The organism is Streptomyces sp. NPDC005775 (assembly GCF_042871565.1).
In the GTDB taxonomy this organism is placed as follows: domain Bacteria; phylum Actinomycetota; class Actinomycetes; order Streptomycetales; family Streptomycetaceae; genus Streptomyces.
Genome location: NZ_JBIAIU010000005.1, coordinates 342,288 through 399,173, shown reverse-complemented (window position 1 = coordinate 399,173; position 56,886 = coordinate 342,288). Strand labels below are relative to the sequence as shown.

Below are 56,886 nucleotides of genomic sequence, written 5' to 3'. Positions count from 1 at the left end.
CCCTGGTGCTGGAGGAGCGGGACTGGCTCTTCCCCAGCTACCGCGACACACTCGCGGCCGTGGCGCGGGGACTGGACCCGGTCGAGGCCCTGACCCTGCTGCGCGGCGACCGGCACACCGGGTACGACCCGCGCGAGCACCGCATCGCGCCCCTGTGCACCCCGCTCGCCACCCAGTTGCCGCATGCCGTGGGCCTGGCCCACGCGGCGCGGCTGAAGGGGGACGACGTGGTGGCGCTCGCCATGGTCGGTGACGGCGGCACCAGTGAGGGCGATTTCCACGAGGCGCTGAACTTCGCGGCCGTCTGGCGGGCCCCGGTCGTCTTCCTCGTCCAGAACAACGGCTTCGCCATCTCCGTCCCCCTGGCCAAGCAGACCGCGGCACCGTCCCTCGCCCACAAGGCCGTGGGGTACGGGATGCCCGGCCGGCTGGTCGACGGCAACGACGCCGCCGCCGTGCACCAGGTGCTCTCCGAGGCCGTGGCGCGGGCGAGGAGCGGCGGCGGCCCGACGCTCGTGGAGGCCGTCACCTACCGCATGGACGCGCACACGAACGCCGACGACGCCACGCGCTACCGCGGGGACAGCGAGGTCGAGGCATGGCGGGCCCACGATCCGGTCCAGCTCCTGGAGCGCGAGCTGACCGGACGCGGCCTGCTCGACGACGACGGCATCGAGGAGGCGCGCGTGGCGGCGGAGCAGATGGCGGCGCAGCTCAGGGACCGGATGAACGCGGACCCGGTGCTCGACCCGATGGATCTCTTCGCCCATGTCTACGCGGAGCAGACGACACAGCTGCGCGAGCAGGCGGCCCGGCTCAGGGTCGAGCTGGACGCGGAGCACGATCAGCCCGACCAGCAGAGCACGGACGACAGGGGTGCAGGGCGATGACCACCGCAGCGGCCACGGCCGGAGAGCGGACGGCGAAGGCCAAGCCCGCCACCATGGCCCAGGCACTGGGGCGCGCTCTGCGCGACTCGATGGCCGAGGACCCGTCGGTGCACGTCCTCGGCGAGGACGTAGGGACGCTCGGTGGCGTCTTCAGGATCACCGACGGCTTGGCGAAGGAGTTCGGCGACGAGCGGTGCACGGACACCCCGCTGGCGGAGGCCGGCATCCTCGGGGCGGCCGTCGGCATGGCGATGTACGGGCTGCGCCCCGTGGTGGAGATGCAGTTCGACGCCTTCGCCTATCCGGCGTTCGAGCAGCTCATCAGCCACGTGGCCAAGATGCGGAACCGGACCGGGGGCGCGATGCCGCTGCCGATCACGGTCCGTGTTCCGTACGGCGGCGGCATCGGCGGCGTCGAGCACCACAGCGACTCCTCGGAGGCGTACTACATGGCGACCCCGGGTCTCCACGTCGTCACGCCCGCCACGGTCGAGGACGCGTACGGGCTGCTGAGGGCCTCGATCGCGTCCGACGACCCGGTGGTCTTCCTGGAGCCCAAGCGGCTCTACTGGTCGAAGGCGGACTGGTCGCCGCAGGCACCGGCCGCCGTCGAACCGATCGGGCGGGCGGTCGTGCGCCGCCCCGGACGCAGCGCGACGCTGATCACGTACGGACCGTCGCTGCCGGTCTGCCTGGAGGCGGCGCAGGCCGCCGTCGAGGAGGGCTGGGACCTCGAAGTCGTCGACCTGCGCTCGCTGGTGCCGTTCGACGACGAGACCGTCGCCGCGTCCGTGCGGCGCACCGGCCGTGCGGTCGTCGTCCACGAGTCCACCGGCTTCGGCGGGCCCGGCGGCGAGATCGCCGCCCGCATCACCGAGCGCTGCTTCCACCACCTGGAGGCGCCGGTGCTGCGCGTCGCCGGTTTCGACATCCCGTATCCGCCGCCGATGCAGGAGCGCCACCACCTGCCGGGCGTGGACCGGGTGCTCGACGCCGTCGCACGACTGCAGTGGGAGGCGGAGAACTGATGCCGCAGGTACTCGAATTCAAGCTGCCGGATCTCGGCGAGGGGCTGACCGAGGCGGAGATCGTGCGCTGGCTGGTGGAGGTCGGCGATGTCGTCGCCATCGATCAGCCGGTCGTCGAGGTCGAGACGGCCAAGGCGATGGTGGAGGTGCCGTGCCCGTACGGGGGCGTGGTGACCGCACGGTTCGGCGAGGAGGGGGGCGAACTCCCCGTCGGGGCGCCGCTGCTGACCGTCGCCGTCGGGACCGCGGAACCGTCGGGGACGATGACGGGATCCGGCTCCGGTGCGGGGCCGGCCTCCGGAGCGGCTGCTGGGGCGGAGCCGTCCGGGTCCGGGAACGTGCTGGTGGGGTACGGGACCGGGGCACCGCCTGTGCGGCGTCGGCGGGTCCGGCCGGAGGGCCTTTCGGCTCCCGCCGCGGTCCCCGCCCCTGCTGCCGTCGCACCCGGACCTGTCGCCGTCGTCTCCCCGCTGGTGCGCAAGCTCGCGCGGCAGCATGACCTGGATCTGCGGCAGCTCGCGGGGTCCGGGCCCGACGGGCTGATTCTGCGCGCCGATGTCGAGTCCGCCATCCGGTCGGTGCCGGCGGCGGCATCGACGTCACCGATGTCAGCAGCGTCATCAGCGCCGTCTTCTCAGGTGGTGCGGCCCGCGGTGACGGCCGGGGCCTCGACGGGTCCTGCCGGAGAGCGGATTCCGCTCCGCGGTGTACGGGGCGCTGTCGCCGACAAGCTGGCACGCAGCCGGCGTGAGATCCCCGACGCCACGTGCTGGGTGGACGCCGATGCCACCGAGCTGATGGCGGCCAGGGCGGCGATGAACGGTGCCGGTCCCAAGGTGTCGGTGCTGGCCCTGCTTGCCCGTATCTGCACGGCGGCCCTGGCCCGGTACCCCGAACTCAACTCCACGGTGGACATGGAGGCGCGCGAGATCGTGCGGCTGCCGGAGGTCCATCTCGGGTTCGCCGCGCAGACCGAGCGCGGACTGGTCGTCCCGGTCATCCGGGACGCGCAGACGCGCAACGCGGAGTCGGTCGGGGCGGAGATCGCCCGGCTGACCGAGGCGGCGAGGACCGGGTCGCTGACACCGGCGGAGCTGACCGGCGGCACGTTCACGCTCAACAACTACGGCGTGTTCGGGGTCGACGGATCGACGCCGATCATCAACCACCCGGAGGCGGCGATGCTCGGCGTCGGCCGGATCGTCCCCAAGCCGTGGGTGCACGAGGGCGAACTGGCCGTGCGACGCGTCGTCCAGCTCTCGCTGACCTTCGACCACCGGGTCTGCGACGGCGGTACGGCGGGAGGCTTCCTGCGCTACGTGGCCGACTGCGTGGAACAGCCGGCGGTACTGCTGCGGACGTTGTAGCCAGGGCGTCATAGCCGCGGCGTTCCGGACAGGGCGTCGCAGGGTGGGCGTTGTCGTTCGGCGGTTCCTCCCGGTACTCCCCGCTCCCCGTTCCAGTGCCTGTTCCGTTCCGGGCCGGACCGGGGAGCGGTGACCCACGGGAGCGGTGACCCACGGGGACCGGTGATCCACGGGAACGTGGACCGGGAGGATCCAGCGGACGGTGGGGCACGCATACTCGGGGCATGACCGCGTATGACGCCATCGTTCTCGCCGGAGGAGCCGCCAAGCGGCTCGGCGGTGCCGACAAGCCCGGGGTCCGGGTCGGCGGCCGCGCGCTGCTCGACCGGGTGCTCGGTGCGTGCGCCGGCGCCGGGGCCACTGTGGTGGTGGGGGGACGGCGGCCCACCGCGCGCGCGGTGACCTGGACGCGCGAAGAGCCGCAGGGCGGCGGCCCGTTGGCCGCGCTCGGTGCGGGGGTGCGGCACACCGCGGCTGAGCACGTGCTCGTGCTCTCCGCCGATCTGCCGTTCCTGGGCGCGGACACGGTGGGCGCGTTGCTGGACGCGGCCGGTCGGAGGGGTGTCGAGGGTGCTGTCTGCACCGACCCGGACGGCCGGGACCAGCCGCTGGTCGCCGTCTACCGCGCGGAGCCGCTGCGGCGGGAACTGGCTCTCATCGCCACCGAGCACGGCAGTCTGGCGGGTCTGCCCCTGCGGTTGCTCACCCACGAACTGAAGCTTTCCAGGGTGGCGGCGGACCCCCTGGCCTCCTTTGACTGCGACACCTGGGAGGACATCGCTTCGGCCCGGGCCCGGATCAGGGAGCATGGGACCGTGCTGGATGAATGGGTCACCGCAGTCAAGAACGAACTGGGCATCGAACTCGACGTCGACACCGGCGTCCTCCTCGACCTCGCCCGCGACGCCGCCCACGGCGTCGCCCGCCCCGCCGCGCCCCTGACGACCTTCCTGGTCGGCTACGCGGCGGCGAAGGCGAGCGGCGACGGCGGCGGCCCGGAGGCAGTGGCCGAGGCCGCCTCGAAGGCGGCCGCGCTCGCCCTCCGGTGGGCGGACGAGGCCGAGACGCCATGACGGGCGACAGCGGCGGGGCCCAGCGGCCGCCGGGCCCGGGCGGGCTCCCGTTGGCCAAGGACCGCAACAGCGCTGTCGACGCCGAGGCCGAAGAGGAGCGGGCCGTGGCGCAGGCCCTCGCTCTGGTCGGCCGACAGCCGCCGCCGGGGGCCGACGCGGGCGCGCGACCCGGGCCCCGCGCCTCGGACCGCTCCCGGAACCATGCCGACGACGCCCAGGCGACGAACCCGGGCCGGACCGGTGAGGCCGCCTCCTCGCCCCACAGGGCCGAGCGCTCCGCCGCACCCCACCGGGACCAGCCCGCCCCCCACGGCCGGCCGCACGCCCGTGCGACCCCGTGGGCCGAGGCTCGTGCCGTGGCCGCCAGGGCCGGGCGAGCCGTTCCTCCGTGTACGGTGCGGCTTCCCCTCGACCAGGCGCTCGGGCAGGTGCTCGCCGAGCCGCTCGCCGCGCTCACCGACCTGCCGTCCTTTGATACCTCCGCCATGGACGGCTGGGCCGTCGCCGGTCCGGGGCCGTGGACCATCCGTGCCGACGAGGGGATCCTCGCAGGTCACGCCGCCCCCGTCCCGCTCCCCGACGGCGACGCCGTCCGCATCGCCACGGGAGCGCGGATTCCGGCGGACGTCACCGCGGTCATCCGCAGCGAACACGCGCACGCCGACGAGTCCAAGGGGCTGCTGCACGCGCAGCGTCAGGTGCATCCCGGCCAGGACATCAGGCCGCGCGGCCAGGAATGCCGTTCGGGCGACCAGCTCCTGCCCGCCGGAACGCTGGTGACGCCCGCGGTCCTGGGACTCGCCGCAGCCGCCGGTTACGACGCTCTGCCGGCCCGGCCCCGGCCGCGCGTCGACGTCCTCGTCCTGGGCGACGAACTCCTCACGGCCGGGCTGCCGCACGACGGGCTGATCCGCGACGCACTCGGCCCGATGATCGGTCCCTGGCTGCGTGCTCTGGGCGCTGACGTCTCCGCACCCCGCCGCCTCGGCGACGACGCGGAGGCCCTCCGGCAGGCGATCACCGGTTCCGAGGCCGACCTGATCGTCACCACCGGCGGCACCGCCGCCGGGCCCGTCGACCATGTGCACCCCGTTCTGGCCCAGATCGGTGCCGAGCTGCTCGTCGACGGGGTCGCCGTGCGCCCCGGCCACCCCATGCTGCTGGCCCGGCTCGGCGCCCGGGGCCCGTATCTCGTCGGCCTGCCCGGCAATCCGCTCGCCGCGGTGTCGGGCCTGCTCACCCTGGCCGAGCCGCTGCTCAGGGAGCTGGCGGGCCGAACCGCCGAGGACCCCTACCGGGTGGCCATACGCGACGACGTGCACGGCCACCCGCACGACACCCGTCTGGTCCCCGTGGTCCACCGAGCAGGGGGTGCCCCTGATTCCGGCCCCTTTGATGCCGCGACTCACCCCGGCAGCGCGGGAACCGGTGGGGGCGTGGATCACGTCGTACCCCTGCATTACAACGGTCCTGCCATGCTGCGCGGCGTCGCCGCCGCGGACGGGCTGGCTGTTGTGGAGCCGGGCGGGGTACGGTCCGGCACCGAGGTGGAGATCCTCGATCTACCGTGGGCCCCGGCTACGCCGTGGACTGAAGGGTGTTTCACGTGAAACTTCCCGGCCATGACGCGATGGCCAGACGGGCCGACGAACAGGTCGTCCCCACCCGGGTGATGCTCCCGCGCCGGGTCGTCGACGGCCCGGCCCGTCAGGTCGCCAAGCGGCTGATCATGGCTCTGATGGTGCTTGCCGTCACGGTGCTGATCGTCTGGCTCGACCGCGACGGCTACCACGACGCGGCTGACGGCAAGGTCGACCTGCTGGACGCGGTGTACTACGCCACGGTCACGCTCTCCACCACCGGATACGGCGACATCACCCCGTACAGCGACAGCGCCCGGCTCGTGAACGTGCTGTTCGTGACACCGCTGCGCGTCCTCTTCCTCATCATCCTGGTCGGCACCACCCTCGAGGTCCTCACGGAACGGACCCGCGAGGACTTCCGGCTGAAGCGTTGGAGATCCAACTTGCGTGACCACACCGTCGTCGTCGGCTTCGGTACGAAGGGCCGTTCGGCGATCCAGACCCTCTGCGCCACCGGGCTGCGGAAGGACCAGATCGTCATCGTCGACCCGGCGTCCAAGGTGATAGAGGTCGCCAACGCCGAGGGCTTCACCGGCGTACTCGGGGACGCGACGCGCAGCGATGTGCTTCTGCGGGCCGAGCTGCAGAAAGCGCGTCAGATCATCATCGCCACCCAGCGCGACGACACGGCGGTTCTGGTCGCACTGACCGCGCGCCAGCTCAATCGTGGCGCGAAGATCGTCGCCGCGGTGCGCGAGGAGGAGAACGCTCCACTGCTCCGTCAGTCCGGCGCCGACGCCGTGATCACCAGCGCCAGCGCGGCAGGCCGGCTGCTCGGGCTCTCCGTGCTCAGCCCCAGCGCGGGCACGGTGATGGAGGACCTGATCCAGCAGGGCAGCGGTCTCGACCTGGTCGAACGGCCGGTGATAAAGGCCGAGGTGGGCAAGAACGTCCGCGAGACCGACGATCTCGTGGTCAACGTCCTGCGCGGGCACCGGCTGCTCGGGTACGACGATCCCGCGGCGAGCCCGCTGCAACTGACGGACCGGCTGATCACCATCGTGCGCGTCTCCAACGACCCGCCGGTCAACCACCCGCCGCAGACAGCCCCGCGCGCCTGACCGAGGCGAACCACCGACCGCTCCGCGTGGCCGCGGAGCGGGCCGGCCGCCACCCCCACGCCGCCCGCCCCGCGTCGCCTCGGGGCGGGCCGGCCCCCGCCCCGAACATCGACCGTCGCGCGCCGCACCACCGCACAGCGTGGCCGTCCACCGTCCACGGAGTAGCCTCGCGGCCATGTATGCGATCACGATCCCCGAACCCGGTGGCCCCGAGGCGCTCGTATGGGCCGAGGTGCCCGATCCCGTACCCGGCGAGGGTGAAGTCCTCGTCGATGTCGTGTCCAGCGCGGTCAACCGGGCCGACGTGCTCCAGCGGCAGGGCTTCTACAACCCGCCGTCCGGGGCCTCCCCCTACCCGGGTCTGGAGTGCGCGGGCCGCATCTCGGCCCTCGGCCCCGGTGTCGTCGGCTGGTCGGTCGGCGACGAGGTGTGCGGGCTCCTCGCGGGCGGCGGCTACGCGGAGAAGGTCGCCGTCCCCGCGGGCCAGTTGCTCCCCGTACCGGAGGGGCTGGACCTCACGCTCGCCGCGGCGCTGCCCGAAGTGACGTCCACCGTCTGGTCCAACGTGTTCATGGTGGCCCACCTGCGCCCCACCGAGACGCTGTTGGTGCACGGCGGGTCCAGTGGCATCGGCACGATGGCGATCCAGCTCGCCAAGGCGGTCGGTGCCCAGGTGGCCGTGACCGCCGGCGGACCCGAGAAGCTGGCGCGCTGCGCCGAGCTCGGCGCCGACATCCTGATCGACTACCGGGAGCAGGACTTCGTCGAGGAGGTCCGCAAGGCGACGGACGGGGCGGGTGCCGACGTCATCCTCGACATCATCGGAGCGAAGTACCTGGACCGGAACGTGCAGGCGCTCGCCGTCAACGGACGGCTCGCGATCATCGGTCTCCAGGGCGGCGCGAAGGGCGAGCTGAACCTCGGCGCCCTGCTGAACAAGCGGGCCGCCGTCACGGCGACATCGCTGCGCGGCCGCCCGCTCGCCGAGAAGGCCGCGATCGTCGCCGCCGTACGCGAGCACGTCTGGCCGCTGATCGCCGACGGTGTCGTCCGGCCGATCGTGGACCGCGTGCTGCCGATGCGGGACGCGGCAGAGGCGCACCGGGTGATGGAGTCCAGCACCCACGTCGGCAAGGTGCTCCTCCAGACGCACGCAACGGCCTGATCCCGCCCCGCGAGGCCCCGGCACGTGCGAAGGGCCCGGCACACGAGTGCCGGGCCCTTTCGCGTAATCGGGTGGATCGACGGGGACGGGAAGGGTGCGGGCAGGCCTACAGGTACGGGCCGGAGCGGAGTGGCCCGTGCGGGTCCGCGCCGCCGTCCTCCTCCTCGTGAACGCTGCCGGGAGGCAGCGCGCGACGCATCTGCTCCAGCTGGGCCCGGGCGGCCATCTGCTGGGCGAACAGCGCGGTCTGGATGCCGTGGAAGAGGCCCTCCAGCCACCCGACCAACTGGGCCTGCGCGATCCGCAGTTCCGCCTCGGAGGGAACCGACTCCTCGGTGAACGGCAGCGAGAGCCGCTCCAGTTCCTCCACCAGCTCCGGCGCGAGGCCGTCCTCCAGCTCCTTGACGGAACTGGCGTGGATCTCCTTCAGGCGCACGCGGCTCGCCTCGTCGAGAGGAGCCGCCCTGACCTCCTCCAGGAGTTGCTTGATCATGCTGCCGATGCGCATGACCTTCGCGGGCTGTTCGACCATCTCCGTCACCGGGACCTCCCGCGACTCGTCGTCAGTGCCACCGCCGCCGATCGCCATTCCGTCCTGCCCCACCACGAGGACTTGGGGGTGCTCCTGCGACCGTTCATTCCTCGGCATCTCCATGCCGCCCATTGTCTCGCACACGCGCCGTACAACAGTGTGGTGCCCCCGGAAACGGATGATCCACCGTTTCCGGGGGCACCGGATGTGTGCCGAAGCCGCCGGTCAGGCCGCCGTCGCCGCCTCCCGCCGATTCATCCGGCGCGCCGGGCCAGTTTCAGCCGGGAGCGGGTGAGCGCCGCCGCCAGCACCCCGGCCAGCAGCGGAACGACCACGGCCAGCAGCCCGATGGTCTCCCAGGGCAGCACGATCGGCGTGAAGGCGGACTCCATGGGCTCCTTCCGCATCGCCTCCATCGCCTTCCGCAGATCGACCAGGCGCAGCGCCACGGCGGGCACCAGCCCCGCCGCGGTGCCCAGCAGCACTCCGGTGAGCGCCACCACCAGGCACTGGAATCCGGAGAGGGAGCGCCGCACCCGCGGGGGCGCGCCGACCGCGCTCAGGGTGGTGAGGTCGGCCTCCGCGTCGGCCTTGGCGAGGCCGGTGGTGATGGCAGCCGCACCCAGGGTCACCACGCCGGCGAACAGGGTGAGGATCAGCAGGATGGTGCTCTGCCGGTCACCGGGGCCGCGTTCGGTCTGGAGCCAGAGCCCGCCGCCTGCCTGGTCGATGGCGGCCGAGACGCGCTGTTCCTCGGCGTCCGTGGGCGGGTGGGGGACGGCGTAGACACTGCCGGACGGCTGGGTGTGGAGGCCGAGCCGCTCGGCGGCCCGCTGGGGCAGGATCATGCGGATGCCGGGGGTGGCGGCGTACTCGGCGTCCGCGACGTACACCTTCAGCCGGTCCGTGGACGTGCGGGCCGGGCCGGGGTGCAGCTTGCGGTTCTTCTCGTCCTTGGCGTTGTACGTGTGGACGGTCTTGAGCGTGACCTCGCCGTCCTTCGCGTACGCCTGGTTCAGGAGGACGGGGGTGCCGGCCTTCAGCGCCTCGGCGGCCGCGGGGTCGTCGAGCTTCGCGTAGGTGCGGAGCAGGTCCGGGCCGCCCACCACGATGTTCGACTCGGAACTGAAACTGCCCGAGGAGAGGTACTCGTCCATGCAGGCGGGGGAGCGCATCATCCGGCGGTGCTCCTCCGAGGAGAGCCGCGCGGCGAGCTCCTTGGCGCCCTTCGTGTTGAGCGGGCACGTGTGGCCCTCACCGGTGGGCTTGACCAGCTCCATGCTGCCGCAGCTGTTCTCGTCCTCGTAGTAGACGTTGCAGTCGCTGCCTGCCCAGACCCGGGAGAAGTCGGCGTGACCGCCGGTCACCGTCATGTTCCGCTCGACGGACGCCCGGGCCAGCGGGAGGCGCTCGGCCGTCTCGGCGTCGGCGGACGACAGGACCATGGTCCCCCGGGACAGCATGGGCATGTAGTCCTGGTCGGACTCGGCCAGGCTGCTGGACATGTACGTCGCGATGGCCACCGAACCCGCGACGGCCGCCATCACGGCGGCGACCGCCGGGGCGGTGCGGCCGCGGTTGCGGGCGGCATCGCGCAGCGCCATCCGCGGCGAGAGCGGCAGCCTGCGGCCGAGCCGGCCCAGCAGGCCGACGATCACCGGAATGCAGGCCAGCAGGCCGAGCTCGGCGACGACCGAGCCGCCGGCGACCAGGGTGGTGTTGCCGCCGGTACCGCCGAAGACGGCGATGGCGACGCCGAGGGCCAGCACACAGGCGCCCACGGTGGGCAGCACCCGGGAGCCGCGGCGCACACCGCGCCGGCCCGTGAGCGACTCCAGTACGGACTGCCGGGCGGCCACGATCGCCGGGGCCAGGGCCGCGAGGAGACCCGTGACGAGCCCGAGCGCGGCGATGACGAGGAGCTCCACCGGCTTCAGGAGCAGGGAACCGAAGCGTTGCCCGGCCCAGTCCTCGATCAGCGGCCGGCACGCCATCGTGAGCAGCAGCCCGGCCGCGACGCCGGTCACCGCCCCGATGGCGCCCAGCACCAGCCCGCCGGAGAGCACCACGGCGCGCACGTGGCGCCGGTCACCGCCGCAGGTGCCGACGAGTCCCAGCTGACGGCGCGAGCGGCGCGCACCGACGGCGAAGGCCGGTCCGGCGAGCAGGACGATCTCCAGGAGGGCCATGGCGACCACGGTGACGAGGGCCGCGCTCGCCTCGGCGGAGTCGTCCGAGTAGTAGCGGTTCTCCGACTGTGCCATCGGGACCTCGGAGTCCGGCGGCGGGTCCAGGACCACCTGGCGGGACACGACGAGGGCGCCGGCCTTGTTGGCCGCGAGCACGTCGCCCCAGCCGATGCCCGCCGTGCCGGAGCCCGAGACCAGCCACTCGGTCGAGCCGGTGTTGGGCGGCAGCACCTTCTTGTCGCGGTCGGCCGCGGCCCGCCACGGGGCGATGACGGCGCCCGGATCGGCGTACAGGTGCTGCGCCTTCAGATCGGCGGGCTCCTCGACCACAGCGGTGATGGTGTACGTCCGGCCGGCGCTGTTCACGGTGGTGCGGGATCCGATGTGCAGCCCGGACGAGTCGAGGAACGGCTTGGTGGCCGCCATCTCACCGCTACCGCGCGGGAACGCGCCCTCGACCAGGTCGATCTTGCCGCGGGCCATCGGGTCCGAGGTGCGGAACTCCACGATCTCGGTGTTGGTGAGCCCGTACGCCGTCGTGACGCTCGCGGGCACGGACTGGGTGCTGATCGCCCGCGCGCCCCTGGGGAAGGCGGTACGCATGTCGACCGGCGGGACCTCCCCCTCGGGTGCCTCGTCACCGGCGATGTCGTAGCCGTTGCCGTCGGGCATCTGCTGCAGCGGCCCCATGCCCGGGTCGCTGAACAGCGCGTCGGCCGAGCCCATCCGGGCCGTCAGCTGCTCGGCCTCGGTGGAGTCGACACTGCGGTACGTGATGTCCGCGGCCGTCACACCGAGCACGGGCAGCGCGATCATCGCGACCACCAGGGCGCTGCGGCCCTTCGCCCGCATGGCGTCGCGGCGGGCTATGCGGAGGGCGGCGCGCCACCCCGTGAAGGGGCTCACTCGGCGCTCCCGGCGGCCAGCAGCGAGTCGGCTCCGACGGCCAGGGTCTGGTCGACGATCGAACCGTCGCGCAGGAAGACCACCCGGTCCGCCCAGGCGGCGTACCGAGGTTCGTGCGTCACCATCACCCCGGCGGCGCCCTGGTCGCAGCGGTTGCGGAGCAGCGCGAGGACGGTCTCGCCGGTTTCGGAGTCGAGGGCCCCGGTCGGTTCGTCGGCGAGCACCAGGCGCCGGTCCCCCACCAGCGCGCGGGCGATCGCGACGCGCTGCTGCTGGCCGCCGGACATCTCGTCCGGGAAGCGGTCGGCGACGTCCAGGAGTTTCATCTCCTCCAGCGCGGCCCGGGCCTCCTTGCGCGCCTTGCGGACCGAGACCCCGTCGAGTTCGCGCGGCAGGGCGATGTTCTCGGCGGCGGTCAGCGCGGGGATGAGGTTGTAGTCCTGGAAGACGTACCCGACGCTGCGGCGGCGCAGAGCGGCGATGCCCTTGCGGCCGAGCGTGGAGATGTCCTGGCCCTCGATGACGATCTGCCCGCTGGTCGCGTTGTCGAGTCCGCCCGCGAGGGTCAGCAGGGTGGACTTGCCCGAGCCGGAGGGGCCCATCACGGCGACGAGCTCACCGGGGTGCACGGCGAGGTTGATCCCGCGCAGGGCGTGCACCTCGGCGATGCCGCTGCCATGGGTGCGGGTGAGGTTGCGGAGTTCGAGCACCGGGGCGTCCACGGGCAGAGGCGGAGCGGACGGAGCCGGGGACGGGACGTTCGGGGACATGACGGTGGGTTCCCCCTCGGAACAGTTCTGTGGTCGGTGTGCTGCGGGCAGCGGGGCCCGTGGCTGAGCGGTGCGGCGTGGGCTCAGCGGCGTGCGCGGGGCCGGGAGGCGGCACGGGGCGTGGTGCGCGGCGACGTGCTCGGCTCGGGCTCCGTGGCGGCGGCCTCGGCGAGACGGACCAGGCGGGACTCGCAGTGGTCCAGCCAGCGGGCCTCGGCCTCGGCCTGGAAGATCAGCTGTTCCAGTACGAGCAGCCAGGCGACCTCGTCGCGGTTGGTGGGTACGTCGGTGAGGGCCTGCGCCTTGAGGCGGGTGTAGTCCTGCATCGCCTTCACCGTGTGGTGGCGCTGGGACTGGATGACGGCCCGGATGTCGACTCCGGGGGCGCCGACGGCCATGGCGAGCTTGATGGCCAGCTCGTCGCGGGGCGGGCTGCTGCGGTCGACCGGTGTCTCGAACCAGGCGCGCAGCTCCGTGCGTCCGTCGTCGCTGATCGAGTAGAGGGCGTGCCCCTGGTCGTCCTCGCCGTCCTGGACGACCAGGCCGTCGCGCTCCAGTCTGCTCAGGGTCGTGTACACCTGGCCGACGTTGAGTGGCCAGGTGGAGCCGGTGCGCGACTCGAATTCGGTGCGGAGCTGGGAGCCGTAACGAGGCCCGCGTTCCAGGAGGGCCAGGAGCCCGTGGCGGATCGACATACTGAGTATGTATACCGAGTATGTTGCTCAGCGCAAGTCATGCGGGCCCGGGGCTGCGGTGATCGGCGCTTGTCCCGCGTGGCGATCGGGGAGTGCTCAGCCGGCGCGGCGCATGCGGAGGCCGAGGAAGCCGAGACCCAGCCCGACCAGGGCGATTCCCGCCCCGAGCGACACCTGCTTGACCTGCTCGACGGCCGGCCCCTCAAGGGCTTGCCGCGTCATGCGGCCGGTTCCGGGGGACGTGCTCGCGTACGGAGTGAGGGCCGGTACGGCGGCGGGCTCGGTCGCCTCCTCCGCGGCCTCTTCCAGCGCGTCGGCGCGGGCGAGCTCCTCGGGCGTCATCGTCCGCCCGGGGCGAGGCCGCCCCGCCCCGGCGGGCCGACCGGCCAGCGGCGACTGGGCGTCGACCGGGCGAGGCGATCCGGCATGCGGCGACGGTGAGGCGGAGGAGGCGGAGGGGGTGGGCGAGGAGGCGGAGGCCGAGGCGGAGGGTGCGGCGGGGTGCGGCGGCGCGGGATGCGCGGGTGCGGGCGCGGGCGTGGTCGACGGGTCGGCGGACGCGGCGGGGCGCGAAGCGGAAGGGGACGCGGCGGACGGCGCCACGGACGGCGCCACGGACGGCGCCAAAGACGGCGCCAAAGACGGCGCCAAGGACGGCGGCACCGACGACAGCGGGGGCGCCGGTGCGGACGGCGAACCGGACGGGAGCGGAGCCCAAGGAGCCCAAGGAGCCAAAGGGGCCGGAGGGGCCGGAGGGGCCAAAGGGGCCGGAGGGGCCGCGGGAGCCAAAGGAGGCCGGGAAGCTACAGGAGCCCAAGCAGCCCCAGGAGCCTGCGGCGTCCAAGGCGTCCAAGGCGCCCCAGGAGCCTGCGGCGCCCAGGAAGGCGCCGTCGCCCGTGGCGCGCCCGCCGCCGTACCCCGGCCGGGGGCCGCCTGCGCCTCCCCGACCGCCATGGCCCCCAGTGTCGCGGCTGCCGTCAATGCCAGGCAGGCCACGCCCCGTGAGGGCCGTGCGGCGAGATGTCCTGAAGCCATGCAGTTAGCGTCACATGTGACGATATGTCCGGCATCTCAGGTAATCCGGACGGATGGCCGATGGTTGATGGCCGACGACCCAGCGCCGACGACCCGGCGCCGACGACCCAGCACCGACGACCCAGCACCGACGACCCAGCACCGACGACCCAGCGCCGACGACCCAGCACCAATGGCCCATGGGCCTGACGGGTCGCTACGCCGGGCCGCTACGCCGGGTCGCCCGTCGCGATGCGCAGCTCGAAGTGGGCGCCCGTCTCGGACACGGCAGCTCCCGGAGTGGGGAACTGGTCGACGATCTGGTCCTCCGCGTAGGCGTTGCCGGGAACCTTGATGATCTTGACGGTCCAGCCCGCGGCGTCCGTGCACGCACGCGCCGAGAGGATGTCCTTGTAGAGGAAGCTCGGAGCGTCGACCTTGTTCGGGTCGTCGATGTTCTCGTTCGCGTCCGTGCAGGCCTCGGTCTTCATCGTCCGGTTCCGCTCCGGATCCTTGTGGTCACCGGCCGGGGACTCGCTCGACGAGGCTTCGGTACCGCCCTTGCCCGAGTCGTCGTCCTGCAGCGCGAGCGCGGTGATCAGTCCGCCGACCGCGATCAGGGCGACCACGATCGAGCCCACGATCACCGGCATGTTCCGCTTGGAGCCGCCGCCCGAGGACGGGGCGTGCGTCTGAGCCGAGATCGAGTACTGCGGCGGGGTCTGCTGATGCATCGGCGACATCGCCGCCGGCGTCTGGTACGCCGGGGCCGACTGCGGATAGCCGTAGCTCGGCGCCGGGGCGGGCGTCTGCGCCGGCACACCGTACGGGCCCGGCTGCTGCTGCGACTGGTAGGGGCCCGGCTGGTACGGCGTCTGGACGTTCTGCGGCGCGGGGGTGGACTGGTCGACCGGAGGGAAGACCGCCGACCCGACGCCCGAACCGCTGTTCGCCGGTGCGCCCGCACCGGCGACGATCGCCGGGGCGCCGGTCTGGCCGCTCGCGCTCAGCACGCGCGCGATCTCGTCCTGCATCGCGGCGGCGCTCGGGAAGCGCTCGTTCGGATTCTTCTTCAGTGCGCGGGCCACGAGCGCGTCCATCGCCGGGGTGATCGACCGGTTGATGGTGGACGGGGCGACGGGCTCCTCCTGCACATGCGCGTACGCGATGGCGAGCGGGGAGTCCGCGTCGAAGGGGATGCGGCCGGTCAGCAGCTGGAACAGCATGATGCCGACCGAGTACAGGTCGGAGCGCGCGTCCACACCACGGCCCAGGGCCTGTTCGGGGGAGAGGTACTGCGGGGTGCCGACGACCATGCCGGTCTGCGTCATCGACGTGACGCCCGACTGCATGGCGCGGGCGATGCCGAAGTCCATGACCTTCACGATGCCGCGCTTGGTCACCATCACGTTGCCGGGCTTGATGTCGCGGTGGACCAGGCCCATCTCGTGGCTGGTGTCCAGCGCGGCCAGCACGTCGGCCGTCACCTTGAGCGCCTTGTCGGCGGGCATCGCGCCGTGGCTGCGGATGTCTGCCTGGAGGACGGAGCCGAGCGGCTGCCCCTCGACGTACTCCATGACGATGTACGGCATCAGCGCGCCGCCGAGTTCGTCCTCGCCGGTGTCGAAGACGGAGACGATGTTGGTGTGCTGGAGCTTGGCGACCGCCTGCGCCTCGCGCCGGAACCGCTCGCGGAAGGACTGCTCGCGGCCGAGCTCCGTGTGGAGCGTCTTGATCGCGACCTGCCGGTCGAGGGCGGAGTCGTACGCCAGATACACGGACGCCATCCCGCCTTCGCCCAGCAGGTCACGCAGCTGGTAACGGCCGCCGGCGACCGAACCGCCCGCGTAGCGACCCTGGGCACGCTGTGCGCCGTCCTGGCTCATGACTTGCTTCCCCCTAGGGCGCGCGACCGCGCGAAGATCCGTATTACTGGCCAAGTCTGCCCGAGGGGTACGACACGTCAAGCCGGGTGCCCGTTCCGTGACCGTACGCACAAGAAGCGTCTCGGAAGCGTTACAGGAACCCCATCGGATTTGCGCGAGGGGTACGTCGGCCGGTTGGATGGCCCGTCCCTCTCGGAAACGGTGTGTCCGGCGGAGGCTGTAGCGTGACGTGGCAATGCAGCAAGGGCCTTTCGAGCGAAAGAGCCCGACGCACCGTGAGAACCCGCGGACGCGCGGACAGAAACGACGGCGAGGACTGATGGCACCCGAACCCGAAGCAAACGGCGGCGGAGTTCCGGATGGCACCGACTCCTGGGGCATCGGCGGTGTGGTCGGGGACGGACGTTACCGGCTGAGCGGCCGCCTCGGCCGGGGCGGTATGGCCGAGGTGTTCGCGGCGGAGGACGTCCGGCTGGGACGTACCGTCGCCGTGAAACTGCTGCGCTCCGATCTTGCCGAGGACCCGGTCTCCAAGGCCCGGTTCACGCGCGAGGCGCAGTCGGTCGCCGGTCTCAACCACCATGCGGTCGTGGCGGTGTACGACTCCGGCGAGGACACCGTGAACGGCCAGACCGTTCCGTACATCGTCATGGAGCTGGTCGAGGGCCGCACCATCCGTGACCTGCTGCTCAACGCCGAGGCCCCGCCTCCCGAGCAGGCGTTGATCATCGTCTCCGGGGTGCTGGAGGCGCTCGCCTACTCGCACCAGCACGGGATCGTGCACCGGGACATCAAGCCCGCGAACGTGATCATCACGCACTCCGGTGCGGTGAAGGTGATGGACTTCGGCATCGCCCGTGCGCTGCACGGGGCGCAGTCGACGATGACCCAGACCGGCATGGTCATGGGCACGCCGCAGTACCTCTCGCCCGAGCAGGCACTGGGCAAGGCCGTCGACCACCGCTCCGACCTGTACGCCACCGGCTGTCTGCTGTACGAACTCCTCGCGCTGCGACCCCCGTTCACCGGCGAAACGCCACTTTCCGTGGTGTATCAGCATGTTCAGGACATTCCGGTACCGCCGTCGGAGATCTCGAACGGGGCGGTGCCGCCGGAGCTCGACGGGCTCGTCATGCGGTCGCTCGCGAAGGACCCGGACGACCGGTTCCAGAGCGCCGAGGAGATGCGCGGGCTGGTCCAGTACAGCCTGCAGATGCTTCAGGTGCAGGGCGGTCACACCGGTACGTGGAACACCGGCCCGGTCGTGCTGAACGACGGCTCGGGCACCCCGCCCAGGGGCATGACCGGTGCCACCCGCGCGATGGGGGGCTACCAGCAGCACGGGGACACCTCGCAGGGCCCGATCCTCCCGCCGATGAACCCGGACGACGGCGGATACGACGGCGGCAGCACCCGGCAGGGCGGCAGCGGCCGGGGCAAGCTCTGGCTGTTCGTCGTGCTCGCGCTGATCGCGATCGGCGCGGGTGTCGCCATCGCGGTCAACGCGGCGAGCGGCGGCGGCGAGAAGCCGAAGGCGCCGGTCACCTCGACGTCCAGCAGCCCTTCCCCGACGGAGACTTCGGCTTCGCCGACCGATGAGGAGACGACGCGGGACACCGAACAGCCGGGCAACTCCACCGGTGATCAGCAGGAGACGCCGGAGCGGCCCAGGTACACCCCGTCGTACACCCCGAGCGAGACGGCCGACCCGACGCCCTCGGACACGGCGCCCAGCGAGACGGCCACGTCCGGCACGACTGAGGGCAACGCCAACGAGGGCAACACGAGCGAGGGCAACACCGACGCGGGTACGGACGCCGGCGCGGACGAGGGCGCGGCCGCGGGAGCGGACGAGGGGGCGGACGCCGGTACGAACGCGGGGCCCGGCACGACCACCGGCACGTCTACCGGTGCGAACGCCGGTACGGACGTCGCCGGGACCACCGCGGGCAACACCGGGACGACCGGCCAGTAGCCCTCACCCCGTGAACGCGTCGCGCACCGCCTCGTACTCGCGGGTCCACCAGACCGCCAGGGCCGATACCGCAGGGAACTGCGGGTCGGCCCTGCGGTCGTTCAGGCAGTAGCGCCAGTGCAGTATCCAGAAGTCGTTGAGCCGCTCCCACCACACCCGGTGCACCGCCGCGGCCAGTTCGTCCGCCCCCGCCCCGGCCGCCCGCCGGTAGGCCCGCGCGTAGGCTCGCACCTTCCCCAGCTCCAGTTCCCCGACGGGCTTCACGAAGAAGATCGCGGCGGCCCGCACCGCCTCCTCCGCGCGCGGCTGCACCCCCAGCCGGTCCCAGTCGAGGATCGCGACCGGCTCGGCGCCCCGGTAGAGGACGTTCAGCGGGTGGAAGTCGCCGTGGACCCAGCCGGTCGCGGGACCGTCCGGGGCGGGAGGCCGGCGGTCCGCGTGCTGTTCCAGCAGGGTGCGCCGCTCCAGGAGCCGGTGCTCGGCCAGTTCGTCGAAGGAGTCCCGGGGCCGGCGGCCGCGCGCCGCGGCCAGCAGCCCGTCGATCACCGCGAAGGTGTCGGCGGGATCGCGGCTCGCATGGCCGGACCGCACCCCCGCCCCGGCCCCGGCGCCCGCGTCCATCACCTGCTCAAGACCTGTGTGTACGGCTCCGAGCAGCGCCCCGAGACGCAGCGACTGGGCGAGGGTGAGCTGGGCGCCTGCCCGGTGCAGCCCCTCGACCCAGGGGTGCAGGGCGTAGCAGCGGCCGCCGATCTCGGTGACGGTGTCGCCGTCGCTGTCCACGACCGGCGGTGCGACGGGCACTCCGAGTGACTGGAGCCGCTGGGTGGCCCGGTGCTGTCGGACGATCGTGGCGCGGTCGCCGGTGGAGTCGTCCAGGTGATGTTTGAGGAAGTAGGAGCCGCGGGTGGTGGACACCCGGTATCCGTGGTTGAGGAGGCCCTGGTCGAGGGGCTCGCAGGTGAGGGGCTCACCGGCGTCCGGGTAGCGGCGCAGCAGGTCGCCGACCGGGGGAACAGGGGGAAATGACACAGATGAGCGCGGCACTCGACAGATGTTAGATCACGCTGCGTTGCGGATCTGCGGAGTTGCGTGGAAGTCCAGAGTGTGCACAGTGACGAAGTGCGGGTCGAGCCGGAGGTAGGCCGGCGCGAAGGGTTCCCCGTTGACCTCGATCGGGGCCGGGCCGAGGAGTTCGCGCTGGGCGCAGGTGGGTTCGATGATCCGCGCGGGCCCGGTGAACTGCACGGACCACAGGTCGCGACTGCCCGCCGAGGTGGCGGCGTTGTAGTTGTCCGCCCCGTAGGCCACGACCGCGCCGTCGCAGGCGTCGTGGTAGCCCAGGCCGCCGTGCATGCGCAGGACGACGCGTCCGTCGGTGACGATGTGCCGGGCCACCGTCAGGATCGGAAGGGCCCGCTTGGTCGTCGCCAGCCGGCCGTAGGGGACGCGGCCGAGCAGTTGGATCGCGTGGAGTTCCTCGGAGGACATGCCCTCCACTGTCCGTCACCGATGTGGACGGAATAAGAGGCCACCGCCCCGGGTCCACCGGGACCTAGGTCCTGTCCGGAGTTCCGCCGCGCCCGCCCGCTGGTCAGCGCCTCTCGGCCTGGAGCCGGGCCACGTACGCGGCGGCCTGCGAGCGTCGCTCCATGCCCAGTTTGGAGAGCAGGCTGGAGACGTAGTTCTTGATCGTCTTCTCGGCGAGGTGGAGGCGCTCACCGATCACCCGGTTCGTCAGCCCCTCCCCGATCAGATCCAGGATCTTGCGCTCCTGGTCGGTGAGGCCGGTGAGTTTGTCCTCGCCCCGGCCCTTCTTCCCGTCGCGCAGCCGCTCCAGCACCCGGGCCGTGGCAACCGGATCGAGCAGCGATTTCCCGGCCGCCACGTCCCGTACGGCGTTCAGCAGTTCATTGCCGCGAATCGCCTTGAGGACATATCCGGAGGCGCCCGCCATGATCGCGTCGAAAAGTGCCTCGTCGTCGGCGTACGACGTCAGCATCAGGCAGTTGATGGACTCGTCCTGGGAACGGATCTCGCGGCAGACCTCCACCCCGCTGCCGTCCGGCAGCCGTACGTCGAGGACGGCCACATCGGGCCGGGTCGCCGGGATGCGTACCAGCGCGTCCGCGGCCGTACCGGCCTCGCCGACCACTTCGATGTCGTCCTCGGACGAGAGCAGCTCATGGACTCCGCGGCGGACGACTTCGTGGTCATCCAGCAGAAAAACAGTGATTTTTCCTTCTTTGCGCACAAACGCAGTCTCACACACTCCCCTCTTCCCTGCCGCTGTCCGGCGGGATAACGTGCCGTTGTTCCGGCGGCCTGCAAGGCTGTTACCAGTGCTGTGACCAGCGAGAGTTCCCGAATTCCTCGATTTACTTGGATATCCAAGCAAAATCGCAGGTCAGGAAGGGTTTCGCAGTTATGCGAAGCACTGGGTAACGTGCCTTTGACAGGGCGCTCGCCGGGGCACCTGTCACGCCTGTTCCCGGACCGAGCGGCACCCACCCCGTGCACGGGTACGGACACAGGCGAGCCGCACTGGTCTCCCGGCAGACCCCGGGGGCCGGACCGACGGAGGAGCACGCACGTGACCGTGGAGAGCACTGCTGCCGCGCGTAAACCGCGACGCAGCAGCAAGCGGACCAGCGCCGCGAAGACGCCCGCGAAGACATCACAGAGTTCCGGACCCGAGCTCGTACAGCTGCTGACGCCCGAGGGCGAGCGCATCGAGCACCCGGACTACTCGATCGACCTGACCGCGGACGAGCTGCGCGGTCTGTACCGGGACATGGTCCTGACCCGCCGGTTCGACGCCGAGGCCACCGCGCTGCAGCGTCAGGGCGAGCTGGGCCTGTGGGCTTCGCTGCTCGGCCAGGAGGCCGCACAGATCGGCTCCGGCCGGGCCCTGCGGGACGACGACTACGTCTTCCCGACCTACCGCGAACACGGCGTCGCCTGGTGCCGCGGCGTCGACCCGACTAATCTGCTCGGGATGTTCCGTGGTGTGAACCACGGCGGCTGGGACCCGAACACCAACAACTTCCACCTGTACACGATCGTCATCGGCTCGCAGACCCTGCACGCCACCGGTTACGCCATGGGCGTGGCCAAGGACGGCGCGGACTCGGCCGTGATCGCGTACTTCGGTGACGGCGCCTCCAGCCAGGGCGACGTCGCGGAAGCATTCACCTTCTCCGCGGTGTACAACGCCCCCGTCGTGTTCTTCTGCCAGAACAACCAGTGGGCGATCTCCGAGCCGACCGAGAAGCAGACCCGGGTGCCGCTCTACCAGCGTGCCCAGGGCTTCGGCTTCCCCGGCGTCCGGGTCGACGGCAATGACGTCCTGGCCTGCCTGGCCGTCACCAGGTCCGCTCTGGAGCGGGCCCGTCGCGGCGAAGGCCCCACCCTCGTGGAGGCGTTCACCTACCGGATGGGCGCGCACACCACCTCCGACGACCCGACGAAGTACCGGGCCGACGAGGAGACCGCGTCCTGGGAGGCCAAGGACCCGATCCTGCGCCTGCGCACGTACCTGGAGAACGAGGGCGTCGCCGACGAGGCGTTCTTCACCGCGCTCGACGAGGAGAGCGAGACCCTCGGCAAGCGGGTCCGCGAAGCGGTACGGTCCATGCCGCAGCCCGACCGGATGGCGATCTTCGACCACGCCTACGCCGACGGGAGCGCGCTCGTCGACGAGGAGCGCGCCCAGTTCGCCGCGTACCAGGCATCGTTCGCCGAGGAGGGCAAGTAGCCATGGCCATGGAAAAGATGTCCATCGCGAAGGCGCTCAACGAGTCGCTGCGCAAGGCCCTCGACACCGACCCCAAGGTCCTCATCATGGGTGAGGACGTCGGCAAGCTGGGCGGGGTCTTCCGGATCACCGACGGGCTCCAGAAGGACTTCGGTGAGGACCGGGTGATCGACACCCCGCTCGCCGAGTCCGGCATCGTCGGCACGGCGATCGGCCTCGCGCTGCGCGGCTACCGGCCGGTCGTGGAGATCCAGTTCGACGGCTTCGTCTTCCCCGCGTACGACCAGATCGTCACGCAACTCGCGAAGATGCACGCCCGCTCGCTCGGCAAGATCAAGCTGCCGGTCGTCGTGCGGATTCCGTACGGTGGCGGCATCGGCGCCGTGGAGCACCACAGCGAGTCGCCCGAGGCCCTGTTCGCGCACGTCGCGGGGCTGAAGGTCGTCTCGCCGTCCAACGCGTCGGACGCCTACTGGATGATGCAGCAGGCCGTCCAGAGCGACGACCCGGTCATCTTCTTCGAGCCGAAGCGCCGCTACTGGGACAAGGGCGAACTCGACACCGAGTCCATCCCGGGACAGCTGCACCGGGCGTCCGTCCCCCGCACCGGCACGGACCTCACGCTCGTCGCGTACGGCCCGATGGTGAAGGTCTGCCTGGAGGCCGCCGCGGCCGCCCAGGAGGAGGGCAAGTCGATCGAGGTCGTGGACCTGCGCTCGATGTCCCCGATCGACTTCGACGCCATCCAGGCCTCGGTCGAGAAGACCCGCCGCCTGGTCGTGGTCCACGAGGCGCCGGTGTTCTACGGCTCCGGCGCGGAGATCGCCGCTCGCATCACGGAGCGGTGCTTCTACCACCTGGAGGCGCCCGTGCTGAGGGTCGGCGGCTACCACGTCCCGTACCCGCCGGCGCGGCTCGAGGACGAGTACCTGCCGGGTCTCGACCGTGTGCTCGACGCCGTCGACCGCTCGCTGGCGTACTGAGGACGGGGACGTGACAACGATGACCGACACTTCCAACGCTGCTCGCTTCCGTGAGTTCAAGATGCCCGACGTGGGCGAGGGACTGACCGAGGCCGAGATCCTCAAGTGGTTCGTCCAGCCGGGCGACACCGTCACCGACGGCCAGGTCGTCTGCGAGGTCGAGACGGCGAAGGCCGCCGTCGAGCTGCCGATCCCGTTCGACGGCGTGGTGCACGAGCTGCGCTTCCCCGAGGGCACGACCGTCGACGTCGGCCAGGTGATCATCGCGGTGGACGTGGCGCCGGGTTCCGGCGACGACGCCCCCGCGGCCGCCGAGCCCGCGCCCGAGCCCGCGCCCGCCGCCGAGCCGGACGGCGAGGCGCCGAAGGGCCGTACGCCCGTCCTGGTCGGCTACGGCGTGGCCGAGTCCTCGACCAAGCGGCGCGCCCGCAAGGGCACGGAGGCGGCCCCCGCCGCCGCGTCCGCCGCGATCCAGGGCGAGATGAACGGCCACGGCCCCGCCGCCGTCCCCGAGGCCCGCCCGCTCGCCAAGCCGCCGGTCCGCAAGCTCGCCAAGGACCTGGGTATCGACCTGGCGACGGTCACCCCGACCGGCGAGGGCGGTGTCATCACCCGCGAGGACGTGCACGCGGCGGCGACGCCGACGCCCGCTCCCGCCGCGCCGGTGCAGACCGAGACCCCGGTCGCGGCCCCGGCCGCACCGGCCCCTGTGGCGTCGGGTGCGCGTGAGACCCGTATCCCCGTCAAGGGCGTACGGAAGGCCATCGCGCAGGCGATGGTGGGCAGCGCGTTCACGGCGCCGCACGTCACCGAGTTCGTGACCGTCGACGTGACGCGCACGATGAAGCTCGTGGCGGAGCTCAAGGAGGACAAGGACATGGCGGGGGTGCGGGTCAACCCGCTCCTGATCATCGCCAAGGCCCTCCTCGTCGCGATCAAGCGGAACCCCGAGGTCAACGCCGCCTGGGACGAGGCGAACCAGGAGATCGTGCAGAAGCACTACGTCAACCTGGGCATCGCCGCCGCCACCCCGCGCGGACTGATCGTGCCGAACATCAAGGACGCGCACGAGCAGACGCTGCCGCAGCTGGCCGCGTCCCTGGGCGAGCTGGTCTCCACGGCCCGCGAGGGCAAGACGTCCCCCGCCGCGATGGCGGGCGGCACGGTGACCATCACCAACGTCGGCGTCTTCGGCGTCGACACGGGCACGCCGATCCTGAACCCGGGCGAGTCCGCGATCCTCGCGGTCGGCGCGATCAAGCTCCAGCCCTGGGTCCACAAGGGCAAGGTGAAGCCGCGCCAGGTGACCACCCTCGCGCTCTCGTTCGACCACCGCCTGGTCGACGGCGAGCTCGGCTCCAAGGTCCTGGCGGACGTCGCCGCGATCCTGGAGCAGCCGAAGCGGCTGATCACCTGGGCGTAGGTGTGCGAGTTGGGCCCGCGCGGAGTTCGTGCGGGCCCATCGGCATGTCCGGGGGCCGGAGGGTGAGTTCGGCGAAGACGGTCTTTCCGACGGTGCGCGGCTCGACGCCCCAGCGGTCGGCGAGCTGGGCGACGATGAGGAGCCCGCGCCCGTAGCAGTCGTCGGCGCCCGCCACGCGCGGCCCGGGCAGCCGTTCGCCACGGGGGTCGGTGACCTCGATGCGGAGGATGGCCGCGGTGAGGGTGAGGTGGACGCGGAAGAGGCGACCCCGCATGCAGCCGTGCAGTATGGCGTTGGTCGCCAACTCGCTGACGAGAAGGGCGGCTTCGCCGGCGCGGTCCGGGTGCCCCCACTCGGTGATCAGTCGCGCGGCGCGTCGGCGGCAGAGGGTCACGCTACGGGCGGTGGGGGTGTAGTCGAGGCGGTCCTCGTGGAGTGGGAGTTCCGACTCGGGTTCTGGGGCCGGGCCTTCTTGGGCTGCGGTCATGGTGGCGTGCCTCCGTTGGTACGGGCGGTGGCGATGTCGCACCTGCGCGGGGGCAGGGCGGTGCACTTCCGCCGGCTCGTTGTCGCTCAGTGATCGACGTGCCACTGAAAGTAGCGGACCGCTGTTGTGGGCAGCAAGTGATTCGGGCAGAGAATTCTCTGCCCTAGTTGGTGTTCGATGGACCGGAGCTCCAGACTGAGGCGATTGACTGGGAGGGAGTCGGCTGTGGCAGGTAACAGCCCGGATCGCGGGCGGACGGTATCCACCGTGCTCGGACGCCGCCTTGGCGGTGAACTGCTGCGGCTGCGTGAGGCGCGCTCCCTGCGCCAGTCGCACGCTGCGGAGGCGCTGACGGCGTCAATTGCCAAGGTGGCGAAGATCGAACGGGGACTCGTCCCGATGCGGGATCCCGACGTCAGGGCCCTCTGTCACCTCTACGGCGAGACGGATGACGTGGTGGTCGGCAGACTGTTGGCCCTTGCCAAGGCCGACCGTGAACGCCGCAAGGCGAGCGGCTGGTGGAACCAGTACCCGGGGCTGCGATCGATGGTCGAGTACGTGGCGTTGGAGGACATCGCCACCGGCCTTCGTACCTGGCAACTCGCCATCGTGCCCGGCCTGCTCCAGACGCCTGACTACGCGCGGGCGCTCGCTGTGGGGAACGGTTCGTGGGACGACCCCGACGAGATCGAGCCCTTCGTCGAGTCCCGGATGGCCCGGCAGGCGCGTCTGACCGGCGACCGACCGCTGGAGCTGTGGGCTCTCGTACACGAGGGAGCGCTCCGCCAACTGGTCGGAGGGCGTGAGGTGATGAGGCAGCAGCTCGGTCACCTGCTGGACATGGCCCGGCGCCCGAACGTGAAGCTTCAGGTCATGCCGTACTTGGTGGGCGCGCACCCGGGCATGACCAGCGCCTTCACCATCGTGTCGTTCGCCGAGCCAGGAGCGCTCGATGTGGTCCACATGGATACCACCTCGACCACCCTCTGGTTGGAGAGCGATACTGATGCCGAGCGTCACGACAGGATCTTCGATCGCATGACGCGCCTTGCGCTCGCTCAGCGCAACTCGGTCGCACTGATCGACGGAATCCTCAAGGAGATGTAGACCGCGTGCCCGCGTATGTGTTCGTCAAGTCCAGCTACAGCGGAGGCAACGCCGGCCAGGAATGTGTCGAGGTAGCCCGCAACATCCCCGGCACCGTCGTCGTGCGCGACTCCAAGCAGCTCGACGGCCCCCTCATCCGGCTCGCCCCCGCCGCATGGGACGCCTTCCGGGCCGGGCTGCGCCGGGCGTGAGCCCTGTCCGGCGGACCGTGCCGGACAGGGCACCGGCCCCAAGGGCGCGCGGTGCAGCGAGCGAGGAGCCAGGGGTCGGCGGTCAGGCCGGTTCCGGTGCTGCCCAGGGCACGAGCTTCTGGGCCATGTTGTAGATCTGGACCTGCCCCGTCATCGACAGGTACATCCGGTTGCCGGGCTGGTGCGGGGTGTTGCTGGACCAGACGACACCGGTGGCGTCGTAGACGATCAGGCTGCCGTCCGGGTCCATGATGACCTTCCCCAGGCTCGTCGGGTTCTGCGGGACCTGCCACAGAAGCCTGTTGCCGTTGACGTTGTCGTACAGCGTCAGACGGCCGCCGAGCTCCTCGTAGACCAGCGCGTAGGCGCCGTTCGGGGAGTAGATCCTGTCCCGCGGGCGGAGGACGTCTCCGGGTAGCATGCCGTTGCCCTGGGCCGTCGGCTCCTCGATGTCGTAGACGTAGCCCAGCGCCGTGTGGTCCAGCACGGAGCTGATCCGTACTGACAGTTGCTCCCACGGATGCATGACGTCGGGCTGGTTCTGGCCGGGTGGGCCGCCGGAGACGGGGGCGTAGGCGTTGGGGTGCTGCTTCTGCCACACGGTCCAGATGCGGTCGACGTTGGCGTGGTGCAGGAAGAACACCGGGTCGTTGGGCGCGCTGAGCACGTCGCCCATGTTCCCGCTGACCCAGCCGTGCACCAGGTTGTGGATGCCCGGACCGATTCCGCCCTCCAGGTAGTTGCGGAAACTGGGATGGTCGGTGCTGTCCCACGGTGCCTGGTCGTACGGCACCTGCGCCAGGCAGGCTTTGACGTCGTCCTCCGTGGGGAGCTTGACGGTGTTGTTGAACCCGCCCAGCTGGCGACGCAGGTACGGCCTGTCGACGTCACGGCAGACCCACCCGTTCCCGTTGGCGTACGTGAACGGCCCGTTCAGGACCTGGTTGTCGCCCATTCTGCCGGTGCCACCCATGAAGTACTCGCTCCACAGGGTGGATCCCTCGATGCCCTGGTCGACGGTCCAGTCCCAGTACGGCAGGGTGACGCCCGAGTCGAGGGCGCGCAGTTGCAGTTCGAACTGCCGGATGAACTGCCGGTGCCACGGCAGGAAGCTGGGACCTCCGTGTCCCCAGGGCCCGAGCCGGGAGTGCTCGTCGATGTACCAGTCGTAGAAGCCCAGTCGTTTGCTCGACAGGACCGCTTGGGAGTACCGGGCTTTCTCTTGCGGCCACATCCATGCCTGGTTCCTGCGCACGCGCGGGCCATCGTTCGCGGATTGATTCACGGGCGAACACCCCTCTCGTCAGGGCTGGTCGGTGAACTCTCCTTGAGGTCTACGTTGAGTCACGCCATGCCGCTCGCCACCCGGGTTAGTCCGTTCGGATGACACGTCCGGCCCGGCGGGGGCGGGCTGGGGTGCAACCACGCGGAGGGCTGCGCGCTCCGGCGTACGCAGCGCTCCTGGTTTCGGAGGACATGGGCGAGATGTGGGCCTCGTCGAGGGCGGCGAGGGGGGTGGCTATCCCCCTTCTGATCCACCGGCCCACCGGATGTTCCCCCGGCGCCCGGTCGGCGATCGTCGATGCCCTGACGCAGATCGCGTACGGGGAGAGGAACACCTTGCGACACGGGATTTCCAAGACGGCAACCGCGCTCGTGACACTGGCCCTTGCCGGTGGGGCGATCGTCCCCGCCGCCGCGGCTCCACGGCCCGCCGTCGACGGTGTCTGGCGCGTCAACGGCTACGGCACCGTCCTGTCGATCGCGCACGGGCGACTTCAGGAGTACCAGACCACCGCGCTGGGCTGCGTCACGGGCGAGTCCGCGCAGCAGACGGCACCGGGTGTGTACAGGTCCGGCGACGGGACGCTCCTCACCGTACGGGCGTCAGGGTCGTTGCGGTTGTCCGGTTCGGCCGGGTACCGGGAACTGCGGCGGCTCGACAGGCTTCCGGCAGCCTGCGAGCAGCCCACGTCCACGGACGACCCGGTGACGGCGTTCGACGTCTTCTGGGAGTCCTTCGAGGAGAACTACCCGTTCTTCGCCGCCAAGGGCGTCGACTGGCATGCCGTACGGGACACGTACCGGCCGAAGGTGCACGCCGGCACGTCCAGGGACGAACTCTTCACCCTCTTCAGCGAGATGGTGAAGCCGCTGTACGACGCGCACGTCACCGTCTTCGACGGTGAACGGCGCTTCTCCCAGGTCCGTCCCGGTACGGCCGTGATCGGCGGCGATCTGGACACCAAGGTCAAGGACTACATCGTGCGGAGCGACCTCGGCGGCGAGCCGCTGCGGGAGTTCGCGAACGGGCGGATCAGCTACGCGGATCTGCCCGGCGGGCAGGGCTATCTACGGCTCTCCGGGTTCGCCGGCTACAGCAGCGAGGAAGGGCACGACTACGCCGCAGAACTGGCCGAGCTCGACAAGACGCTGGACACCGTGTTCACCGTCCGGCGCACGGCTTCGCTCACCGGCCTCGTCATCGACCTGCGGATCAACGGGGGCGGGTCCGACGCCCTCGGCCTGCACCTCGCCGAGCGCCTGACCGACTCCTCGTACGTGGCCTACCGCAAGCGCACCCAGTACACCCGGCCGCAGCCCGTGCCTGTGAAGCCCGCTCGCGGCGTCCCCCGCTACGGCGGCCCGGTCGCCGTACTGACGGCTGCGACGACGTTCAGCGCGGGCGAGACGTTCACCCAGGCCCTCATCGACCGGCCCGGCCGGACCGTCCGCATCGGGGAGAACACACAGGGCGTCTTCTCCGACACCCTGGACCGCACCCTGCCCAACGGCATGGCGGTCTGGCTTCCGAACGAGGAGTTCCTCAACCGCAGGGGAGGGACCTTCGACGGCGCGGGCATCCCGCCCCACATCCGTACCCCGGTCTTCACCGAGGAGGAGTTCGCGACTGACCGTGACTCGGCCTTCGACGCGGCGGTCGCGGTGCTCCGGGAGCAGAAGTCGTCGTGAGACGCCACGTCCTCATCCGGTGTGTTGGGTTACGGCTCTGTCCCAGCGGGCTGCGGCCCCGAACGGGTGCGGAGCCCGGGCGGGAAGTGCCCTCCCGGCAGGCCTGACGGGGTGTTCCGGTCCGGCGTATCCGGGGCTCAGGGGTGCTTCGGCAGTCGGTGCGTGTAACAGGCATGTCCTAGCCGGTGGTTCGTCGGAACGGTGCGGCGGGCCTGCCGGTCATGGTGATCAGTAACGCTCGCTCGTACCGGACCCGTACGGAGCGGCCGGTCCTGTTCCACCGATGCTGAGGACGAAACCATGCGCGCTCGCAAGCTCACCTTCGCAGCCCTGGTCGTTGCCGCGGGCCTCTCGCTCACGGCCTGCCAGAGCGACGACGACGCCGTGGGGCAGGCCGACCCGTCGTCCGGGTCGTCCGCCTCCGCCACGTCCTCCTCCGGCGGTGGCTCGGACGCGAACGGTTCGGACCAGGGCGGTGGCAAGGAGTCCGCCGCTCCGGACTCCGCCGGGTCGGCCTCCGGCGGCTCGGCCTCCGGCGGAAGCGGGTCCGGCTCCGATGCCAAGGGTGGCAAGTGCACCACCGACGGGCTGAAGATCACGGCACAGGACACCTTCATCGAGGGCGACCCCGATGGCAACATCGCGGTGGGGCTGACGAACACCAGCGGCGCCGACTGCGTGATCTCCGGGTTCGCGGGTGTCGACCTGAAGACCAACGCGGGGGACATCTCCGCCACGCGCAAGGGCGAGCCCGGTGACCCGTACGTCCTCAAGAACGGCAAGGAGATCGACTTCTACGTCAGCTACCCGCTCAATGAATCGGGTGGCTCCGGCGTCCGCATCACGGGGCTCGTGGTGACCCCGCCGAACGAGACGAAGTCGGTCACCCTCGACTGGCCGGGCAAGGACTCGCTGCCCGTCACGGACGGTTCCGGCTCCTCGGTGCTGGTGGGCCCGATCGGGAGCGCCGGGCAGGGCGGCTGATCCGGCGGGTTCGGCACGGTCGGGAGGCCGTCCCCAGGTCGCTCCGCAGGGGTAACCCCCGGGTCTGCCTTGACGGCAGCGCCTCCCGGAGACGGGGGCAGGCAGGATGGGCCGGCCGTCTCTTCCCTGGTGGGATGGGCGCGACCCTCTGATCCGGGCACTGAAGGGCCGCGGGCCGAGGGCAGAAACGGGGCCCCTCATGCAGGTCTTACGAACGCGCCGGCGACGACTGCTCGTCCTGACCGGCCTGGCCGCTCTCCTCCTCGCCGCATCGGGCGGTCTGACGGCTGAGGCCACCACGCGGCTCACCGATCCGCTCCAACGGCAGGTGGACGCGATCCGCGACACCGGCGTCGTGGGGGTGGCCGCCGAGGTGACGTCACCGGGCACACGGGCCGCCGCGCGCGCCGGGGTCGCCGAGAGGGGCACCCGGAAGCCGATGCCTCGGGACGGACGGTTCCGGATCGGCAGTGCCACCAAGACGTTCACCGCCACGGTCGTGCTGCAACTCGTCGGCGAGGGGCGCATGTCCCTGGAGGACACCGTCGAGCGGTGGTTGCCAGGGGTCGTGGGAGCCGGCGAACTCATCACCGTGCGTCAACTGCTGCAGCACACCAGCGGAATACCCGAAGTCCTGCCGCAGATCGCCTCATTGAACAGCGCAGACGGGTATCGGGCCGAGCGATTCCGTACGTACGCCCCGGAGGAGCTGGCGGGCCTGGCGATGCGGCGCTCGGAGGATGTGCCGGCCGAAGCCGCGTGGTCGTACTCCAACACCAACTACATCCTCGCCGCGATGATCATCCGCGAGGTGACCGGCCGGAGTTGGGGCCGGGAGGTGGAGAACCGGATCATTCGGCCGCTGGGCCTGAGCGGTACCAGCACGCCCGGCGCCTCGCCGTTCATCCCCGGCCCCCACGCCCGGTCCTACACCGCCTTCGGAGCAGGCACAGGCGCCGCCATCGACGTCACGGCGCTCAACGCGAGCATGGCGGTCGGATCCGGCGCGGTCATCAGCACCACGCGCGACCTGAGCCGGTTCTACACCGCGTTGCTCGGCGGACGCCTGCTGGAACCGGCGGAGCTGGACGAGATGACGGCCACCGTGCCCGCGCCCGAACTGGGCGTGCGGTACGGACTCGGGCTGGGCGAGATCCCGTTGACCTGCGGCGGCTCGTACTTCGGTCACCCGGGCGAACTGCTCGGGTATCGCACCTGGGCCGGCGTCACCCGCGACGGGTCGAGGACTGCCGTGGTGTACGCCACGAGTGACGGCGGCCCGGACACGCAGCAAGCGATGAGGGCCCTCGTGGACCACGAACTGTGCGGGGCCTCCGCGCGGCAGAGGTCCCGGACAGGACCTAGGGCGTGTTTCGAAAGCCCCGGCTGTCCGGCGACGCCTGGCACTTCCCCGAGCTCTCGGCTTCGCTCGAGCAGGGGAGGCCCCATTGCTCGCCGCGTTGTCGGGATCACCCCGATACGCCCAGTATCGGGGCGACCCTCCGCCTTTGCGATCGTACGCACCGGACGCCGCCGGACCCGCCCTCCGGGCGGACGGCGCTCCTTTCGAAACGCGCCCTAGGGGGCGGTGACGCCCCACGCCGCCTCGATCATCTCGAAGATCTCGTCCACCGCGGCCTGCGGATCGGGCTCCTCGCGGGCCAGTGTGTAGGCGTCGATCACGAACCTCGCGACCGTCCGGCAGGCCGTCGTGGTCCGTGCCAGGCCGGGATCGGCGGCGATGGCCGCCGCCAGCGTCTCCGCATGGCGCAGCCTCATCGATTCCTCGTACTCCCGCAGAGCGGGGGACCCGTCGATCATGTGCCAGAGGCGGGCGTTGCCGTCTGCCGTGCAGTGGCGCACCAGGGCGTGGATCTCGTGGCGCAGTGCGGGCAGGAGCGGCTCGTTCGGCGCCCGGCCGGTGACCGCGCGCGTGAGGCGCAGCTCGAAGTCCGTGTCCTGCTCGAACACCAGGGCCTCTTTGGAGGCGAAGTGGGAGAAGAGCGTGGTGACGGCGACATCCGCCTCGGCGGCCACGTCACGGATGCCCACCGCGTCGTACCCGCGTTCCAGGAAGAGCCGCAGGGCGGTGTCGGCGATCTTCTGGCGGGTCGCGGCCTTCTTGCGCTCGCGGCGTCCGGACTCAACGGTCATGCGGTCACGCTAGCAGGTAGGAAATCCTGACCGTTTCAAAAAGCTAACGGTTAGTGTTACGTTCCCTCGCATGAGAAAAGTGAACTTCGCCGAGTTCGGCGGTCCGGACGTCCTTCGACTCATCGATGCCGAGGAGCCCCATGCGGGCCCCGGCCGCATACGCGTCGCCGTGCGGGCGGCGGGCGTGAACCCGGTCGACTGGCGGGTCCGTGAGGGCCAGGTCCTCGGCGCGCATCCGATCGAATTGCCCGCCGGAGTCGGGCAGGACGCCGCCGGGGTCGTGGACGAGGTCGGCGAGGGCGTCGACGGGGTCGAGATCGGCGACCACGTGTTCGGCGAAGGCTCCAGTACGTACGCCGAGTTCGCCGTGCTGTCGGCCTGGGCCCGGATGCCCGAGGGGCTGACGTTCGAAGAGGCGGCCGGGTACCCCTCCGTGGTGGAGACCGCGCTGCGCGTCATCGATCAGGTCGGCGTGCGGCCCGGGGAGACGTTGCTGGTCAGCGGAGCGTCCGGGGGAGTCGGATCGGCGGTGCTGCAGATCGCCCGCGACCGCGGCATCGCGGTGATCGGCACGGGCGGTGCCTCGAACCAGGACTATCTGCGCGGCCTGGGCGCCCTCGCCACCACGTACGGCGCGGGCTGGGTCGAGCGGGTGCGGCGGCTCGGCCGCGTCGACGCCGCGCTCGATCTGGCCGGCTCGGGTGTGATCCGTGAGCTGGTCGAGCTGACGGGGGATCCGCGCAGGGTCGTCTCCATCGCCGACCTGGGTGCGCCGGAGTTCGGCGTCCGGTTCTCCGGCGTGGCCGGGAGCGTGCCGGAAGCGCTCGCTGAGGCCGCCCGCCTCATCGCGCGGGGGAAGCTCCACATCCCGGTCGAGAAGGCGTACCCGCTCGCCGAGGCCGCGGCGGCGCACGTCGACAGCCAGGCCGGCCACACGCGCGGGCGCCGGGTGGTGGTCATCTGACCGGCTCCGTACGCACCACCGCTGCGGGACTCGCGTGAGCGCGGGTCCGGTACGCGAAGATGCCCGGCGTAAGCGGTGAACGCACGCCGGGCACCTCGGGCACCTTGGTCAGCCGCGGCTGAGATACCTCTTGAAGCCGTAGTCCATGATCTTCTTCGCGTCCGCCGTGCGGGTCGCCTCCGAGGTGGAGGTCAGGACCGCGCCGATGACGGTCTTGCCGTTGCGCGTCGCCGCGAAGACCAGGCAGTACTTGGCCGTAGCGCCGGAGCCGGTCTTCACACCGATCGCGCCGCTGTAGGTGCCCAGCAGCTTGTTGGTGTTGGTCCACGCCATGTAGCGGGAGCCACCGGTCTTCGTGGTGACCTTCTGCTTCGTCGACTTCGTCTTCACGACCGTGCGGAACGTGGAGTACTTCATCGCGCTGCTCGCGAGCTTCGTCAGGTCGCGCGGGGTCGAGTAGTTGGACCCGTTGCTTATGCCGTCGAACGAGTCGAAGTGCGTGTTCTTCAGGCCGAGGCCCTTGGCCGTGCTGTTCATCTTGCCGATGAACGACTTCACCCGGGCCGCGCGCGTGGAGCCGGAGCCGAACTTGTCGGCGAGGGCGTACGCGGCGTCGCAGCCGGACGGCAGCATCAGCCCGTACAGCAGCTGGCGGACCGTCACCTTGTCGCCCACGATGAGGCGGGCCGAGGAGGCCCCCTTGGAGACGATGTAGTCGCTGTACGCCTTCTGGATCGTGACCTTGGAGTTCAGGTTGAGGCCCTTCTGGGCCAGCACCACCCGGGCGGTCATGATCTTCGTGGTGGAGCCGGTGGAGCGACGGGTGTCCGCGGCCTTGGTGAACACGGTCCTCCCGGTGCCGTTGTCCATCAGGAAGCCGCCCTTGGCGACGATCGTCGGAGCCGGCGGTGCGGCGGCCTGTGCCGAGGACGCGAACGCGCCGCCGACGAGGACGGCACCTGCGGTGAGGGCCACCGTGGCAGTGGCTGAAACGCGCCTTATGCGCTGAATGCCGAGTTTCAAGTTGAACTCTCCAAATGCCCCTGGAATGCGGCTGCATGGGGGTGCCGCGCGTTGGTGAGACCTACGGGGCCGGTGAATGGTTGCGGCGCTCGAGGGGTGATTTCGTACGACATCCGGCGGCATGGATTCCGGATGTCGCGCATGGGCGGTGCGGGCGAGGGGTGCGCGGGGGGCGTGCCCGGATATCGGGTGTGCGCGGTGGGCGCGCAGCGCGCGGGTGACGCGTCCGCATCGTGGGATCGGTTCACTCTTGCGTGCATGTTGTATCTATGCTGTGTGCATGCCTGCCCCAGCCTCGTCCCCCGTCCGCCCGCCCGTGAAGCGGCCACCCGCTGCCGAGCGCGTCTACACCTACGTCAAGGGCGCGGTCCTCGACCGCCGTTACGAGGGCGGGACCCTCCTGACCGAGGGGGACCTCGCCGAGGCCGTGGGCGTTTCGCGTACGCCCGTGAGGGAGGCGCTGCTGCGGCTGGAGGTCGAGGGGCTGATCAAGCTCTATCCGAAGAAGGGCGCGCTCGTGCTCGCCGTCTCCGCGCAGGAGATCGCGGACGTCGTGGAGACGCGGCTGCTCGTCGAGGAGTTCGCCGCCCGCAAGGCCGTGCCCGCCTCCCCGCAGCTGATCGGCCGTCTGGAGGTGATCCTGGAGGAGCAGCGGCAGCTGTCCGAGGCCGGTGACCTGGCCGCCGTGTCCGTGAAGGACCGCTGCTTCCACGCGGAGATCGTCCGCCACGCGGGCAACGAGATCCTGTCCCGCCTCTACGACCAGCTGCGCGACCGCCAGCTGCGGATGGGCGTCGCCGTCATGGAGGCCCACCCCGGCAGGATCGCCGCCAACATCGCCGAGCACGGCGAGCTGCTGGAGGCGATCAGAGCCGGTGACGCGGACGGTGCCGCGCAGGTCGTGCGCCGTCATGTCAGCCGGGTCAAGGTGCTGGTCAGGGGTGAGGACCGGTGAGTTCGGGCGCCGCCCCCACCCTGTCCCTGCCCGGTGACCCGCCCGGCGGCCGGCGTGCCGCCCGGGTCTGGGGCATCGGCGTCGCCGTCTACTTCGTCGCGATCATCTTCCGCACCAGCCTCGGTGTCGCCGGGCTCGACGCGGCCGACCGCTTCGACGTCAACGCCTCCGCCCTCTCCACCTTCTCCATCCTCCAGCTGCTCGTCTACGCGGGCATGCAGATACCCGTCGGCCTGATGGTCGACCGGCTGGGCACCAAGAAGGTGCTCGCCCTCGGAGCCGTCCTGTTCACCCTGGGGCAGCTCGGTTTCGCGCTCTCCCCCTCGTACGGCACCGCGCTGGCCTCCCGCGCCCTGCTGGGCTGCGGCGACGCGATGACGTTCATCAGTGTGCTGCGGCTGGGGGCGCGCTGGTTCCCGGCCCGCCGCGGTCCGCTGATCGGACAGGTCGCGGCCCTCTTCGGCATGGCGGGCAACCTCGTCTCGACGCTGGTCATCGCCCGGTCCCTGCACGGCTTCGGCTGGACCACCACCTTCGTCGGCAGCTCGCTGGCCGGAGTCGTGGTGCTGGTGCTGCTCCTGCTCTTCCTCAAGGACCACCCCGAGGGCTTCGAGCCGCCGCCCGCGGAGCACGCCGGTGCCACGTACGTACGCAAGCAGATCGCCGCGGCCTGGCGGGAGCCCGGCACCCGGCTCGGGATGTGGGTGCACTTCACGACGCAGTTCCCGGCCATGGTGTTCCTGCTGCTGTGGGGCATGCCGTTCCTGGTGGAGGACCAGGGGCTGAGCCGGGGGACCGCGGGGGAGCTGCTCACCCTGGTGGTGCTCTCCAACATGGGCGTCGGCCTCGTCTACGGGCAGGTCATCGCCCGCCGGCACACGGCCCGGATTCCGCTCGCGCTGGGGACCGTCGGCATGACGGCCCTGCTGTGGGCCTCGGCGATCCTCCACCCCGGGGACCACGCCCCGATGTGGCTGCTGATCACGCTGTGCGTGGTGCTCGGCGCCTGCGGGCCCGCCTCGATGATCGGCTTCGACTTCGCCCGCCCGGCCAACCCCCCGGAGCGCCAGGGGACCGCTTCGGGCATCGTCAACATGGGCGGCTTCGTCGCCTCCATGACCACGCTGTTCGCCGTCGGCGTGCTGCTCGACGCGACCGGCGACAACTACCGCGTCGCGTTCGCCTCGGTCTTCGTCCTGGAGGCGCTCGGCGTCGCGCAGATCCTGCGGCTGCGGCTGAGGGCGGCGCACCGGGAGCGGGAGCATCACGTGATCAGCCGCGTAGAGGCCGTGCACGTGCCCGCGTGACCGCGTCGGCGGCGCGCCCGTCCCCCTGGACGGGGCGGGCGCCGCCGGACGCGGACGTGCGTACTACGGGGTGACGGCGAAGTTCTGCAGGATGGCGGCGGCCAGGTCCTGGTCGCCCTCGGACTTGATCCGGTCCGCCACCGCGCTCGCCCGCACCCGCCCGCAGGCGAGGCGGACGTACGTCTCCCAGTCCATCGCCAGCGTCACCGCGGGACCGAGCGACGGCGCGCCGTCCACCGAACCGCGGCCCTCCGCGTCGACCCTGACCGTGCGCAGGAACTCCACCGGACCGTGCACATCGAGCACGACCGCCGAGTTGGGCGGCGCGCCCGCCTCCTTGGCCACGACCTTCGGCAGCGCCAGGAGCAGCGTGTCCCGGACGATCGCGGAGCCGGGGGAATCCAGGTTGCCGGGCTTGCCCAGCGTCGTACGCAGGTCCTGCTCATGCACCCAGACGTCGAAGGCGCGCATGCGCAGCGCCAGTTCGAGGGTCTGCTCGGCTCCGAGGGGGGCCCGCGTCATGGTCTCCGGGTCACGCGTCTCGTTGCGCAGCTGACGGGACCGGCGGATGATCGTGTACTCCAGCTCGGAGGTCATCTCCGGCGCGGTGTGGTGGCGCCGGACGTCGACCTGCATCTCCATGTAGCGGGCGAAGTCGCTCTGCACGTGGAAGAGGTCGCGCGGCAGTGTGTGGATGGGGCGCGGGTCGCCGAGCTGCTCGCACTCCATGCCGATGATGTGCGAAACGATGTCGCGCACCGACCAGTTGGGGCATGGCGTGCGGCCGTTCCACTCCCCCTCGGTGAGCGGGCTCACCAGCTCGGCTATCGACTCGATGGAGTGGGTCCAGGCGTCGGCGTAGGTCTGGAGGCTGGGATGGACGGTCACGGGACCCCTCGTGCGGTTCTGCGGTGCATGGGCTGGAGAGCTGGGCGCGGACGGCGGGCTGCGAGCTGCGATGAGGTTCGGTCGTTTGGACCGACCGGCAATCAGGGGGCGGCGTCGCGGTGCTGGGTGCGCACATCTGCGGCGTTGTCGTCAATCACCATGGCTCCGCCATGCCTCAATCCTCCGCCTTGCAGCTGCACGCACCCAGCGCCGCTCCTTCTTCCGCCCCCCGATTGCCGGTCGGTCCAAGTTACGCTGCGAGCAGGCACCCCGGCAGTGCTTTCGTGTGACGATCGTAGGCCCGTGTTGACGGCTCATATGCCAGGACGGTGGTAGTGTGCGCGCCTCTCTCATCCAGATCGCAGTAGAACCGGACGAATCCATCAATTCCCGCAGGGAGCGCGCGGCTTCGCTGATCGCGGCCCAACGGGGCGCGGATCTGGTCGTCCTGCCCGAGCTCTGGCCGGTCGGAGCCTTCGCCTACACGGAATTCGAGGCCGAGGCCGAACCGCTGCACGGCCCCACGCACGAGGTGATGGCCAAGGCCGCCGCCGACGCCGGGGTCTGGCTGCACGCGGGGTCCTTCGTCGAGCGGGCCGACGACGGCACGCTCTACAACACCACGCTCGTCTTCACGCCCGAGGGCGAGCGGGCCGCCGCCTACCGCAAGATCCACCGCTTCGGCTTCGACAAGGGCGAGGCGGTCATGATGGGCGCCGGTGAGGAGCTGGTGACGCTTGCCCTGCCGCAGACCACGCTCGGCCTCGCCACCTGCTACGACCTGCGCTTCCCGGAGATGTTCCGCGGACTCGTCGACGCGGGCGCCGAGACCCTCGTCGTCGCGGCTGGCTGGCCGGAGCGCCGCCGCGCCCACTGGACGCTGCTGGCCCAGGCGCGGGCCGTGGAGAACCAGGCCTTCGTCCTGGCCGTCGGCTCCGCCGGAACCCACGCCGGGATCCAGCAGGCGGGGCACAGCATCGTCGTCGACCCATGGGGCCAGGTGCTCGCCGAGGCGGGTGCGGACGAGGAGGTGCTGACCGTGGAGTTCGATCCCGCCGAGGTCGCCACCACCCGTGAGCAGTTCCCCGCGCTCAAGGACCGCCGGCTGGGGCTGCCCGTGCCGCCGAGGGGTCCGGCCTGACCCACGGGGGTGGCCCGAGTGCAGGGGCCGTCGCCCCGCCGTAGGCGTGCCTGTTTCACGTGAAACAGGCACGCCCGCACCTCAGTCCTCGTGCTCCTTCTCCGCGAGCACGATCACGCACACCGCCACGGCGATCAGCAGCCCCGCGTCGGCGTCGTCGCGCACGATGTCGATCCCGTACGTGTCCCGCACGGTCAGCCAGCGGCGCGAGATCTGTGCCAGCAGCTCCCCGTCGTAGTCCACCGCGAACTCACGGTCCATGATCTTGCCGCTGACGTCGAGCTCGGTCCCGTCCACCAGCGTCACCCGGTAGTGGTTGCGCAGCAGCGACAGCCGCTTCCGCTTGACCTTCGCGAGCTGTTCGCCGTCACGCTCGATCAGCATGGTGTCGCGCAGGCTGAGCAGCTTCTGCTTGATCTCGATGACGATGCGGCCCTGCGCGTCCTTCAGCTCGAAGGTGTCGCGCACCCGCATGGCCTTGCCGTCGACGAGGAAGACCTTGCGGCCGTCGGTGTCCTCGATCCAGTAGTCGTCACCGATGCCGAACAGTCGCTCACGCACGAGAAGTCTCATGGCTCACAGGTTCCCCGAGCCCCTCCGCGGAATGTGTGCACGCCACGGTGATGTTGACTCTTCACATGGCAACACGTGCGCGCGTCAGGGCCCCCGAACTGATCGGCAAGGGCGGCTGGCTCAATACAGGCGACCGGCAGTACACCCTCGCTGACCTGCGAGGCCGCATTGTGATCTTGGATTTCTGGACGTTCTGCTGTGTGAACTGTCTGCATGTCCTGGACGAGCTGCGCGAGCTGGAGGAGAAGCACCGCGACACCGTGGTGATCATCGGCGTCCACTCGCCGAAGTTCGTCCACGAGGCGGAGCACCAGGCCGTCGTCGACGCCGTCGAGCGGTACGAGGTCCACCACCCGGTGCTCGACGATCCCGAGCTCGCCACCTGGAAGCAGTACGCCGTACGTGCCTGGCCGACGCTCGTCGTCGTGGATCCCGAGGGCTATGTCGTCGCCCAGCACGCCGGTGAGGGCCATGCCCACGCCATCGAGAAGCTGGTCGAGGAGCTGGAGACCGAGCACGCGGCCAAGGGCACCCTGCGCCGAGGCGACGGCCCCTATGTGGCGCCCGAGCCGGTGGCCACGCACCTGCGGTTCCCCGGCAAGGCCCTGCTGCTGCCCGACGGCGGCTTCCTGGTGTCCGACACCACCCGCCACCGTCTGGTCGAGCTGGACGCGGACGGCGAGAGCGTCCGGCGGAACTTCGGTTCGGGTGAGCGCGGACTGGTGGACGGCGGGCCCGACGACGTCAGGTTCAGCGAGCCGCAGGGGCTGGCGGTGCTGCCCGACGGACGGATCGCCGTCGCGGACACCGTCAACCACGCGATCCGGGCCCTCGACCTCACGACCGGTGCGACGACGACCCTGGCCGGCACCGGCCGCCAGTGGTGGCAGGGCGCGCCGACCAGCGGCGCGGGCCACGAGGTCGACCTGTCCTCGCCGTGGGACGTCGCCTGGTTCGACGGCCGGCTGTGGATCGCCATGGCGGGCGTGCACCAGCTGTGGATGTACGACCCCGAGAACGGCACCGTCCGGGTCGCGGCCGGCACCACGAACGAAGGGCTCGTCGACGGCCCCGGCGCGGAGGCCTGGTTCGCCCAGCCGTCCGGGCTCGCCGCGACCGAGGACCGGCTGTGGGTCGCCGACTCGGAGACGTCCGCGCTGCGCTACGTCGACCGTCAGGGAGCCGTGCACACCGCCGTCGGCACCGGCCTCTTCGACTTCGGCCACCGCGACGGGGCCGCCGCGCAGGCGCTGCTCCAGCACCCGCTGGGCGTCACCGCGCTGCCGGACGGGTCCGTCGCCGTCAGCGACACGTACAACCACGCCCTGCGCCGCTACGACCCGGTGAGCGACGAGGTCACCACGCTCGCCACGGACCTGCGCGAGCCCAGCGCCGCCGTGCTGATCGACGGCGATCTGGTGGTCGTCGAGTCGGCCCGGCACCGGCTGACCCGGCTGCGGCTGCCCGAGGAGGCGGTACGGGTCGCGGACCGGGCGCACCGGACCCAGCGCGCGGCGACCGCGGTCGCTCCCGGCACGCTCCGGCTCGACGTCGTCTTCCAGGCGCCCGCCGGTCAGAAGCTGGACACCCGCTACGGGCCCTCGACCCGGCTGCTGGTCTCCTCGACCCCGCCGGAGTTGCTGGCCGGGGGCGAAGGGGCCGGCACCGACCTCTTCCGCGAGCTGGTCCTCGCCGACGGCATCACCGAGGGCGTCCTGCACGTCTCGGCGATGGCCGCCTCCTGCGATGACGACCCGGCCAACGAGTACCCGGCCTGCCACGTCCACCAGCAGGACTGGGGTGTTCCGGTCACCGTGACCGCCGAGGGGGCCTCGCGCCTGCCGCTGGTGCTGGCCGGAATGGACGAGCAGGGCTGACAGGGCGCGCCGGCCGGGGTCGGGCGGGAGCCCTCTCGGCCGGCGTCAGCCGTCGTCGGCGAGCCGCCGGACCGCTTCCTCGTAGCGCCGCACGTACTCCGGCGCCGCGGCCACCCGCAGCAACGCCTCCAGGGCCCGCACCGCGCCCACGTCGTACCCGGCGCGTTCGGCCTCCGTGGCCGCCAGGTCCAGCAGCATGACGCCCTCGTCCTCCGCGCCGAGGGCGAGCCGCGCCTCGCCGCTGACGGTCGTCAGCAGCACCCGGCGGGCCGCCTCCTCGTGCTCGGGGCCCAGCTCGAAAGCGGCGCCCGCGGAGTCCAGGGCGTCCTGCGGGCGCCCCGCGGTGAGCTGCATGCGGGCGAGGTGCTGGAGGGCGAGCATCTCCGTGTGCGCGTCGGGTTCCTTCCGGGCCAGTTCCAGGGCCCGGCCGCAGCCCTCCATCGCCACGTCGAGGCCGCCCTGCTCGGCCTGGACGATCGCCAGGTTGATCAGCGCCGTCGCCTCGCCGAGCCGGTCCCCGGCCTGCCGGGCGAGACCGGGCGAGGGTTCGAGGAGTGCCAGGGCCCGGTCGGTCCTGCCCTCTTCCGACAGCACCCAGCCCAGCAGATTGCGGACCCGGGACTCGGCGTACGGATCGTCCTGCGCGAGCGCCGCGGCCAGGGCCAGTTCCAGCATCGGGGTCCAGCCGTCCCGGGCCCGCCACACCACGTGCGGCCACTGGAGCAGGATGATCCGCCAGGCCCGGTCATCGAGTCCGGCGGCGCGGGCGGCGGCAGCGGCCAGCGCGAGGTCCTCGCGTTCGGCGGCGAGCCAGTCCATCGCCGCGGCCCGGTCGGTGAAGTCCCGCACGGCGGCGGGCCGCCGGAAACCGTCCGGCAGCACGAAGCAGGGCTCCCCGCCGGGTTCGGCCGTGTCCGCGGCGGCCAGGGCGGTCGCGATGTAGTGGTCGAGCACACCGGTGAGCGCGCCGGCCCCGGCCTCGGGGGCGAGCCCGCGGGCGTAGAGCCGCACCAGATCGTGCAGTATCCAGCGCCCGGGCCCGGCCTCGGTGACCAGGTGGGCGGCGGCCAGCCGCTCCAGCGCGGCGGCGGCGACGATCGGGTCGGTGGAGGCGAGGGCGGCGGCCGTGTACGGGTCGAAGTGGCTGCCCGGGTGGTGGCCGAGCCGGGTGAAGTGGTGGACGGCGTCCGCCGGGAGCTGCTGCACGGTCAGCCGCAGTGAGGCGGAGACCCCCGTGTCCTCCACGGCCAGATAGGTCAGCCGGCTGCGCTCGTCGGCCAGTTCGTCGGCCATGTCGGCGAGTGTCCACTGCGGGCGGCCCGCCAGCCGGGCCGCCGTGACCCGCAGGGCGAGGGGCAGTCCGCCGCAGAGCTCGGCGAGCCGCCGGGCCGCCACCGGTTCGGCGACGACCCGCTCCTCGCCCAGCACCCCGGCCAGGAGCGCGGTGCCGTCCGGCGGCTCCAGCACGTCCAGCGGGACCGGCACGGCGGCGTCCGAGGCGATGAGCCCCTCCAGCCGGTGCCTGCTGGTGATCAGCGTGACGCAGTCCGTGCCTCCCGGCAGCAACTGCCTGACCTGGGCGGAGTCGCGGACGTTGTCGAGGACGACGAGCACGCTGAGGCGGTCGGTCAGCGAGCGGAACAGCGCCGCGGCCCCGGCGACGGACTCCGGAACCCGGCGGGGCGCGACGCCGAGCGCGAGCAGGAACTCGCGCAGCACTTCGAGGGGCGTCGGCTCACCGGTGTCGGAGAACCCGCGCAGATCGGCGAAGAGCCGCCCGTCCGGGAACGCCGCGGGGGACCGGCGCGCCCAGTGCAGGGCCAGCGCGGTCTTGCCGACCCCGGCCGGACCGGTGACCAGACAGACGGGGGCCTCGCCCGCCGCGGCCCGGGAGAGCGCGGTGAGTTCGGCGCCCCGCCCGTGGAAGCCGCGGGGAGCGCGGGGCAGCAGATCGACGGCGTGCGGCGCGGCGCCCGGGTGCGGAAGGCGCGGGGCGTCCGCCGGGGACGTCGTGGTGGCCCCTGCCCGGGGCGGCAGCGGGGCGGCGCCGGTCCCGTCGTGCGTACCGGCTTCCGGGTGGGCCACGGGCACCTGCCCGGTCTCAGGGCTCCCGCCGGCCTCCGCCGGGCCCGGATCGCCGCGCAGGATCTGCGCGTACGCGTCGGCCAGCTCGCGCCCCGGATCGATGCCCAACTCGTCGGCGAGCAGCCGGCGGGTGCGGTGGAACCAGTCCAGGGCCTCGGACTGACGCCCCGACCGGTACAGCGCCGTCATCAGGGCCGCCGCCATCGACTCCCGCATCGGATGGGCGACGGCCTCGGCCCGTAGTGCCGCCGCCGCCCGGTGGTGCTCCCCGAGCGCGGCGTAGGACCGGGCCAGTTGCTCGACCGTCGCCAGCCGGGACTCCTCCAGCGCGTGGGCGGCCGCCCGGAGCGGAGTACTGGCGTACGTACCGGTGAGCGCGGGCCCCTGCCACAGCGACAGGGCCTCCTTCAGCATGAGCACCGCGTCGGCGGGGCTGCGCTGCTCCCGGGCCAGCATCAGCAGTTCCTCGAACCGCTGGGAGTCCAGCAGGGTCTCCGGTGCCCGCAGCACGTAGGCGTCGCCGAGCGTGGCCAGCTCGACCCCGTACGCCTCCGCGTCCGCGCTCATCAGCAGGACGCGCAGCCGGGAGACATGGCCCTGGATGACCGTGCGGGCGTGCAGCGGTGGGGCCTCGTCCCACAGACAGTCGGTCAACCGGGCCATGGAGACGGGAGTGTTGGCGCTCAGCAGCAGTGCGGCGAGCAGGCTGCGGCGTTTGGCGGGGCCCAGGGGCAGCGGCCCGGTCATGGTGTCGACGCAGACCGTGCCGAGCAACCGGAACTCCACGAGCGGCTCCCCTTCCGGGTGTGACGCGCCCGGTGCCGGGTCACGGACAAGTGCCCAGAATATCGGGGATCGCGAGTCACCCGCGAAGGGGTGCGCCCGGTCGGCGGGGCGCGCCCCGTCAGCTCACAGGCGGCGTTCGTCCTCGGACACGACCGTGGTGGTGGGCGGCACGACCATGCGGCGCCGGCGCATCACGCTGGCGTAGACGAAGACACCGATGATGCCGACGATCATCATGATCCAGCCGACCATGTCGACGTTGACCGTGTCCATTTCCCAGTCGGTCGCGAAGGCGAGTATCGCCCCTGCACCGATGAGGATGATGCATCCTCCGAGTCCCATGAGTTCCGCCTCCTCGACGCCCCGGAAGATCCGGGCCGTGTACGCAGCGGGTACCCGGCCCCGGGGCGGGCATTCCCCGGAATGCCCCGCAGAAGCGCTCAGTTCAGTGAGTCCTGCGTCGCGACGACGACCCCGTATAGGTCCGCGACGGTGGCGAGGGCGCCGGCATGCACCTGGTGGGCGTCCAGTTCGGTGCCGGTGACCGGCAGGGCGCGGGTGGCGCAGGCGTCGGCGACGACGGTGGGCCGGTTGCCTCGCAGGAACGCGCCCTGAGCGGTGAACTGGACGCACATGTGGGTCATGAAGCCGGCGAGGACCAGGTCGTTCTTCCCCGCGGCCTCGACGTGCTCGCCCAGGTCGGTGCCGACGAACGAGTCCGGCACCCGCTTGACGACGACGGTCTCGCCGTCGACCGGTGCGACGCTGGGGTGGATCCGGCCGATCTCGGCCCGGATGTCGTACGGAGTGCCCTCACCCCCGTCGTTGATGACGTGGATGACCGTCGTGCCCGCCTCACGGGCTCGGGCCAGGAGCCGGGCGCCGGCGTCGAGCGCGGGCTGCCAGCCGTCCAGCTCCATCACGCCGGTCGTGTAGGTGTTCTGGTAGTCGATGAGGACGAGGGTCGAGTCGGCGAGGGTCGCGGGGGTGTCGTCGAGGCCGTTGAGCCGGCGCAGTGTGGTTCGGGGCATGGCTGTGGCACCTGTGATTTCGGTCGGGGAGGCGGACCCGCCGGTCCGGCGGCCGCACGCGTACGACGCTACGACCCACCGGTTGTGTCGGCAATGTCGTCTAACCTGCAGAAACCGACACCGCGCTGAGAACGCCGCAGCCGACCCAGGACAGGAGGCCCATGAGTACCGTCCGACGGCTGATCGTCATCGTCCTCTTCGAGGGCGTCGACCTGCTCGACGTCACCGGGCCGCCCGAGGTGTTCTCCCTTGCCCGCCGTGAGACGGAGGAGGCGGCGGGTTACGAGGTGGTGCTCGCCGCCGAGACGACGGACCCGGTCACCACCTCCGCCGGGGTCCGGCTTCTCCCCGACCTCACCTTCGACGACCTGGCGGGCAGGAGTGTCGACACCCTCCTCGTCCCCGGAGCCGTGGAGACCGACGGCCAGGGGCGCGTGCACCCGCTCACCGACCCGGCCGTCGTGCGCCGGGTGGAACAGCTCGCCGGGCGCACACGCCGGGTCACTTCCGTCTGCGTCGGCGCGCACATCCTCGCCGCCGCCGGACTCCTCGACGGCAAGCGGGCCACCACGCACTGGTCGACCGCGCAGCGCTTGGCCGCCGACCACCCGCTGGTCGAGGTCGACGCCGATCCGATCTTCATCCGCGAGGGGAACGTGTGGACCGGGGCGGGGATCAGCGCCTGCCTCGACCTGTCGCTCGCCCTCGTCGCCGACGATCTGGGCGAGGCCGTCGCGCTGCGGGTCGCCAGGCAACTCGTGATGTACCTGAAGCGGCCGAGCGGGCAGAGCCAGTTCAGCGTTCCGCTGGAACAGCTCTCCACGACCCGGCGCATCGAGGACCTGCGGCACTACGTCCTGCGCAACATCGGCGAACCGCTCACCGTCGCGGACCTCGCCGGGCACGGGCACATCGGCGAGCGACAGCTCACCCGGATCTTCAAGTCCGAACTCGGCACGACGCCCCACGCCTACATCGAGTCGGTCCGCGTCGAGCGGGCGCGCGACCAACTCGAATCCACCGACGCCACCCTCGAACGGATCGCCACCACCTGCGGGTTCGGCACCACCGACACCCTGGTCAGGGCGTTCCGCCGCCGACTCGACACGACACCGACCGAATACCGGCGCCGGTTCCGCACCCGCCCGGAGTGACAGCGGGCCCCCTGCCGTCGTCGGCAGGGGGCCCGCTGAACCGGACGTGTCGTCAGCCCTCCAGGAAGGACGCCAGGGCGTTCGCCAGGAGGAACGGGTCGTCGGCGCCGCACAGTTCACGGGCGCTGTGCATGGACAGGATGGCCACGCCGATGTCGATGGTCTGGATTCCGTGCCGGGCGGCGGTGATCGGGCCGATCGTCGTGCCGCACGGCATGGAGTTGTTGGACACGAACGTCTGCCACGGCACGCCGGCCTTCTCGCACGCGGCGGCGAACAGGGCCCGGCCGCTGCCGTCGGTCGCGTACCGCATGTTGACGTTGACCTTGAGGATCGGTCCGCCGTTGACGACCGGGTGGTGCGTCGGGTCGTGGCGCTCCGCGTAGTTGGGGTGGATCGCGTGGCCGGTGTCCGAGGACAGGCAGACGGTGCCGGCGAAGGCGCGGGCCCGGTCCTCGTACGTACCACCGCGGGCGAACACGGAGCGCTCCAGGACCGTGCCGAGCAGCGGGCCGTCCGCGCCGGTGTCGGACTGCGAGCCGTTCTCCTCGTGGTCGAAGGCGGCCAGCACCGGGATGTACGGGAGCTCGGAGTCGGGCTGCCCTGCCACGGCGGCGAGCGCCGCGGTGGCCGCGTGCACCGACAGGAGGTTGTCCATGCGCGGACCCGCCACCAGCTCGCGGTCTCGGCCCAGGTAGGACGGTGCCTCGACGGGGTGCGGCATCAGGTCCCAGCCGGTGATGTCCTCGGCGTCGACGCCCGCCTCCTCGGCGACGAAGCGGATCAGGTCGCCCTCCTCGACGTCGCCGAGCCCCCAGATGGGCTGCATGTGCTTCTGGCGGTCGAGCTTGAGCCCGTCGGGGTTGGCCGACCGGTCCAGGTGCACGGCCAGCTGCGGGACGCGCAGCAGCGGCCGGTCGATGTTTACGAGCCGGTGCGTGCCATCGCTCAGCGAGATGCGCCCGGCGAGACCGAGGTCGCGGTCCAGCCAGGTGTTGAGGAGCGTGCCGCCGTAGACCTCCACGGCGACCTGCCGCCAGCCGTACGCCCCGGTGTCGGGCAGCGGCTTCACCCGCAGGTTCGGTGAGTCGGTGTGCGCGCCCACGATCCTGAACGGGGTGTGCGCCCCGGCGCCCTCCGGCACGTACCAGGCCACGATGGCGCCGCCGCGCAGGACGTACTTCCCGCCGGTCGTCCCGTCCCAGGCCGCGGTCTCCTCGACCTGCCGGAAACCGGCCTTCTCCAGCCTCGCCGCGGAGCTCGCCACGGCGTGGTACGGGGAGGGGGCGGACATCAGGAAGGCCATCAGATCATCGGTGTGGCCGCGGTCGAACCGGAGGGAGGAACTCATGTTCTTCACTGTAACCAGACCCGGCCGGGAGATTTCACCGTCGTCCCCCGGTACCCCCGCAGCTATTGTCCGGCCAGCCCCGAGCTGGGCTTCTCGCCGTTCTGGGCCTGCTGGGCCCGCTCCGCGAACATGGCGGCGAGGGCCTTCACCTCCTGGTCGGGGACGGCCTTCCGGCCCCGGTTCCCGGTGCTGACGCCGAGCACGGTCGTGCCGACCCGGAGCTGGGTGATGGTGGCGGGTCCGCCCATCGTGCCCGTCCCGGCCCGGTTGGCCACGCGGTCGGCGCCCGGCTCGCCGATGTCGACCGGCTTCGCACCCACCCCGACCCGGTCCCCGCCGTAGTACTCGGCGAGCGCGTCATAGGCGGCCTCGGCGGACTGCTCGTCCTCGTAGGCGAGCGTCCAGAAGTCGAGCGAGGTGGCGTCGGGCTTGCGTACGTAGGCGGAGACGCCCCAGTACGTGATCCCGTCGCAGGCCGTCGCCCGCTTCTCCTTCGTGGTCGCGAGGCAGACCGTCGGCGGGTACTCCGGCACCGGTTCCTGGGCCTCCGGCGCCCTCAGGCTCCGCCAGCCCGGCACCGCCTTCGCGTCGGGCAGGACCGAGGCGACCTCCGCCTTGCCGAGCGCCTTCGCGGCTCCGCCGCCGTCTTCTCCGCGGCCGCAGCCCGCGAGCAGCAGCAGGGCCGCCCCGGCTGCCACGCCGCGTATGTACCCGCGTCCGTCCACTCGGCTCATGCTCCGGCCTCCCCCTCGTCGACGAGGTCCGATCATAGGTAAGAAGGCGCGGGCAGCGGCTGCTGCGAGTCGACCGGCCATACGACAGCACCGCCACCCGAAAGCGTGTCCGGGTGACGGTGCGTGTGGATCGTGAGGGGTGAAGCCTAGAACGCGGCCTCGTCCAGCTCCATCAGGGAGTTGTCGACGGCCTCGGCGAGCGCGCGCTCGGCGCCGACGCCCGGCAGGACGTTCGCGGCGAAGAACTTCGCGGCGGCGATCTTGCCCTGGTAGAAGGCGACGTCCTTCGGGGAGGCGGTCGGCAGCTTCTCGGCGGCCACGGCCGCGCCCCTGAGCAGCAGGTAACCGACGACGACATCGCCGGAGGCCAGCAGCAGGCGGGTCGAGTTGAGGCCGACCTTGTAGATGTTCTTGACGTCCTCGCCGGTCGCGGTGAGGTCGGTGATCATCGTGCCGACGATCGCCTCCAGGTCCACGGCCGCCTTCGCGAGGTGGTCCAGCGCGACGGACAGCTCCTCGTTGTCCTGGGCGCCCGCGAGGAACTTCTTGATCTCCTCGGAGAGCGCGTTGAGCGAGGCGCCCTGGTCACGGACGATCTTCCGGAAGAAGAAGTCCTGGCCCTGGATGGCCGTCGTGCCCTCGTACAGCGTGTCGATCTTGGCGTCACGGATGTACTGCTCGATCGGGTACTCCTGGAGGTACCCGGAGCCGCCGAACGTCTGGAGCGACTGCGCCAGCTGCTCGTACGACTTCTCGGAGCCGTAGCCCTTCACGATCGGGAGCAGCAGGTCGTTGAGGCCGTGCAGCGCCTTCGCGTCCTCGCCCGCGGCCTCCTTCTCCTGGATCGCGTCCTGGACGGAGGCGGTGTACAGCACGAGGGAGCGCATGCCCTCGGCGTACGCCTTCTGCGTCATGAGCGAGCGGCGCACGTCGGGGTGGTGCGTGATGGTGACCTTGGGGGCCGTCTTGTCCATGAACTGCGACAGGTCGGTGCCCTGGACGCGCTCCTTGGCGTACTCCAGCGCGTTGAGGTAGCCCGTGGAGAGCGCGGCGATGGCCTTCGTGCCGACCATCATGCGGGCGAACTCGATGATGCGGAACATCTGGCGGATGCCGTCGTGCTTGTCACCGATCAGCCAGCCCTTGGCGGGGTGCCGGTCGCCGAACGTCATCTCGCAGGTGTTGGACGCCTTGAGGCCCATCTTGTGCTCGACGTTGGTCGCGTACACGCCGTTGCGCTCGGCCAGTTCGCCGGTGGTCCAGTCGAAGTGGAACTTCGGGACCATGAAGAGGGAGAGGCCCTTGGTGCCGGGTCCGGCGCCCTCGGGGCGGGCCAGCACGTAATGGATGATGTTCTCGGACATGTCGTGCTCGCCCGAGGTGATGAAGCGCTTCACGCCCTCGATGTGCCAGGAGCCGTCCTCCTGCTCGACGGCCTTCGTGCGGCCCGCGCCGACGTCGGAGCCGGCGTCCGGCTCGGTCAGCACCATCGTCGAGCCCCACTGCTTCTCGACGGCGATCTCGGCGATCTTCTTCTGCGCCTCGTTGCCCTCGTCGAAGAGGATGCCGGCGAACGCCGGGCCGGAGGAGTACATCCACACGGCCGGGTTGGCACCGAGCAGCAGCTCCGCGTAACCCCAGATCAGGGAGCGCGGCGAGGTCGTGCCGCCGATCTCCTCGGGCAGGCCCAGGCGCCAGTACTCGGAGTCCATGAAGGCCTGGTACGACTTCTTGAAGGAGGCCGGTACCGGTGCGGTGCTGGTCTCCGGGTCGAAGACCGGCGGGTTGCGGTCGGCGTCGGCGTAGGAGTCGGCGAGCTCGTTCTCCGCGAGGCGGGTGACCTCGTCGAGGATGCTCTTCGCGGTCTCGACGTCCATCTCCGCGAACGGTCCGGTGCCGTACAGCTTGTCGCGCCCGAGCACCTCGAAGAGGTTGAACTCGATGTCGCGGAGATTCGACTTGTAGTGCCCCATGGGAAGGCTCCGTAATCAATAGCAGTGGCGCACAGCGCCCCGTGTGCAGGGGTGGCCCGGACGTATCAGCTGACGTCTACGATGATGCTACCCGTCAGTAATAAGACGCAACCCCTCAAGGGTCGGATGTGTCCGATTACTCTTTGCCTCATGTACGGCTACGACCAGAACCAGGGCGCACAGCAGCCGATGGGTGGCGGCTACGGCGAGCAGCCGCTGTATCCCGAACCCTCGCCGCCCTCGCTGGGCGACGCGGTACGGGCCTTCACGACCGGCTCGCTGTCCGCCGAGGACTTCCAGCAGATCTTCGCGACGTCGAAGGTCTACTGCCCGCGCGGCGACAACCCGGGATTCCTCGCGCTGCACAACACCCAGCAGCCCGTGATCCCGATGTTCACCACGCTCAAGGAGCTGAGGCTGTACGCGGGCAAGGAGTCCAAGTACTTCGTGATCACCGGGGCCGAGGTGATCGACCTGCTGCCGACGGGCTACGGCTTCGTCCTGGACATGGAGGGCGAGCACCGCATGGTCTTCGACGCCAAGGCCGTGGAGCAGATGGTCGACTTCGCGATGCGCCGCATGTACGGCTGATCGCAGAGGCTCGCGAAGGGGTCCGTACCGCACGGCGGTACGGACCCCTTTCTGCTGCCCCGGCGGGCGTGGGAATGGATGACGCCTTGCAGGATGTTCACCATTCAACTAAATTGATTCCAGAACAGTCCCCCGGAGGTGGCTCGAATGCCCGCAGTGACCGTCGAAAACCCGCTGACCCTGCCCAAGGTCGCCGCCGCCGGCGACGCCACGGCCCGTCCCGTACTCACCGTGACCACGGCGCCGACGGGATTCGAGGGCGAGGGCTTCCCGGTCCGCCGCGCCTTCGCGGGGATCAACTACAAGCACCTCGACCCGTTCATCATGATGGACCAGATGGGTGAGGTGGAGTACGCCGCCGGAGAGCCGAAGGGCACTCCGTGGCACCCCCACCGCGGCTTCGAGACCGTGACCTACCTGATCGACGGCACCTTCGTCCACCAGGACTCCAACGGGGGCGGCGGCACCATCCAGAACGGCGACACCCAGTGGATGACCGCCGGCAGCGGGCTCCTGCACATCGAGGCGCCGCCGGAGTCGCTCGTCATGTCGGGCGGCCTCTTCCACGGTCTCCAGCTCTGGGTGAACCTGCCCAAGGCCGACAAGATGATGGCCCCGCGCTACCAGGACATCCGCGGCGGCCAGGTCCAGCTGCTCGCCTCCCCCGACGGCGGCGCGCTGCTGCGGGTGATCGCGGGCGAGCTCGACGGTCACGAGGGCCCGGGCGTCACCCACACCCCCATCACCATGATCCACGCCACCGTGCGCCCCGGCGCCGAGGTGACGCTGCCGTGGCGCGAGGACTTCAACGGCCTCGCGTACGTGCTCGCCGGCCGCGGCACCGTGGGTGAGGAGCGCCGCCCGGTCCACAAGGGCCAGACCGCGGTCTTCGGTGCCGGTTCCTCGCTGACCGTCCGTGCGGACGAGCAGCAGGACGGGAACACCCCGGACCTGGAGGTCGTGCTGCTCGGCGGCCGTCCCATCCGGGAGCCGATGGCGCACTACGGGCCGTTCGTGATGAACAGCCAGGCCGAACTCAAGCAGGCCTTCGAGGACTTCCAGGCCGGTCGCCTCGGCACCGTGCCCGCCGTCCACGGGATGTGAGGCCCGCAGTCGCCGTATGACGGGGCGACACTCGTACGGCGGCACGGGCGGGGACACCGCTGCCGCGGCGTGATCGGGTGGGAGGGTGCAGACGCCGAAGCCCCTCCTGCCCGTCGCCGCCCGGCGGACCGCCGCCTGGTGCGGGGTGATCCTGCTCGTCGCCGCCGTCGCCGGCGTCGCCATCTACGTGTGCGTCGCCCTCAAGACCGCCGTCACCCCGGTTCTCCTGGCCCTGCTCGGGACGGCGCTGCTCGGGCCGGTCCACCGCCGGATGACCGCCCACGGGGTGAACCGTTCGGTGGCCGCCGGGTCCACCTGCGCCCTGCTCGTGGCCGTGGTCGGCGGAGCCGGCTACATCGTCGTCACCGCGCTCGTCGACACGGGCTCGCAGATCGTCCAGTCGCTGAAGGACGCCGGTCAGTGGGTCATCGACCACTTCGGGATCGATGACGGCGCGAACGTGGACGACCTCGCGGCCAACGCCAAGACCCTGGTGGAGAAGTTCGGCGCGAGCGCCGCGGGCGGGCTCCTCTCCGGAATCAGCCTCATCGGCTCCCTCGTCGCCACCGCCGTCCTCGCCCTGCTGCTGACCTTCTTCTTCCTGCGCGACTCCGACCGGGCCGTGCGACTCGCGCACTCCGTCGCCCCGCGCGGCACCGGGGACCTCGTCGAGGCGATGGGGCGGCGGGCCTTCGAGGCCGTCGAGGGCTTCATGCGCGGGACGACGCTCATCGCCCTGATCGACGCGGTCTGCATCACGATCGGTCTGCTCATCCTGGGCGTGCCCGGCGCGGTGGGGCTCGGTGCGCTCGTCCTGGTCGGCGCCTACATCCCGTACCTCGGCGCCTTCATCTCCGGCGCCGTCGCGGTGCTCGTGGCACTGGCGGACCGGGGGCTGGTGATCGCGCTCTGGGCGCTCGGGATCGTCCTCGCGGTCCAGGTGCTGGAGGGGCACATCCTCCAGCCGATGATCCAGAGCCGTACGGTCCAGATGCACCCCGCCATGATCCTGATCGCGCTGACGGCGGGCGCGAGCGTGGCGGGGATCCTCGGGATGCTGCTCGCCGTCCCGCTGTGTGCGGCCGCCTTCGGCATCCTGGGCGAGCTGCGCAAGGGCGGCCCGCAGACCCCGGAGGAGCCGGCGACACCGGAGGCACCGGACGGATCGCCCGGGGGGCCGAAGGGGCCGGAGGGGGCGCCCGGGGAGCCGTCCCCGTAACGCTCTCGCGGGGCGGCCCTACGGCCCCGCCGGCTCCGTCGGGTCCGCCGACTCGTACAGCTCGAACCAGATGGACTTCCCCGAGCCCCGCGGGTCCACCCCCCACACGTCGGCGAGCACCTCCATCAGCACCAGCCCCCGCCCGCTGGACGCCATCTCGCCGGGCCGCCGCTTGTGCGGCAGCTCATCGCTGCCGTCCGACACCTCGACCCGCAGCCGCCGCTCCCCGTGCTCGCCGGTCGCCTGCGCGACCATCAGCGCGTCGCCGTCCGTGTGCACCAGCACGTTCGTGGCCATCTCGGACACCATCAGCACGGCCGCGTCGACCTGCTCCGGGTCCGCCCAGTCGTGCAGCATCTCGCGCAGCAGCGTCCGGGCCGCGGAGATCCGCTCCGGTTCGGCCTGGGCGATCGTCAGCGCGGTCCGCCGGGGCGCGGTCGGCTGCGCCGCGGACGCCTCGCGCCGCAGCAGCAGGACCGCGATGTCGTCCTCGCGCCGGTCGGCGAGCGGCCCCGTCGTGTAGTGCGAGGCCGGGCCGTGAACGGCCTGCACCAGCTCGTCCGCGAGCTTCTCCAGATCGCCGGTGTGCCCCTCCAGGATCGGCCGGAGCCGGACCCAGCCGGTGGCCAGGTCGTGCCCGCCGGTCTCGATCAGCCCGTCCGTGCACAGCATGATCGTTTCTCCGGCCTCCAGCGTGATCCGGGTCGCCGGGTAGTCGGCGTCGGCCTCGACCCCGAGCGGCAGCCCGCCCTCGGTCCGGCGGATGACGGCGGTCCCGTCGCCGGTCATGACCACGGGGTCGGGGTGGCCGGCCCGCGCGATGTCGAGGGTGCCGGTCTCCGGGTCCGCCTCCGCGTACAGACAGGTGGCGAAGCGCGCGTCCGGCCGGTCGCCGTCCTCGTACGCGTCGGTGAGCCCGGACAGGAAGCGCGAGGCGCGCGAGAGCACCGCGTCCGGGGGATGCCCCTCGGAGGCGTACGCGCGCAGGGCGATCCGCAACTGGCCCATCAGCCCGGCGGCCCGCACGTCGTGCCCCTGGACGTCGCCGATGACGAGGGCGATACGGCCGCTGGGGAGCGGGATCATGTCGTACCAGTCGCCGCCGACCTGGAGGCCGCCCCCGGTCGGGACATAGCGGGCGGCCACCGTCATGCCCGGGATGTCGGGGCCCAGGGACGGCATCATCGAGCGCTGGAGACCCAGCGACAGCTCCCGCTCCGTCTCGGCGACCCCGGCCCGGGCGAGCGCCTGGGCGAGCATCCGGGCCACGGTCGTCAGCACCGACCGCTCGTCCGGCGAGAACGACACCGGGTGCCGGAACCCGGCCATCCAGGTGCCCATCGTGTGCCCCGCCACGATCAGCGGCAGGAAGGCCCAGGAACGACGGCCGAAGCGCCGGGCCAGCGGCCACGTGGCCGGGTAGCGGTCGCGGTAGTCGTCGGCGGTCGGCAGATAGACGGCCCGCCCGGTCCGTACGACCTCGGCGGCCGGGTAGTCGGTCTCCAGCGGCATGTCGCTGAACGGGCCCTCGTCGCCCATGTTGTGCCCGTGGTGCCCGATGATCGTCAGCCGTTCGCCCTCGACGCCGAAGACCGCGAGCCCGTCCGGTGAGAAGCCGGGCATGGAGAGCGAGTAGGCCACCCGCAGGACCTCCGCCGTCGACCGGGCCTCGGCCAGCGCCCGCCCCGCGTCCAGCAGGAACGCCTCGCGGGAGCGCCGCCAGTCGCCGGTGATCGGGGTGTGCGCCCCGGTGGTGCCGGGCTGCGGTTCGGCGACCTCCTGCAACGTGCCGACCAGTACGTAGTCCGCCTCGGAGCCCTCCTCGCGCCGCAACGGCTTGGAGCGGCTCCGCACGGTCCGCAGCACCCGGCCGTGCTCGTCCACGATCCGCAGCCGGGCCTCGGCGAGCGTGTCCTCGGCGACGGCGAGGTTCACCACCCCGTAGATCTCGTTCCAGTCGACCGGATGGAAGCGGGAGCGCACCTGCGACTCCCGGAAGACGCCGTGCTCGGCGGGCAGCTCCAGCAGCCGGGCCGCCTCCGCGTCGAGCGTGACGGTCCCGGCCCGGTTGTCCCAGCGCCACAGACCGGTCGCGGTCGCGGCCAGGACATCCTCGGTGCGCATTGCCCCACTTTAGACCGGCCTGTGCGCAGGAGGCAGTGCCAAGCACCCACCGACGATCTTGATACGGACAATGACAATGAAACGGTCCGGTCGCGGGCGGTAGCCTGGGGTGGCTGAATCATCCCCCAACCGCGAAGACTGGATGAACGACGATGCATCGGTACAGGTCCCACACCTGCGGCGAGCTCCGCGCCTCTGACGTCGGCACCGACGTCCGGCTGAGCGGCTGGCTGCACAATCGCCGAGACCTGGGTGGCATCCTCTTCATCGATCTGCGTGACCACTACGGTCTGGTGCAGCTCGTCGCCCGTCCCGGCACTCCCGGCAACGACGCCCTGGCGAAGCTGACCAAGGAGACCGTCGTACGGATCGACGGCAAGGTCTCCGCCCGCGGCGCCGACAACGTCAACCCGGAGCTGCCGACCGGCGAGATCGAGATCGAGGTCACCGAGGTCGAGGTGCTCGGTCAGGCGGCCCCGCTGCCCTTCACCATCAACGCCGAGGACGGGGTCAACGAGGAGCGGCGCCTGGAGTACCGCTTCCTCGACCTGCGCCGCGAGCGCATGCACCGCAACATCATGCTGCGCTCGTCCGTCATCGCCTCCATCCGCTCCAAGATGGTGGCCCTCGGCTTCAACGAGATGGCGACCCCGATCCTCGCCGCGACCTCTCCCGAGGGCGCCCGTGACTTCGTGGTGCCGTCCCGCCTGAACCCGGGCAAGTTCTACGCCCTTCCGCAGGCGCCGCAGCAGTTCAAGCAGCTGCTGATGATCTCCGGCTTCGACCGCTACTTCCAGATCGCGCCGTGCTTCCGCGACGAGGACGCCCGTGCCGACCGTTCGCCCGGCGAGTTCTACCAGCTCGACGTCGAGATGTCGTTCGTCGAGCAGGAGGACGTCTTCCAGCCGATCGAGAAGCTCATGACCGAGCTCTTCGAGGAGTTCGGCAACGGCCGTCACGTGACCTCGCCGTTCCCGCGCATCCCGTTCCGCGAGTCGATGCTGAAGTACGGCAACGACAAGCCGGACCTGCGGGCCCAGCTGGAGCTCGTCGACATCTCCGACATCTTCGCGGACTCGGAGTTCAAGGCCTTCGCCGGCAAGCACGTCCGCGCCCTCCCGGTGCCGGACACCGCGGGCCAGTCGCGGAAGTTCTTCGACGGCCTCGGTGCCTACGCGGTCGAGCACGGTGCCAAGGGCCTCGCCTGGGTCCGCGTCGGCGAGGACGGCACCCTGGCGGGTCCGATCGCCAAGTTCCTCACCGAGACGGACATCAAGACCCTCACCGAGCGTCTGTCGCTGGTCCCCGGCCACGCCGTCTTCTTCGGCGCGGGCGAGTTCGACGAGGTCTCCAAGATCATGTCCGTCGTCCGCGTCGAGGCCGCCAAGCGCGCCGGCCACTTCGAGGAGGGCGTGTTCCGCTTCTGCTGGATCGTCGATTTCCCGATGTACGAGAAGGACGAGGAAACCGGCAAGATCGACTTCTCGCACAACCCGTTCTCCATGCCCCAGGGCGGCATGAAGGACCTGGAGGAGAAGGACCCGCTCGACATCCTGGCCTGGCAGTACGACATCGTCTGCAACGGCATCGAGCTGTCCTCCGGCGCCATCCGTAACCACGAGCCCGAGGTCATGCTGAAGGCCTTCGAGATCGCCGGCTACGAGGCCGAGACCGTCGAGCGGGAGTTCGCGGGCATGCTCCGCGCGTTCCGCCTCGGCGCCCCGCCGCACGGCGGCATCGCCCCGGGCGTCGA

47 protein-coding genes and 1 pseudogene (2 of these 48 running past the window's edge) are annotated in these 56,886 nt (G+C 71.3%); 26 read left to right on the top strand and 22 right to left on the bottom strand.

Annotated features, from left to right (window positions below; genetic code table 11):
* The 7 genes from pdhA (ACFYPA_RS15280) to ACFYPA_RS15250 all read left to right on the top strand — a co-directional run.
* Positions 1-890 carry the 3' portion of a pyruvate dehydrogenase (acetyl-transferring) E1 component subunit alpha gene (pdhA, locus tag ACFYPA_RS15280; RefSeq protein ID WP_359082538.1) on the top strand. The gene continues 283 nt to the left of window position 1, outside the view, so only the last 890 of its 1,173 coding nucleotides appear in the window; its start codon lies beyond the left edge, outside the window; the stop codon is at positions 888-890.
* The gene (locus ACFYPA_RS15275) at positions 887-1,918 is read left to right on the top strand and encodes an alpha-ketoacid dehydrogenase subunit beta (protein WP_359082537.1); all 1,032 of its coding nucleotides are present in this window, start codon (positions 887-889) and stop codon (positions 1,916-1,918) included. Before pdhA (ACFYPA_RS15280) ends, ACFYPA_RS15275 begins: the two co-directional genes overlap by 4 nt.
* Positions 1,918-3,285, top strand: a complete 1,368-nt coding sequence (locus ACFYPA_RS15270) for a dihydrolipoamide acetyltransferase family protein (RefSeq protein ID WP_389132089.1) — start codon at positions 1,918-1,920, stop codon at positions 3,283-3,285. Before ACFYPA_RS15275 ends, ACFYPA_RS15270 begins: the two co-directional genes overlap by 1 nt.
* A 224-nt stretch (positions 3,286-3,509) precedes the next feature.
* Complete coding sequence (locus ACFYPA_RS15265) at positions 3,510-4,358, top strand: NTP transferase domain-containing protein (protein ID WP_389132087.1); 849 nt, start codon at positions 3,510-3,512, stop codon at positions 4,356-4,358.
* Positions 4,355-5,968, top strand: coding sequence for a molybdopterin molybdotransferase MoeA (locus ACFYPA_RS15260; protein ID WP_389132086.1), 1,614 nt, complete (start codon positions 4,355-4,357; stop codon positions 5,966-5,968). The genes ACFYPA_RS15265 and ACFYPA_RS15260 overlap by 4 nt, the downstream gene beginning before the upstream one ends.
* Before the next feature lie 20 nt (positions 5,969-5,988).
* Positions 5,989-7,062, top strand: a complete 1,074-nt coding sequence (locus tag ACFYPA_RS15255; protein WP_359082708.1) for a potassium channel family protein — start codon at positions 5,989-5,991, stop codon at positions 7,060-7,062.
* Positions 7,063-7,237: 175 nt separating this feature from the next.
* Entirely contained in the window at positions 7,238-8,227 is a 990-nt protein-coding gene (locus tag ACFYPA_RS15250) for an NAD(P)H-quinone oxidoreductase (protein ID WP_359312837.1), read from the top strand.
* Positions 8,228-8,333: 106 nt separating this feature from the next.
* Here the strand turns inward: ACFYPA_RS15250 and ACFYPA_RS15245 are convergent, their stop codons facing one another.
* From ACFYPA_RS15245 to ACFYPA_RS15220, 6 genes are all read right to left on the bottom strand, one after another.
* Entirely contained in the window at positions 8,334-8,882 is a 549-nt protein-coding gene (locus tag ACFYPA_RS15245) for a bacterial proteasome activator family protein (RefSeq protein WP_359082532.1), read from the bottom strand.
* Between the two features lie 131 nt (positions 8,883-9,013).
* On the bottom strand, positions 9,014-11,854 hold the full coding sequence (locus tag ACFYPA_RS15240) for an ABC transporter permease (RefSeq protein WP_359312834.1): 2,841 nt from the start codon (positions 11,852-11,854) through the stop codon (positions 9,014-9,016).
* Positions 11,851-12,624 (bottom strand): ABC transporter ATP-binding protein, encoded by a 774-nt coding sequence (locus tag ACFYPA_RS15235; RefSeq protein ID WP_359312831.1) that lies wholly within the window; start codon positions 12,622-12,624, stop codon positions 11,851-11,853. The genes ACFYPA_RS15240 and ACFYPA_RS15235 overlap by 4 nt, the downstream gene beginning before the upstream one ends.
* A gap of 83 nt (positions 12,625-12,707) precedes the next feature.
* The gene (locus ACFYPA_RS15230) at positions 12,708-13,319 is read right to left on the bottom strand and encodes a PadR family transcriptional regulator (RefSeq protein WP_359082529.1); all 612 of its coding nucleotides are present in this window, start codon (positions 13,317-13,319) and stop codon (positions 12,708-12,710) included.
* A 96-nt stretch (positions 13,320-13,415) separates the two neighbouring features.
* Positions 13,416-13,661, bottom strand: coding sequence for a hypothetical protein (locus tag ACFYPA_RS15225; protein ID WP_359082528.1), 246 nt, complete (start codon positions 13,659-13,661; stop codon positions 13,416-13,418).
* Positions 13,662-14,563: 902 nt separating this feature from the next.
* Complete coding sequence (locus tag ACFYPA_RS15220; protein WP_359082527.1) at positions 14,564-16,219, bottom strand: protein kinase; 1,656 nt, start codon at positions 16,217-16,219, stop codon at positions 14,564-14,566.
* Between the two features lie 319 nt (positions 16,220-16,538).
* Here ACFYPA_RS15220 and ACFYPA_RS15215 point away from each other — a divergent pair, with 319 nt between their 5' ends.
* Complete coding sequence (locus tag ACFYPA_RS15215) at positions 16,539-18,194, top strand: protein kinase (RefSeq protein WP_389132080.1); 1,656 nt, start codon at positions 16,539-16,541, stop codon at positions 18,192-18,194.
* A 3-nt stretch (positions 18,195-18,197) separates the two neighbouring features.
* Here the strand turns inward: ACFYPA_RS15215 and ACFYPA_RS15210 are convergent, their stop codons facing one another.
* The 3 genes from ACFYPA_RS15210 to ACFYPA_RS15200 form a co-directional block, all read right to left on the bottom strand.
* On the bottom strand, positions 18,198-19,193 hold the full coding sequence (locus ACFYPA_RS15210; RefSeq protein ID WP_359082707.1) for a phosphotransferase: 996 nt from the start codon (positions 19,191-19,193) through the stop codon (positions 18,198-18,200).
* Positions 19,194-19,256: 63 nt separating this feature from the next.
* On the bottom strand, positions 19,257-19,685 hold the full coding sequence (locus ACFYPA_RS15205; protein ID WP_359082525.1) for a pyridoxamine 5'-phosphate oxidase family protein: 429 nt from the start codon (positions 19,683-19,685) through the stop codon (positions 19,257-19,259).
* A 103-nt stretch (positions 19,686-19,788) separates the two neighbouring features.
* The gene (locus ACFYPA_RS15200; RefSeq protein WP_359082524.1) at positions 19,789-20,448 is read right to left on the bottom strand and encodes a response regulator transcription factor; all 660 of its coding nucleotides are present in this window, start codon (positions 20,446-20,448) and stop codon (positions 19,789-19,791) included.
* Positions 20,449-20,787: 339 nt separating this feature from the next.
* On the opposite strand from ACFYPA_RS15200, the gene pdhA (ACFYPA_RS15195) reads away from it, so the two are divergent.
* From pdhA (ACFYPA_RS15195) to ACFYPA_RS15185, 3 genes are read left to right on the top strand one after another with little or no spacing between them, the layout of a single operon-like run.
* Positions 20,788-21,951, top strand: a complete 1,164-nt coding sequence (pdhA, locus tag ACFYPA_RS15195; protein ID WP_359082523.1) for a pyruvate dehydrogenase (acetyl-transferring) E1 component subunit alpha — start codon at positions 20,788-20,790, stop codon at positions 21,949-21,951.
* A 2-nt stretch (positions 21,952-21,953) separates the two neighbouring features.
* A complete protein-coding gene (locus ACFYPA_RS15190; RefSeq protein ID WP_359082522.1) occupies positions 21,954-22,934 on the top strand; it encodes an alpha-ketoacid dehydrogenase subunit beta in 981 nt (326 codons plus the stop codon).
* 10 nt (positions 22,935-22,944) lie between these two features.
* Entirely contained in the window at positions 22,945-24,357 is a 1,413-nt protein-coding gene (locus tag ACFYPA_RS15185; protein ID WP_389132076.1) for a dihydrolipoamide acetyltransferase family protein, read from the top strand.
* On the opposite strand, the gene ACFYPA_RS15180 is transcribed toward ACFYPA_RS15185, so the two are convergent.
* Entirely contained in the window at positions 24,344-24,844 is a 501-nt protein-coding gene (locus ACFYPA_RS15180; RefSeq protein ID WP_389132074.1) for an ATP-binding protein, read from the bottom strand. The two genes, ACFYPA_RS15185 and ACFYPA_RS15180, sit on opposite strands and share 14 nt — an antisense overlap.
* Before the next feature lie 225 nt (positions 24,845-25,069).
* Here ACFYPA_RS15180 and ACFYPA_RS15175 point away from each other — a divergent pair, with 225 nt between their 5' ends.
* Together ACFYPA_RS15175 and ACFYPA_RS15170 are read left to right on the top strand one after the other, a co-directional pair.
* Entirely contained in the window at positions 25,070-25,951 is an 882-nt protein-coding gene (locus ACFYPA_RS15175; protein WP_389132071.1) for a helix-turn-helix domain-containing protein, read from the top strand.
* A 5-nt stretch (positions 25,952-25,956) separates the two neighbouring features.
* Positions 25,957-26,142, top strand: coding sequence for a DUF397 domain-containing protein (locus ACFYPA_RS15170; RefSeq protein WP_359082518.1), 186 nt, complete (start codon positions 25,957-25,959; stop codon positions 26,140-26,142).
* 82 nt (positions 26,143-26,224) lie between these two features.
* On the opposite strand, the gene ACFYPA_RS15165 is transcribed toward ACFYPA_RS15170, so the two are convergent.
* Positions 26,225-27,376 carry a tyrosinase family protein gene (locus tag ACFYPA_RS15165; RefSeq protein WP_389132068.1) on the bottom strand — a complete coding sequence of 384 codons (1,152 nt, stop codon included), beginning with the start codon at positions 27,374-27,376 and terminating at the stop codon, positions 26,225-26,227.
* A gap of 398 nt (positions 27,377-27,774) precedes the next feature.
* Between ACFYPA_RS15165 and ACFYPA_RS15160 the strand changes: the two genes are divergently transcribed.
* From ACFYPA_RS15160 to ACFYPA_RS15150, 3 genes and pseudogenes are all read left to right on the top strand, one after another.
* Positions 27,775-29,115: a S41 family peptidase gene (locus ACFYPA_RS15160; RefSeq protein WP_389132149.1), complete on the top strand. Its 1,341-nt coding sequence runs from the start codon at positions 27,775-27,777 to the stop codon at positions 29,113-29,115.
* A gap of 300 nt (positions 29,116-29,415) precedes the next feature.
* Positions 29,416-30,099: a DUF4232 domain-containing protein gene (locus tag ACFYPA_RS15155; RefSeq protein WP_389132065.1), complete on the top strand. Its 684-nt coding sequence runs from the start codon at positions 29,416-29,418 to the stop codon at positions 30,097-30,099.
* Positions 30,100-30,298: 199 nt separating this feature from the next.
* Positions 30,299-31,426 (top strand): annotated as a pseudogene (locus ACFYPA_RS15150) (serine hydrolase domain-containing protein); the annotation flags it as partial.
* Positions 31,427-31,677: 251 nt separating this feature from the next.
* On the opposite strand, the gene ACFYPA_RS15145 reads toward ACFYPA_RS15150, so the two are convergent.
* On the bottom strand, positions 31,678-32,253 hold the full coding sequence (locus ACFYPA_RS15145) for a helix-turn-helix domain-containing protein (RefSeq protein WP_359312809.1): 576 nt from the start codon (positions 32,251-32,253) through the stop codon (positions 31,678-31,680).
* 70 nt (positions 32,254-32,323) lie between these two features.
* On the opposite strand from ACFYPA_RS15145, the gene ACFYPA_RS15140 reads away from it, so the two are divergent.
* Entirely contained in the window at positions 32,324-33,217 is an 894-nt protein-coding gene (locus tag ACFYPA_RS15140) for an NADP-dependent oxidoreductase (RefSeq protein WP_359081062.1), read from the top strand.
* 108 nt (positions 33,218-33,325) lie between these two features.
* Here ACFYPA_RS15140 and ACFYPA_RS15135 read toward each other — a convergent pair whose 3' ends face one another.
* Positions 33,326-34,240, bottom strand: coding sequence for a D-alanyl-D-alanine carboxypeptidase family protein (locus ACFYPA_RS15135; protein ID WP_389132062.1), 915 nt, complete (start codon positions 34,238-34,240; stop codon positions 33,326-33,328).
* A gap of 280 nt (positions 34,241-34,520) precedes the next feature.
* On the opposite strand from ACFYPA_RS15135, the gene ACFYPA_RS15130 reads away from it, so the two are divergent.
* Positions 34,521-35,195 (top strand): GntR family transcriptional regulator, encoded by a 675-nt coding sequence (locus tag ACFYPA_RS15130; RefSeq protein WP_359312802.1) that lies wholly within the window; start codon positions 34,521-34,523, stop codon positions 35,193-35,195.
* Positions 35,192-36,502, top strand: a complete 1,311-nt coding sequence (locus ACFYPA_RS15125) for an MFS transporter (protein ID WP_359348745.1) — start codon at positions 35,192-35,194, stop codon at positions 36,500-36,502. The genes ACFYPA_RS15130 and ACFYPA_RS15125 overlap by 4 nt, the downstream gene beginning before the upstream one ends.
* A gap of 63 nt (positions 36,503-36,565) precedes the next feature.
* Here the strand turns inward: ACFYPA_RS15125 and ACFYPA_RS15120 are convergent, their stop codons facing one another.
* Positions 36,566-37,390, bottom strand: coding sequence for a maleylpyruvate isomerase family mycothiol-dependent enzyme (locus tag ACFYPA_RS15120; RefSeq protein ID WP_359348749.1), 825 nt, complete (start codon positions 37,388-37,390; stop codon positions 36,566-36,568).
* Positions 37,391-37,727: 337 nt separating this feature from the next.
* Here ACFYPA_RS15120 and ACFYPA_RS15115 point away from each other — a divergent pair, with 337 nt between their 5' ends.
* Positions 37,728-38,531, top strand: a complete 804-nt coding sequence (locus ACFYPA_RS15115) for a carbon-nitrogen family hydrolase (protein ID WP_359312800.1) — start codon at positions 37,728-37,730, stop codon at positions 38,529-38,531.
* 81 nt (positions 38,532-38,612) lie between these two features.
* Here ACFYPA_RS15115 and ACFYPA_RS15110 read toward each other — a convergent pair whose 3' ends face one another.
* Positions 38,613-39,104 carry an LURP-one-related family protein gene (locus tag ACFYPA_RS15110; protein ID WP_359081050.1) on the bottom strand — a complete coding sequence of 164 codons (492 nt, stop codon included), beginning with the start codon at positions 39,102-39,104 and terminating at the stop codon, positions 38,613-38,615.
* 65 nt (positions 39,105-39,169) lie between these two features.
* Between ACFYPA_RS15110 and ACFYPA_RS15105 the strand changes: the two genes are divergently transcribed.
* Positions 39,170-40,981 carry an NHL domain-containing thioredoxin family protein gene (locus tag ACFYPA_RS15105; protein ID WP_389132057.1) on the top strand — a complete coding sequence of 604 codons (1,812 nt, stop codon included), beginning with the start codon at positions 39,170-39,172 and terminating at the stop codon, positions 40,979-40,981.
* A gap of 45 nt (positions 40,982-41,026) precedes the next feature.
* Here the strand turns inward: ACFYPA_RS15105 and ACFYPA_RS15100 are convergent, their stop codons facing one another.
* The 3 genes from ACFYPA_RS15100 to ACFYPA_RS15090 all read right to left on the bottom strand — a co-directional run bounded on the left by ACFYPA_RS15100 (position 41,027) and on the right by ACFYPA_RS15090 (position 44,883).
* Positions 41,027-43,852 carry a BTAD domain-containing putative transcriptional regulator gene (locus tag ACFYPA_RS15100; RefSeq protein WP_359081047.1) on the bottom strand — a complete coding sequence of 942 codons (2,826 nt, stop codon included), beginning with the start codon at positions 43,850-43,852 and terminating at the stop codon, positions 41,027-41,029.
* A gap of 123 nt (positions 43,853-43,975) precedes the next feature.
* On the bottom strand, positions 43,976-44,194 hold the full coding sequence (locus ACFYPA_RS15095) for a DUF6458 family protein (protein ID WP_359081045.1): 219 nt from the start codon (positions 44,192-44,194) through the stop codon (positions 43,976-43,978).
* A gap of 98 nt (positions 44,195-44,292) precedes the next feature.
* Positions 44,293-44,883 carry a cysteine hydrolase family protein gene (locus tag ACFYPA_RS15090; RefSeq protein ID WP_359081043.1) on the bottom strand — a complete coding sequence of 197 codons (591 nt, stop codon included), beginning with the start codon at positions 44,881-44,883 and terminating at the stop codon, positions 44,293-44,295.
* Between the two features lie 161 nt (positions 44,884-45,044).
* Between ACFYPA_RS15090 and ACFYPA_RS15085 the strand changes: the two genes are divergently transcribed.
* Positions 45,045-46,037 (top strand): DJ-1/PfpI family protein, encoded by a 993-nt coding sequence (locus tag ACFYPA_RS15085; protein ID WP_359081041.1) that lies wholly within the window; start codon positions 45,045-45,047, stop codon positions 46,035-46,037.
* Positions 46,038-46,089: 52 nt separating this feature from the next.
* On the opposite strand, the gene ACFYPA_RS15080 is transcribed toward ACFYPA_RS15085, so the two are convergent.
* The 3 genes from ACFYPA_RS15080 to ACFYPA_RS15070 all read right to left on the bottom strand — a co-directional run bounded on the left by ACFYPA_RS15080 (position 46,090) and on the right by ACFYPA_RS15070 (position 50,095).
* Positions 46,090-47,388 (bottom strand): M18 family aminopeptidase, encoded by a 1,299-nt coding sequence (locus ACFYPA_RS15080; protein ID WP_359081039.1) that lies wholly within the window; start codon positions 47,386-47,388, stop codon positions 46,090-46,092.
* Positions 47,389-47,450: 62 nt separating this feature from the next.
* On the bottom strand, positions 47,451-48,122 hold the full coding sequence (locus ACFYPA_RS15075; protein WP_359081037.1) for a hypothetical protein: 672 nt from the start codon (positions 48,120-48,122) through the stop codon (positions 47,451-47,453).
* 146 nt (positions 48,123-48,268) lie between these two features.
* Complete coding sequence (locus tag ACFYPA_RS15070; protein ID WP_359081035.1) at positions 48,269-50,095, bottom strand: acyl-CoA dehydrogenase; 1,827 nt, start codon at positions 50,093-50,095, stop codon at positions 48,269-48,271.
* Between the two features lie 150 nt (positions 50,096-50,245).
* Between ACFYPA_RS15070 and ACFYPA_RS15065 the strand changes: the two genes are divergently transcribed.
* From ACFYPA_RS15065 to ACFYPA_RS15055, 3 genes are all read left to right on the top strand, one after another.
* Positions 50,246-50,686, top strand: a complete 441-nt coding sequence (locus tag ACFYPA_RS15065; RefSeq protein WP_136207169.1) for an SseB family protein — start codon at positions 50,246-50,248, stop codon at positions 50,684-50,686.
* Between the two features lie 147 nt (positions 50,687-50,833).
* Complete coding sequence (locus tag ACFYPA_RS15060; RefSeq protein WP_359081033.1) at positions 50,834-51,790, top strand: pirin family protein; 957 nt, start codon at positions 50,834-50,836, stop codon at positions 51,788-51,790.
* Positions 51,791-51,875: 85 nt separating this feature from the next.
* A complete protein-coding gene (locus tag ACFYPA_RS15055) occupies positions 51,876-53,009 on the top strand; it encodes an AI-2E family transporter (protein ID WP_389132051.1) in 1,134 nt (377 codons plus the stop codon).
* Positions 53,010-53,027: 18 nt separating this feature from the next.
* Here ACFYPA_RS15055 and ACFYPA_RS15050 read toward each other — a convergent pair whose 3' ends face one another.
* Positions 53,028-55,133, bottom strand: coding sequence for a SpoIIE family protein phosphatase (locus ACFYPA_RS15050; RefSeq protein ID WP_359081029.1), 2,106 nt, complete (start codon positions 55,131-55,133; stop codon positions 53,028-53,030).
* Positions 55,134-55,285: 152 nt separating this feature from the next.
* Between ACFYPA_RS15050 and aspS the strand changes: the two genes are divergently transcribed.
* Positions 55,286-56,886, top strand: the 5' portion of a protein-coding gene (gene aspS / locus ACFYPA_RS15045) for an aspartate--tRNA ligase (RefSeq protein WP_359081027.1). It continues 217 nt past the right edge of the window; the window shows 1,601 of its 1,818 coding nt (coding positions 1-1,601); the start codon lies at positions 55,286-55,288; its stop codon lies beyond the right edge, outside the window.

What these genes read in the sequence shown, in the direction of transcription:
- ACFYPA_RS15230 (WP_359082529.1), bottom strand. Translation starts at nt 13,319, where the DNA reads ATGTCGATCCGCCACGGGCTCCTGGCCCTCCTGGAACGCGGGCCTCGT.
- ACFYPA_RS15075 (WP_359081037.1), bottom strand. Translation starts at nt 48,122, where the DNA reads ATGAGCCGAGTGGACGGACGCGGGTACATACGCGGCGTGGCAGCCGGG.
- ACFYPA_RS15215 (WP_389132080.1), top strand. Translation starts at nt 16,539, where the DNA reads ATGGCACCCGAACCCGAAGCAAACGGCGGCGGAGTTCCGGATGGCACC.
- ACFYPA_RS15155 (WP_389132065.1), top strand. Translation starts at nt 29,416, where the DNA reads ATGCGCGCTCGCAAGCTCACCTTCGCAGCCCTGGTCGTTGCCGCGGGC.
- ACFYPA_RS15130 (WP_359312802.1), top strand. Translation starts at nt 34,521, where the DNA reads ATGCCTGCCCCAGCCTCGTCCCCCGTCCGCCCGCCCGTGAAGCGGCCA.
- ACFYPA_RS15270 (WP_389132089.1), top strand. Translation starts at nt 1,918, where the DNA reads ATGCCGCAGGTACTCGAATTCAAGCTGCCGGATCTCGGCGAGGGGCTG.
- ACFYPA_RS15050 (WP_359081029.1), bottom strand. Translation starts at nt 55,133, where the DNA reads ATGCGCACCGAGGATGTCCTGGCCGCGACCGCGACCGGTCTGTGGCGC.
- ACFYPA_RS15070 (WP_359081035.1), bottom strand. Translation starts at nt 50,095, where the DNA reads ATGGGGCACTACAAGTCGAATCTCCGCGACATCGAGTTCAACCTCTTC.
- ACFYPA_RS15085 (WP_359081041.1), top strand. Translation starts at nt 45,045, where the DNA reads ATGAGTACCGTCCGACGGCTGATCGTCATCGTCCTCTTCGAGGGCGTC.
- ACFYPA_RS15060 (WP_359081033.1), top strand. Translation starts at nt 50,834, where the DNA reads ATGCCCGCAGTGACCGTCGAAAACCCGCTGACCCTGCCCAAGGTCGCC.
- ACFYPA_RS15140 (WP_359081062.1), top strand. Translation starts at nt 32,324, where the DNA reads ATGAGAAAAGTGAACTTCGCCGAGTTCGGCGGTCCGGACGTCCTTCGA.
- ACFYPA_RS15220 (WP_359082527.1), bottom strand. Translation starts at nt 16,219, where the DNA reads ATGAGCCAGGACGGCGCACAGCGTGCCCAGGGTCGCTACGCGGGCGGT.
- ACFYPA_RS15165 (WP_389132068.1), bottom strand. Translation starts at nt 27,376, where the DNA reads ATGTGGCCGCAAGAGAAAGCCCGGTACTCCCAAGCGGTCCTGTCGAGC.
- ACFYPA_RS15255 (WP_359082708.1), top strand. Translation starts at nt 5,989, where the DNA reads ATGGCCAGACGGGCCGACGAACAGGTCGTCCCCACCCGGGTGATGCTC.
- ACFYPA_RS15190 (WP_359082522.1), top strand. Translation starts at nt 21,954, where the DNA reads ATGGCCATGGAAAAGATGTCCATCGCGAAGGCGCTCAACGAGTCGCTG.
- ACFYPA_RS15065 (WP_136207169.1), top strand. Translation starts at nt 50,246, where the DNA reads ATGTACGGCTACGACCAGAACCAGGGCGCACAGCAGCCGATGGGTGGC.
- ACFYPA_RS15225 (WP_359082528.1), bottom strand. Translation starts at nt 13,661, where the DNA reads ATGACGCCCGAGGAGCTCGCCCGCGCCGACGCGCTGGAAGAGGCCGCG.
- ACFYPA_RS15095 (WP_359081045.1), bottom strand. Translation starts at nt 44,194, where the DNA reads ATGGGACTCGGAGGATGCATCATCCTCATCGGTGCAGGGGCGATACTC.
- ACFYPA_RS15250 (WP_359312837.1), top strand. Translation starts at nt 7,238, where the DNA reads ATGTATGCGATCACGATCCCCGAACCCGGTGGCCCCGAGGCGCTCGTA.
- ACFYPA_RS15260 (WP_389132086.1), top strand. Translation starts at nt 4,355, where the DNA reads ATGACGGGCGACAGCGGCGGGGCCCAGCGGCCGCCGGGCCCGGGCGGG.
- ACFYPA_RS15105 (WP_389132057.1), top strand. Translation starts at nt 39,170, where the DNA reads ATGGCAACACGTGCGCGCGTCAGGGCCCCCGAACTGATCGGCAAGGGC.
- ACFYPA_RS15205 (WP_359082525.1), bottom strand. Translation starts at nt 19,685, where the DNA reads ATGTCCTCCGAGGAACTCCACGCGATCCAACTGCTCGGCCGCGTCCCC.
- ACFYPA_RS15245 (WP_359082532.1), bottom strand. Translation starts at nt 8,882, where the DNA reads ATGGAGATGCCGAGGAATGAACGGTCGCAGGAGCACCCCCAAGTCCTC.
- ACFYPA_RS15090 (WP_359081043.1), bottom strand. Translation starts at nt 44,883, where the DNA reads ATGCCCCGAACCACACTGCGCCGGCTCAACGGCCTCGACGACACCCCC.
- ACFYPA_RS15265 (WP_389132087.1), top strand. Translation starts at nt 3,510, where the DNA reads ATGACCGCGTATGACGCCATCGTTCTCGCCGGAGGAGCCGCCAAGCGG.
- ACFYPA_RS15180 (WP_389132074.1), bottom strand. Translation starts at nt 24,844, where the DNA reads ATGACCGCAGCCCAAGAAGGCCCGGCCCCAGAACCCGAGTCGGAACTC.
- ACFYPA_RS15235 (WP_359312831.1), bottom strand. Translation starts at nt 12,624, where the DNA reads ATGTCCCCGAACGTCCCGTCCCCGGCTCCGTCCGCTCCGCCTCTGCCC.
- ACFYPA_RS15080 (WP_359081039.1), bottom strand. Translation starts at nt 47,388, where the DNA reads ATGAGTTCCTCCCTCCGGTTCGACCGCGGCCACACCGATGATCTGATG.
- ACFYPA_RS15110 (WP_359081050.1), bottom strand. Translation starts at nt 39,104, where the DNA reads ATGAGACTTCTCGTGCGTGAGCGACTGTTCGGCATCGGTGACGACTAC.
- ACFYPA_RS15275 (WP_359082537.1), top strand. Translation starts at nt 887, where the DNA reads ATGACCACCGCAGCGGCCACGGCCGGAGAGCGGACGGCGAAGGCCAAG.
- ACFYPA_RS15145 (WP_359312809.1), bottom strand. Translation starts at nt 32,253, where the DNA reads ATGACCGTTGAGTCCGGACGCCGCGAGCGCAAGAAGGCCGCGACCCGC.